At 57.2% G+C, this 57,671-nt stretch carries 50 protein-coding genes and 1 pseudogene (1 of these 51 running past the window's edge); 39 read left to right on the top strand and 12 right to left on the bottom strand.

Annotated features, from left to right (window positions below):
* The 21 genes and pseudogenes from leuS to WLZ34_RS00155 form a co-directional block, all read left to right on the top strand.
* Window positions 1-2,519, top strand: the 3' portion of a protein-coding gene (leuS, locus tag WLZ34_RS00255; RefSeq protein ID WP_434731400.1) for a leucine--tRNA ligase. Its footprint begins 403 nt before the window's first position; 2,519 of the gene's 2,922 nt are visible here — the last part of the coding sequence; the start codon falls outside the window, past its left edge; it ends in the stop codon at window positions 2,517-2,519.
* Between the two features lie 139 nt (window positions 2,520-2,658).
* Window positions 2,659-4,008 (top strand): dihydroorotase, encoded by a 1,350-nt coding sequence (locus tag WLZ34_RS00250; RefSeq protein ID WP_434731399.1) that lies wholly within the window; start codon window positions 2,659-2,661, stop codon window positions 4,006-4,008.
* A 63-nt stretch (window positions 4,009-4,071) separates the two neighbouring features.
* Window positions 4,072-4,683 (top strand): MarC family protein, encoded by a 612-nt coding sequence (locus WLZ34_RS00245; protein ID WP_434731398.1) that lies wholly within the window; start codon window positions 4,072-4,074, stop codon window positions 4,681-4,683.
* A 116-nt stretch (window positions 4,684-4,799) separates the two neighbouring features.
* Entirely contained in the window at window positions 4,800-6,260 is a 1,461-nt protein-coding gene (locus tag WLZ34_RS00240) for a BMP family ABC transporter substrate-binding protein (RefSeq protein WP_434731397.1), read from the top strand.
* 97 nt (window positions 6,261-6,357) lie between these two features.
* Window positions 6,358-7,836: an ABC transporter ATP-binding protein gene (locus tag WLZ34_RS00235; RefSeq protein ID WP_434731396.1), complete on the top strand. Its 1,479-nt coding sequence runs from the start codon at window positions 6,358-6,360 to the stop codon at window positions 7,834-7,836.
* A gap of 2 nt (window positions 7,837-7,838) precedes the next feature.
* Window positions 7,839-8,927: an ABC transporter permease gene (locus WLZ34_RS00230; protein ID WP_434731395.1), complete on the top strand. Its 1,089-nt coding sequence runs from the start codon at window positions 7,839-7,841 to the stop codon at window positions 8,925-8,927.
* 4 nt (window positions 8,928-8,931) lie between these two features.
* Window positions 8,932-9,858, top strand: coding sequence for an ABC transporter permease subunit (locus tag WLZ34_RS00225; protein WP_434731394.1), 927 nt, complete (start codon window positions 8,932-8,934; stop codon window positions 9,856-9,858).
* Between the two features lie 105 nt (window positions 9,859-9,963).
* The gene (locus WLZ34_RS00220) at window positions 9,964-10,776 is read left to right on the top strand and encodes a hypothetical protein (RefSeq protein WP_434731393.1); all 813 of its coding nucleotides are present in this window, start codon (window positions 9,964-9,966) and stop codon (window positions 10,774-10,776) included.
* A 180-nt stretch (window positions 10,777-10,956) separates the two neighbouring features.
* A complete protein-coding gene (locus tag WLZ34_RS00215) occupies window positions 10,957-11,202 on the top strand; it encodes a ferredoxin (RefSeq protein WP_428726437.1) in 246 nt (81 codons plus the stop codon).
* A gap of 88 nt (window positions 11,203-11,290) precedes the next feature.
* A pseudogene (locus tag WLZ34_RS00210) lies at window positions 11,291-12,499 on the top strand (M20 family metallopeptidase); the annotation flags it as partial.
* A gap of 72 nt (window positions 12,500-12,571) precedes the next feature.
* Entirely contained in the window at window positions 12,572-14,083 is a 1,512-nt protein-coding gene (locus WLZ34_RS00205) for an acetyl-CoA carboxylase biotin carboxylase subunit (RefSeq protein WP_434731392.1), read from the top strand.
* 145 nt (window positions 14,084-14,228) lie between these two features.
* Window positions 14,229-14,645 (top strand): NADH-quinone oxidoreductase subunit B family protein, encoded by a 417-nt coding sequence (locus tag WLZ34_RS00200; RefSeq protein ID WP_434731391.1) that lies wholly within the window; start codon window positions 14,229-14,231, stop codon window positions 14,643-14,645.
* Window positions 14,635-16,257, top strand: a complete 1,623-nt coding sequence (locus WLZ34_RS00195; protein WP_434731390.1) for an NADH-quinone oxidoreductase subunit C — start codon at window positions 14,635-14,637, stop codon at window positions 16,255-16,257. The genes WLZ34_RS00200 and WLZ34_RS00195 overlap by 11 nt, the downstream gene beginning before the upstream one ends.
* Before the next feature lie 7 nt (window positions 16,258-16,264).
* The gene (locus WLZ34_RS00190) at window positions 16,265-16,966 is read left to right on the top strand and encodes an NADH-quinone oxidoreductase subunit I (RefSeq protein ID WP_434731389.1); all 702 of its coding nucleotides are present in this window, start codon (window positions 16,265-16,267) and stop codon (window positions 16,964-16,966) included.
* Window positions 16,963-17,925, top strand: a complete 963-nt coding sequence (locus tag WLZ34_RS00185) for a complex I subunit 1/NuoH family protein (RefSeq protein WP_434731388.1) — start codon at window positions 16,963-16,965, stop codon at window positions 17,923-17,925. Before WLZ34_RS00190 ends, WLZ34_RS00185 begins: the two co-directional genes overlap by 4 nt.
* A complete protein-coding gene (locus WLZ34_RS00180) occupies window positions 17,922-18,356 on the top strand; it encodes a hypothetical protein (protein WP_434731387.1) in 435 nt (144 codons plus the stop codon). Before WLZ34_RS00185 ends, WLZ34_RS00180 begins: the two co-directional genes overlap by 4 nt.
* Window positions 18,357-18,358: 2 nt before the next feature.
* On the top strand, window positions 18,359-18,643 hold the full coding sequence (locus tag WLZ34_RS00175; protein WP_434731386.1) for an NADH-quinone oxidoreductase subunit K: 285 nt from the start codon (window positions 18,359-18,361) through the stop codon (window positions 18,641-18,643).
* Between the two features lie 3 nt (window positions 18,644-18,646).
* Entirely contained in the window at window positions 18,647-20,320 is a 1,674-nt protein-coding gene (locus WLZ34_RS00170; protein ID WP_434731385.1) for an NADH-quinone oxidoreductase subunit 5 family protein, read from the top strand.
* Between the two features lie 9 nt (window positions 20,321-20,329).
* A complete protein-coding gene (locus tag WLZ34_RS00165) occupies window positions 20,330-21,646 on the top strand; it encodes a proton-conducting transporter transmembrane domain-containing protein (RefSeq protein ID WP_434731969.1) in 1,317 nt (438 codons plus the stop codon).
* Window positions 21,647-21,742: 96 nt separating this feature from the next.
* Window positions 21,743-24,244 carry a phosphoenolpyruvate synthase gene (gene ppsA, locus WLZ34_RS00160; RefSeq protein ID WP_434731384.1) on the top strand — a complete coding sequence of 834 codons (2,502 nt, stop codon included), beginning with the start codon at window positions 21,743-21,745 and terminating at the stop codon, window positions 24,242-24,244.
* Window positions 24,245-24,304: 60 nt separating this feature from the next.
* Window positions 24,305-25,636 carry a GTPase gene (locus WLZ34_RS00155; RefSeq protein WP_434731383.1) on the top strand — a complete coding sequence of 444 codons (1,332 nt, stop codon included), beginning with the start codon at window positions 24,305-24,307 and terminating at the stop codon, window positions 25,634-25,636.
* Here the strand turns inward: WLZ34_RS00155 and WLZ34_RS00150 are convergent.
* Window positions 25,626-27,128 (bottom strand): metallophosphoesterase family protein, encoded by a 1,503-nt coding sequence (locus WLZ34_RS00150; protein ID WP_434731382.1) that lies wholly within the window; start codon window positions 27,126-27,128, stop codon window positions 25,626-25,628. The two genes, WLZ34_RS00155 and WLZ34_RS00150, sit on opposite strands and share 11 nt — an antisense overlap.
* Window positions 27,129-27,205: 77 nt before the next feature.
* Between WLZ34_RS00150 and WLZ34_RS00145 the strand changes: the two genes are divergently transcribed.
* Window positions 27,206-28,765: a PINc/VapC family ATPase gene (locus WLZ34_RS00145; RefSeq protein ID WP_434731381.1), complete on the top strand. Its 1,560-nt coding sequence runs from the start codon at window positions 27,206-27,208 to the stop codon at window positions 28,763-28,765.
* 2 nt (window positions 28,766-28,767) lie between these two features.
* Here the strand turns inward: WLZ34_RS00145 and hjc are convergent, their stop codons facing one another.
* Window positions 28,768-29,229 carry a Holliday junction resolvase Hjc gene (gene hjc / locus WLZ34_RS00140; protein WP_434731380.1) on the bottom strand — a complete coding sequence of 154 codons (462 nt, stop codon included), beginning with the start codon at window positions 29,227-29,229 and terminating at the stop codon, window positions 28,768-28,770.
* Between the two features lie 60 nt (window positions 29,230-29,289).
* On the opposite strand from hjc, the gene WLZ34_RS00135 reads away from it, so the two are divergent.
* From WLZ34_RS00135 to WLZ34_RS00110, 6 genes are all read left to right on the top strand, one after another.
* Complete coding sequence (locus WLZ34_RS00135) at window positions 29,290-31,470, top strand: metallophosphoesterase family protein (protein WP_434731379.1); 2,181 nt, start codon at window positions 29,290-29,292, stop codon at window positions 31,468-31,470.
* A 68-nt stretch (window positions 31,471-31,538) separates the two neighbouring features.
* Window positions 31,539-32,693, top strand: coding sequence for a hypothetical protein (locus WLZ34_RS00130; protein WP_434731378.1), 1,155 nt, complete (start codon window positions 31,539-31,541; stop codon window positions 32,691-32,693).
* Between the two features lie 68 nt (window positions 32,694-32,761).
* Entirely contained in the window at window positions 32,762-34,498 is a 1,737-nt protein-coding gene (locus tag WLZ34_RS00125; protein ID WP_434731377.1) for an ABC transporter substrate-binding protein, read from the top strand.
* 92 nt (window positions 34,499-34,590) lie between these two features.
* Window positions 34,591-36,819, top strand: coding sequence for an ABC transporter permease (locus WLZ34_RS00120; RefSeq protein ID WP_434731376.1), 2,229 nt, complete (start codon window positions 34,591-34,593; stop codon window positions 36,817-36,819).
* A gap of 2 nt (window positions 36,820-36,821) precedes the next feature.
* Window positions 36,822-37,916, top strand: a complete 1,095-nt coding sequence (locus WLZ34_RS00115; protein WP_434731375.1) for an ABC transporter ATP-binding protein — start codon at window positions 36,822-36,824, stop codon at window positions 37,914-37,916.
* Window positions 37,917-37,963: 47 nt separating this feature from the next.
* Window positions 37,964-38,536, top strand: a complete 573-nt coding sequence (locus tag WLZ34_RS00110) for a YfcE family phosphodiesterase (RefSeq protein WP_434731374.1) — start codon at window positions 37,964-37,966, stop codon at window positions 38,534-38,536.
* Here the strand turns inward: WLZ34_RS00110 and WLZ34_RS00105 are convergent.
* Entirely contained in the window at window positions 38,523-39,245 is a 723-nt protein-coding gene (locus WLZ34_RS00105; RefSeq protein ID WP_434731373.1) for a hypothetical protein, read from the bottom strand. The two genes, WLZ34_RS00110 and WLZ34_RS00105, sit on opposite strands and share 14 nt — an antisense overlap.
* 310 nt (window positions 39,246-39,555) lie before the next feature.
* Here WLZ34_RS00105 and WLZ34_RS00100 point away from each other — a divergent pair, with 310 nt between their 5' ends.
* Window positions 39,556-39,864: a hypothetical protein gene (locus tag WLZ34_RS00100; protein WP_434731372.1), complete on the top strand. Its 309-nt coding sequence runs from the start codon at window positions 39,556-39,558 to the stop codon at window positions 39,862-39,864.
* Here WLZ34_RS00100 and WLZ34_RS00095 read toward each other — a convergent pair whose 3' ends face one another.
* Window positions 39,865-40,242, bottom strand: a complete 378-nt coding sequence (locus WLZ34_RS00095) for a transcriptional regulator (RefSeq protein WP_428726421.1) — start codon at window positions 40,240-40,242, stop codon at window positions 39,865-39,867.
* A 176-nt stretch (window positions 40,243-40,418) separates the two neighbouring features.
* Here WLZ34_RS00095 and WLZ34_RS00090 point away from each other — a divergent pair, with 176 nt between their 5' ends.
* From WLZ34_RS00090 to WLZ34_RS00070, 5 genes are read left to right on the top strand one after another with little or no spacing between them, the layout of a single operon-like run.
* On the top strand, window positions 40,419-41,375 hold the full coding sequence (locus WLZ34_RS00090) for an isoaspartyl peptidase/L-asparaginase (RefSeq protein WP_434731371.1): 957 nt from the start codon (window positions 40,419-40,421) through the stop codon (window positions 41,373-41,375).
* A gap of 50 nt (window positions 41,376-41,425) precedes the next feature.
* Window positions 41,426-42,172 carry a 5-formyltetrahydrofolate cyclo-ligase gene (locus WLZ34_RS00085; RefSeq protein ID WP_434731370.1) on the top strand — a complete coding sequence of 249 codons (747 nt, stop codon included), beginning with the start codon at window positions 41,426-41,428 and terminating at the stop codon, window positions 42,170-42,172.
* A gap of 37 nt (window positions 42,173-42,209) precedes the next feature.
* Window positions 42,210-42,734, top strand: coding sequence for a flavin reductase family protein (locus WLZ34_RS00080; protein WP_434731369.1), 525 nt, complete (start codon window positions 42,210-42,212; stop codon window positions 42,732-42,734).
* 12 nt (window positions 42,735-42,746) lie between these two features.
* Window positions 42,747-43,391: an ACT domain-containing protein gene (locus WLZ34_RS00075; protein ID WP_434731368.1), complete on the top strand. Its 645-nt coding sequence runs from the start codon at window positions 42,747-42,749 to the stop codon at window positions 43,389-43,391.
* 33 nt (window positions 43,392-43,424) lie between these two features.
* Window positions 43,425-43,799 carry a hypothetical protein gene (locus WLZ34_RS00070; protein WP_434731367.1) on the top strand — a complete coding sequence of 125 codons (375 nt, stop codon included), beginning with the start codon at window positions 43,425-43,427 and terminating at the stop codon, window positions 43,797-43,799.
* A gap of 18 nt (window positions 43,800-43,817) precedes the next feature.
* Here WLZ34_RS00070 and WLZ34_RS00065 read toward each other — a convergent pair whose 3' ends face one another.
* The 6 genes from WLZ34_RS00065 to WLZ34_RS00040 all read right to left on the bottom strand — a co-directional run bounded on the left by WLZ34_RS00065 (window position 43,818) and on the right by WLZ34_RS00040 (window position 51,924).
* On the bottom strand, window positions 43,818-45,101 hold the full coding sequence (locus tag WLZ34_RS00065; protein WP_434731366.1) for an amidohydrolase family protein: 1,284 nt from the start codon (window positions 45,099-45,101) through the stop codon (window positions 43,818-43,820).
* 50 nt (window positions 45,102-45,151) lie between these two features.
* On the bottom strand, window positions 45,152-45,673 hold the full coding sequence (locus WLZ34_RS00060) for a DUF2299 domain-containing protein (protein ID WP_157864704.1): 522 nt from the start codon (window positions 45,671-45,673) through the stop codon (window positions 45,152-45,154).
* A gap of 70 nt (window positions 45,674-45,743) precedes the next feature.
* Window positions 45,744-46,958, bottom strand: a complete 1,215-nt coding sequence (locus WLZ34_RS00055) for an ABC transporter permease (RefSeq protein ID WP_434731365.1) — start codon at window positions 46,956-46,958, stop codon at window positions 45,744-45,746.
* Window positions 46,959-50,486, bottom strand: coding sequence for a hypothetical protein (locus WLZ34_RS00050; protein WP_434731364.1), 3,528 nt, complete (start codon window positions 50,484-50,486; stop codon window positions 46,959-46,961).
* Window positions 50,487-50,491: 5 nt separating this feature from the next.
* Window positions 50,492-51,214 (bottom strand): ABC transporter ATP-binding protein, encoded by a 723-nt coding sequence (locus WLZ34_RS00045; protein WP_434731363.1) that lies wholly within the window; start codon window positions 51,212-51,214, stop codon window positions 50,492-50,494.
* Window positions 51,211-51,924, bottom strand: coding sequence for an HD domain-containing protein (locus WLZ34_RS00040; protein WP_434731362.1), 714 nt, complete (start codon window positions 51,922-51,924; stop codon window positions 51,211-51,213). Before WLZ34_RS00040 ends, WLZ34_RS00045 begins: the two co-directional genes overlap by 4 nt.
* Window positions 51,925-52,030: 106 nt before the next feature.
* On the opposite strand from WLZ34_RS00040, the gene WLZ34_RS00035 reads away from it, so the two are divergent.
* From WLZ34_RS00035 to WLZ34_RS00025, 3 genes are read left to right on the top strand one after another with little or no spacing between them, the layout of a single operon-like run.
* On the top strand, window positions 52,031-52,495 hold the full coding sequence (locus WLZ34_RS00035; RefSeq protein ID WP_434731361.1) for a PadR family transcriptional regulator: 465 nt from the start codon (window positions 52,031-52,033) through the stop codon (window positions 52,493-52,495).
* Window positions 52,486-53,460 (top strand): ATP-binding cassette domain-containing protein, encoded by a 975-nt coding sequence (locus WLZ34_RS00030; protein WP_434731360.1) that lies wholly within the window; start codon window positions 52,486-52,488, stop codon window positions 53,458-53,460. The genes WLZ34_RS00035 and WLZ34_RS00030 overlap by 10 nt, the downstream gene beginning before the upstream one ends.
* Window positions 53,460-54,320: an ABC transporter permease gene (locus WLZ34_RS00025; RefSeq protein WP_434731359.1), complete on the top strand. Its 861-nt coding sequence runs from the start codon at window positions 53,460-53,462 to the stop codon at window positions 54,318-54,320. Before WLZ34_RS00030 ends, WLZ34_RS00025 begins: the two co-directional genes overlap by 1 nt.
* Here WLZ34_RS00025 and WLZ34_RS00020 read toward each other — a convergent pair.
* Window positions 54,307-55,179 (bottom strand): spermidine synthase, encoded by an 873-nt coding sequence (locus WLZ34_RS00020; protein ID WP_434731358.1) that lies wholly within the window; start codon window positions 55,177-55,179, stop codon window positions 54,307-54,309. The genes WLZ34_RS00025 and WLZ34_RS00020 overlap by 14 nt on opposite strands.
* 1 nt (window position 55,180) lies before the next feature.
* Window positions 55,181-55,888: a deoxyribose-phosphate aldolase gene (deoC, locus tag WLZ34_RS00015; protein WP_434731357.1), complete on the bottom strand. Its 708-nt coding sequence runs from the start codon at window positions 55,886-55,888 to the stop codon at window positions 55,181-55,183.
* A 54-nt stretch (window positions 55,889-55,942) separates the two neighbouring features.
* Here deoC and WLZ34_RS00010 point away from each other — a divergent pair, with 54 nt between their 5' ends.
* Both WLZ34_RS00010 and WLZ34_RS00005 read left to right on the top strand, forming a co-directional pair.
* Window positions 55,943-56,653 carry a DUF72 domain-containing protein gene (locus WLZ34_RS00010; RefSeq protein WP_434731356.1) on the top strand — a complete coding sequence of 237 codons (711 nt, stop codon included), beginning with the start codon at window positions 55,943-55,945 and terminating at the stop codon, window positions 56,651-56,653.
* Complete coding sequence (locus tag WLZ34_RS00005) at window positions 56,650-57,669, top strand: RsmB/NOP family class I SAM-dependent RNA methyltransferase (protein WP_434731355.1); 1,020 nt, start codon at window positions 56,650-56,652, stop codon at window positions 57,667-57,669. Before WLZ34_RS00010 ends, WLZ34_RS00005 begins: the two co-directional genes overlap by 4 nt.
* Window positions 57,670-57,671 lie beyond the last annotated feature (2 nt).

The raw sequence follows: 57,671 nt of genomic DNA, 5'->3' as shown, positions 1-57,671 counted from the left end.
ACCCGCTTAAGCTAGCGGAGTTCTTCGCAGAGAACGTCCACGTCGACTTCGACGCACTGGGCTACAGCATAGACTGGAGGAGGAGGTTCCACACGGGCGAGCCGCTGTACAACAAGTTCGTGGCATGGCAGTACCTGAAGCTCTCGGAGAAGGGGCTCTTGACGCGGGGGAGCCACTACGTCACCTACTGCCTACTCCACAAGCAGCCGGAAGGGGAGGACGACATAGAGGACGCTGACGTGAACCCCGTCGAGATAGTGGAGTACACTGGTGTCAAGTTCAGGCTGGTGGACGGCGGGGACGTGCTCTTGGCAGCGACGCTTAGACCCGAGACCCTGTACGGCGCGACCAACTTGTGGGTCAACCCGGAGGCCAAGTACGTCAGGTTCAGGATGGGCCGGGAGGTCTACATCACCTCCGAGAAGGCGTTCGTGAAGCTCAAGCACCAGCACCCCGAGCTGGAGTTTGAGGTCCTCGAGGAACTACCGGGAAGCATTCTTCTGGGTCGCAAGGCCAGGAGCCCGCTCGGGCAAGAGCTCGTAGTCTTGCCAGCGTGGTTCGTGGACCCCGACCTCGGGACGGGCGTTGTGTACTCCGAGCCGAGCGACGCCCCCTACGACTACGCCGCCTTGAGCGACCTGAAGAAGGACAAGAGCCTCATGGCCAGGTACGGCCTGGACCCCTCACTGGTCGACCCGATAAGCCCGATCAAGATCATTGAAGTCCCAGGCGTGGAAGGGCACTACGCGCAGTTGGTAGTCGAGTCGATGGGGATAAGGGACCAGTACGACGAGAGGCTCGAGGAGGCTACTAGCATAGTTTACAAGGAGGAGTTCTACAAAGGCCGTATGCTTGTCAAAGACCCGCTCGTGGAGGGGAAGCCGGTCAGAGAGGCGAGGGACATCGTCAAGCAGTCACTGATCGGGAGGGGCGACGCGATAAGGTTCCTGGAGCTCAACAGGAAGGCTAGGTGTAGGGCCGGCGGTGAGATCATAGTAGCCAAGATCGTAGACCAGTGGTTCCTCGACTACACTGGCGAGAGCCTCAAGAAGACCCTGCTCGACTACATCGAGAACAGGCTCGTCGTCAAGCCTGAGAAGTACAAGAAGGCGTTCGTGGACGCGATAAACTGGCTAGAGAAGAGGCCCTGTGCCAGGAAGAGGGGTATCGGCACGAGGCTACCCTTCGACGAGGAGTGGATCATCGAGAGCCTGAGCGACTCGACGATATACATGGCCTTCTACACCATCGTCCACAAGCTGAGGCAGGCCGGCGTCAAGCCGGAGAACCTGAGACCAGCTTTCTTCGACTACGTCTTCCTGGGCCAGGGCGAGAGAGAAAAAGTAGCCGCTGAGGCGGGGCTTAGACCGGAGCTATTAGACGAGCTGAGAAGGGAGTTCGAGTACTGGTACCCCGTTGACCTTAGGCACACGTCGACGCCCCATATATCGAACCACCTCTCGTTCTACCTGATCCACCACGCCGTGATCTTCCCAGAGAAGTACTGGCCTCGCGCGATAACGCTCAACGAGCCCGTCATTAGGGAGGGCGCGAAGATGAGCAAGAGCAAGGGGAACGTGATCAACCTGAGAGACATAGCCGAAAAGTACTCCTCCGACCTGTTCAGACTCTACATCGCCTGGGCGGCCAGCCTGGACACTGTCTTGGACTGGAGGGAGAAGGACGTGTCGGCCACGGCGGACCTCCTACAGAAGTTCACCAGGCTCGCGCTCGACCTAATAGAGGGGAGGTGCGTCGACGTAGGCGAGGACGTTCTGTCGAGGTGGTTTAAGAGCAGGTTCTACAGGCTCGTCAAAGCCGGCGAGGAGGCGGTCGAGGCCCACCAGGTTAGGGACTACGTCCAGAACGTGTTCTTCAACGTGCTGAACCTCATAGACAGGTACAGGGATATGAGAGGGTTCCTACCCTGCGACGTAAAGTATGTACTACAGGACTGGCTCAAGGTCCTCAACCCTGTAATCCCGCACTTGACGGAGGAGATGTGGAGCAGGATGGGTGGTGGCGGGTTCCTGTCGACTAGTAGCTGGCCCAGCGGATACGAGGCCTACTTCGACGATGCCGCCGAAGCGCTGATCAACGAGGTGGAGAGGGTCGTCGAGGACGTAAAGAACATTCTAGGAGCCGTGGGGAGGAAGCCCCGCGAGGTCTACGTGATAGTGGCGTCCCAGTGGAAGAGGAGGGTCTTAGAGTTGGCAATGAAGGGCTTGGAGCTAAGAGAGGTGATAAGGGAGGTGTCTAGGACGGTCGGCGCTGGTAAGGAGAGACTAGTGTCCGAGGTGTACAGGGCGTGGAAGTCGGGGCAGCTAGACAGGGAGGCGGTGAAGGTCGATCACAGCCTAGAGCTCGACACTCTGAGGAGGCTGTCCGAGTACATAGGCAGGAAAACGGGTGCTGTGGTCAGAGTCGTGGAAGAGGGAGAAGCCCTCTCCATGGGGTTGTCTAAAGCCGAGAAAGCGCTCCCCGGGAAGCCGGGCTTGTTCGTCCTGTTCGAGTCGTAGAGTTTGTCTCGCGGAGCTGAGCGCGCGAGAAGGTGTTTTGTCCACGGGAAATTCCGCGACCCCCTAGAGGCTGTAATAGAAATTTTTAATTTATCATGATTTTATCTTTATTTGACATATTGTATCCAGGGGCTCCATCATGAGTGTCGGCAGCGTTCTCATCAGGAACGCCAAGGTCTTCCTCGGTAAGGAGTTCGTTGAGGGCAACATCCTAGTAGAAGACGGCAAGATAGCGGCGCTGGGTAAAAAGGACTTCCCCGCCGAGAAGGTGATCAACGCGGAGGGCCAGCCGGTGTTTCCGGGCGGGATAGACATCCACGCCCACGTTTACGACCCCCGGTACACGCAGAACGAGGACTGGAAGTCTGGTAGCCTAGCCGGAGCCTTCGGCGGTCTCACCACTCTGATCGACATGCCGCTCAGAGTTTACGTGGACAACCTAGACGTACTCAAGCTGAAGGTCGAGGAGGCCAAGAAGGACTCCTACCTGAACTACGGTATTACAGCGGGCTTTATGAACGGGAAGAACAAGGACTCCATACAGGCCCTCGCGAGGGAGGGGGTTAAGACCTTCAAGGTCTTCACCGCTAGGCCCTTCAAGGCCGAGGACTACGACATTGTCGAAGTATTCGAGCAGGTGGCCAACGTCAACGGCGTAGTCGTCGTCCACGCCGAGGACGACCCCCTCATAGAGCTCGGCGAGAAGAGGTACAAGTCTTTCGACGACCCGTCCTACTACCACTTGCACAGGACGGACAACGCTGAGGCCGCCGCGATCTTGAAGGTCGGGTTCTACGCACTCGAGACTAACGCGTCTCTCCACATCGCGCACCTCAGCAGTGCTAAGGGGCTCCAAGCGATCGAGTTCATAAGGCGCTTCTACAGTAGGGTGACAGTCGAGACGTGCCCGCACTTCCTCTACTTCACGCGAGACGACACCCTCAGGCTTGGCAACTACATCAAGGTCGCCCCCACACTGAAAACACAGGCGGACAGGGACGCGCTCTGGAGGGGTCTGGAGACCGGCGACATAGACGTCTACGCGAGCGACAACGCGCCCGCGCCCAGGTCCGAGAAGGAGAAGGACGCGTGGAGCGCTTGGGGCGGCATCCCCAACCTAGAGATAATGATGCCCTTCCTGTACACGTTCGGCGTAGAGGGGAGGAGGATCTCCGTGGAGACGTTCATTGACGTGACCTCGAGGAACCCGGCCCGGATACTCGGGGTCTACCCGGTTAAGGGCGAGATAGCCATAGGCTCGGACGCGGACTTGGTTGTACTCGAGACGAGGAAGCCTCGTAGGATATCGGCTTCGACGCACCACCACAAGGTGGACTGGACACCGTGGGAGGGGCTTGAGCTCAAGGGGCACCCGTTGCACCTGCTCGTAAACGGCGTGCCGATCATAGAGAAGGGCGAGCTAGTGGGTGAGCCAGGGCACGGGGTTTACGTGGGTCTCCTCGCGAGGAGGCTGAGGAAGGGGGAGTGAGAGGCGCCGTGTAGTCCCCTTGCTTAATACCCAGTCTCACGCGAGTTACTGACTGGGGCGCTCATGGTAGACCTGCTCGTGATGCTAACTCAGTACTACGTGCAGCTACTCGCTATAATGAACCCGTTCTCCGCTTTGCCCACCTATATCTCGCTCACGGAGAGACTCGGTAAGGTAGAGCGGGAGAGGATCGTGAGGAGGGCCTTCTGGGCGATGCTAACGATAATGCTCGTTTTCACGTTCCTCGGGAGTACCATACTCGAGGTGTTCAACATATCGTTGGCTAGCCTCCGTATAGGAGGAGGAATCGTCTTAATGGTGCTAGCCGTCGACATGCTCGGCGAGATGCCGAGGACGAAGAGGGTCGAGCCAACCGACATGGCTGTAGTGCCAATCGCTACACCGCTCATCGTTGGGCCTGGCACTCTCACGACTATCTTGCTTCTGACCAGCTCGGAGAGGACTCTTATGAACATGGCTCTCATCGTAGTCGCCGAAGTGGTTGCGGCAGCGACCACTTACCTTATACTCAAGTTCTCCGACACGTTGGTCAGGTTCCTCAGTGTCAGTACTGTGAGGGCGCTCGGCAGGTTCATGTCGATCATAATCGCCAGCGTGGCAGTGGACATGATAGCGAAGGGGGTCTACGGCTATATCGTAAGCATCTACAAGTAAGTATAAGTAGGCTCAAAAGAAGAACTGTGTGGTCAAACCGTTTTACGTCTATATACATACGTTAGCTTTATATATTGCGCTTGTGGAAAATAACTATATCAAGACGGTGGAAGCCTATGAGTCCTAAAGTATTGACAACAATCTTCGTAATCATCATAATAATAGTCGGCGTAGCCGCGTTCTATGCCGGGACATCTATGGCACCTGCGAAGACCGTGACCCAGACTGTGGGGGCGGGTGGCACAGTAACGACAACAATAACTCAAACAATAACTCAGACACAGACACCTACATGGACCCCGCCCTCGACCATCAAGGCGGCATGGGTGTACGTGGGACCAATAGGAGACTTCGGCTGGACTTACGCGCACGACGTTGGTAGAAGGGTTACTCAGCAGCTCTACAAGGACTGGTTACAGACTACTTACGTGGAGAGTATTACTGCTGACCAGCTACCCTCGGTGATAGACAACCTCGTCTCCCAGGGCTACAACGTGATATTCACCACGAGCTTCGACTTCATGGAGAACACTATAAAGTCTGCTCAGAAGTACCCGAACGTCATATTCTTCCACTGCTCCGGCTACATGAGGGCTCCCAACGTAGGGACATACTTCGCTGACTTGTACCAGGCCTACTACCTCGACGGGCTGTTAGCCGGCGCTCTGACCAAGACCGGCCAAATAGGCTACGTTGCCGCAGTCGAGATCCCCGAGGTAGTCAGGCACATTAACGCCTTTGCCATCGGCGCTCAAGAAGTGGCACAGCAGCTAGGTAAGAACGTAACAGTCCACGTGATCGTGATCGGCGGGTGGGTCGCCCCAGACAAGGCCAGGCAGGCAGTGCAGACCCTGTTCCAGACTTACAACGTTGACACCTTCGCCTTTACAGAGGACACCCCCACCGTTATACAGACTGTCCAGCAGCTGTACGCGAGTACAGGGAAGCAACTCTACGTCTTCAGCCACTACTCACCAGGCTACACCTACGGTACTGACGTGGTCGTCTCCGGGCAGATCGTCCACTGGGAGACCATATACGTCGACATACTGGCCAAGATCAAGGCCGGCGTCTACACCCCCTACAACCTGCAGAACGTCGACTACTGGTACTTGATGAACACCGGCGCGGTCGACGCAGGTGCTCACATCTACTCGAACGGCTCCATCATGTACATCAACCCGAAGTTCGTGGACACTCTTAAGAGCATCATGGTGACCGACAAAGTGACCGGCATGAAGATGAGCGTCTACGACCTGTTCATGGAGAGGATGAGGGAGTTCCAGGAGGCGCCTATACTAGAGAACATACAGGAGCAGGCCGACTCCCACGTGTACGAGACAGTTGTCGGACTAAAGATACCTCCCGCTAAACCAGGCGTCTCCGAGCCCGCGACCGAGTGGAGTTGGAACGTGGCTCCAGTCTTCGACCCGTTCACAGGCCCGCTGACGTTCTGGAACATCTCCAACCCGAGCCAGCTCATTAACGTGCCGGCGGGAGCGAGGCTGGGACACGACGACCTGTGGTCGATGCAATACTACTTATACCCCGTCGTGCATAGAGTAGGTGCAATATAGCGGTAGCACAGTAGAGGCAGCGAGGTGGAGCGAAGTGGAGAAGACAGGTAACCAGGTTTTTTCCCAAACCCCTCCTCCTCAAACCCCTATCGTTAGAATGGAGAGCATAACCAAGAGGTTCCCGGGCTCGGTAGCCCTAGAGAAGGTAACAGTAGAGTTCGGCGAGGGCGAAATACACGCGGTCTTAGGGGAGAACGGCGCCGGCAAGTCTACACTAGTCAAGATCCTCGCAGGGATATACACGCCAGATCACGGCACGATCTACTACAAGGGCGAGAGAGTCACAATAGAGAACCCGATGAAGGCGCTGAGTCTCGGAATAGCCATGGTATCCCAGAGCCCGGTACTGATAAGCAGGCTGACAGTCGCAGAGAACCTGGTCCTAGGCATGAAGCAACTCGGCATCTTCGAGTCGCCAAAGAAGATCAGGAAGTACTTCGAGGAGGTCGCGAACAAGATCGGGATCAAGGTAGACCCCGAAGAAGAGGTCTGGAAGCTGACCTACACTCAGAAGCAGTTGGTAGAGATAGCTAGGGCGTTGATACTGAGGTCGAAGGTGATAATACTGGACGAGGCCCTCACATACCTCCCACTGGAGGAGAGGAGGAAGTTCTACAAGTACCTCAAGGAGTTCACCCAGCAAGGCGGCACAGTTGTGTTGATAACCCACAAACTAACGGAGGCCTTCGAGGTGTCAAACAGGATAACGGTCCTCAGGCGCGGTAAGCTCGTTGGGACAGTGAAGACGGGCGAGGTCGACATCGAGAGGGTCAGGGAGATGATGTTCGCTGAGAGGGCTAAGGAAATCACCTACGAGAGGCTCATGGACGGTAAACCATCTGAGCCGGTGCTGGAGGTAAAGGACTTGTGGGTCAAGAACGACTACGGGACTTACGCCCTTAAGGGAGTCTCGCTAACCGTGAATCGAGGCGAGGTGCTGGGAATAGCCGGCATAGTCGGTAATGGGCAGGCGGAGCTTGTTCAGGCGATAATGAGGTTACGCAACGTGGAGAGAGGAACAGTCCTGGTTAATGTAAAGGGCAGGAAGTATGTAATGCCCGACACCAAGACGCTGAGAGAGCTGGGTGTCGGCTACATCCCCGACGAGCCGCTGTCGCACGGTGTGTCGATAGACTTCGGTCTTAGAGAGAACATCGCTGTGATGCCCGGGTACACCGGCGCTGTGATCAACTGGAGTAGGCTAACACACCTGGCTAAGAAGTTCATTGAGGACTTCTCGATCGTCACCCCAGGGGCTAAGACCCCGTTGAAGTTCCTCAGCGGCGGCAACTTAATGAAGAGCCTCGTGGCGAGAGAGCTGGACTTGTCGAAACACCTCCTCGTAGCCTACAACCCGACCAGGGGTCTAGACGAGGTGACCAGTATCAAGGTCAGGAGGGTCATCAAGGACAAGGTGGTCAAGGAGAACATAGGAGTCTTAATGGTCAGCGAAGACCTGGACGAGATCTTCCAGGTGAGCGACAGAATAGCCGTTATAAACGAGGGCAAGATTGTAGGTCTATTTGAGGCGAAGTCGGCCGACAGATCCGAAGTAGAGCGCTTGATGGTGACTTAGAGTTGGTCAGCATAGTTGTAGTAAGGAGGGTCAAGCCGATACCCTACTTCGTCGTGCCGATATTCGCGCTAGTGATAGGAATAGTAGTAAGCATGGCCATACTCTTCTTCCTGACAGGATACATGGTGTGGCCTACTGACGTGCTCAAATCTATATGGGACGGGCTCACACACCCTAACGTGATCGCCAACATCTTCTTATTACTGACAATAATAGGGTTCTCGCTGGCTCTGAGCTTCAAGGGCGGCATCTACAACATCGGCGGTGAAGGGCAGTTCTGGATCGCCGCCTGGGTCATGGTGTACCTGGTCTTCACGACGCCCTACTTGACGTCGGAGGCGCCACTGGTCTCTAAAGTAGTAGTTCTACTAATAGGGTTCGCCGCCGGATTCGCTTGGGCTCTGGTGGCAGGCCTATTGAGAGGCTTCATAGGTGTAGACGAAGTCCCGCTGACTCTGATGATGAACTACGTCGCCTACTACCTAATCGACTGGTTCGTCATGATACCAGGCATGCCCTGGAGGGACGTCTACGGGTACGCCAAGACGAGGTCTCTGCCACAGAGCCTCCAGTACTCTATACTCCAGGGCTCCACGGTATCGGTGGAGATGATAGTGGTCACGATCCTGGCAGGGGTTATCGTGTGGCTCCTACTCGACTATACAAGGCTCGGGCTCACCATAAAGATACACGGCAGCAACGTGAAGTTGCTGAGGAGCGCCGGTTACAGCGTGCCTCTAACAGCCGCCGTAGCCCTAGCGCTCTCGGGCGGCTTCATAGGGCTGGCCGGCGTGGTTTACCTCTGCGGCGTCACTCCGAGTATCAGGATACCAGTCGAGACCAGCACCTCCGGGTTCGGCTACCTCGGGATACTTGTGACGTGGCTGTCAATGCTAGAGCTCTTCGCCGTGCCGATAGCGGCCTACGTCGTCAGCAGCTTGTACAACGCGGGCTTCACCCTCATGGCGATGAAGGGCATGCAGCAAGCGGGTGTTACAGCCGGCGTGACGAACGTCTTCATAGGCAGCGTACTGCTCATGTACGCGCTGTTGATAACGATATCGGAGTACAAGATAAAGATCGTGTGGTGAGACCATGTTCGACCCCTCTATTGCCACCCTCGCAGACCTAATAATTGCCTCGGGAGGGCTCTTCATAGCGTTCTACCTGATGGCGCTCGGGCACTCGGTGGTCGAGAAGAGCGGGATACTGAACCTGGCGATAGACGGAACCTTCGCGCTAACGGCTACGCTGGCCTTCTTCATGGACGTGTACTACAACAACAACCTACTGCTGTCCTTCCTTGTACCGGCTGTGGTCGCAATGCTCTTCGGGCTGTTCATGGCCTTCACACTGACGAAGTTCCCCGTTAGCCACGGCGCGGTCGGCCTATCGCTGATGTTCCTAATGTACGGCCTCGCGAGCATAATAGGGTACGGGCCGAGGATCGTCCAGGCCTCGCTACCCAACTTCTCGCCAGGTGTAGCCCTAACTGTAGAGGAGAGGGTCGCCGGCTACATGGTGATGCTTGCCCTAGGCCTGCTCACGTACTGGCTAATCGAGAAGACCAAGCTCGGCGTATCCATTAAGGCGTCGGGCGAAGACCCGGCTGCCGCCGAGTCTCTCGGAGTCAACGTGCTGGCGTCCAGGCTCATAGCAGCAGCTGTCGGGTTTGCCATGATAGGGCTGGGTGGCGCAGCCTACATGAACTTCTACGTGAGGTTGTGGGACGAGAGGTCGATCATACTAAGCGGCTACGGGTGGCTGGCGTTCGCTGTGGCCCTGAGCGGGGGTAGACACCCCCTAGTGGTGCTGCTAACGGCCTTCGTATTCTCCATTCTAGTACACTCGAGCCTCCAGTTTGTAGCGTGGTTCAACATCTCCAGGGAACTATCGTACTCTCTACCGTTCATCGTCGCGATAGCAGCTATGACGATATACATGGCAACACCTCTCAGGAGGATACTCGCACCGCCCAGGAGCCTCGGCAGGATCTACTTCAGAGAAGAGAGGACTGTTTGAGCAGAACGTCTTTTTCTCCTCTCCTCTCCTCCTTCGCTTTCCTCCACATTCTCTAATCCTTTAAACCCCTAGCGAGAATACGTCGGGTGCGAGGTGCAGGGTGGTTTGGAGAGGGTCTACAAGTTGGCTCTGGTCCTATTGGTCGCGGCGTTCGCACTGATAGCCCTGTCTTTCAGCCTCCCTCGCGAGTTTGGCCTAAAGAGGGCTTCCACGGTCAGGGTCAACGGTTTAGGTGAGGGATGGACAGCGATTTGGCTCGACACCAACGACCAAGTAACCATAACACTACCCAAGCTGTCGAACGGCACCTTCAGTATCACGGGCGAGGGCTACAACTACACCGACGTGTTCTGGGACACCGCCTCCTTTACTGTACTCTTCAAGGGCTCTAGCGGGCTCTACAACATATCTCTCGTGAGCGAGGTACCGCTAGACTACTTCAACGTAAGTGTGAGCGGCGCGCGTTTCACGTGGATCCATAACTTGCTGGCGGTAGCCGGCCTCGTTATGCTTGCGGCGAGCCCGGGCTCAATATTCTTTTACTACCTCACCAGGCAATACGCAGACACCAAGACAGACGTGGTCGGGGGGCTAACGCTTACATGTAAGACGAAGGGCTACGACAGACACGAGTGCCAGCTGAGGTTCCCCGCCCCCCTCGACGAGGGGGTTAAGACCAGGCTGCGCTCGGCCCTCTTAGACTTCTTCACCCGGCACAACTACGTGTACACCGAGTTGACGGGTGACCTCGTATACGCACGTCATCGGACAGGGAGAAACGAGGTGTTTATAAACGTGGGCCGGGAGGCGGTCACATTCGAATACCGCGTAAGGAAGTTCTTGGCGCGCGGGAGTGGAGACCTGGAGTGGGTCTTCGAGGAGGTTAGAGAGGTGGCTAGGGCTACACTAGGGTACTAGAGCCGATTAGGCGGCGTTGAGAAGGCAAGGGTTTAAACCGTCACAGTACTACGGTTTAAAGTGATGATGAGGAATCCTGGGCTGTCTTCTGGTGTAGAAGGCCCCGCATAGCTGAAGAGCCCCTAGTACGGCGGTAACATTTTTATTTTCAACCCTTCTAGAATAACCATGGTGCCGCGTATGGCCAAGTACAAGGTCGAGATCAACCCGAGAGAGAACTGTATATCGGACATGGTCTGTGTGTCGATATGCCCTGACGTGTTCGAGATGAGCACCGAGGACAACAAGACGCAGATAGTGGAGAAGTACAGGGCTGACAAGGCGAATATCGCAGTGGGCATCGTGCCCGAGGACTTGAAGAGCTGCGTTGAGGACGCTGCCGCGGCCTGCCCGGTTCAGATCATTCACGTGACGAAGGTCGAGTAAAGAAGCGCCGTGTTTTTTAACTCTAGCCTGCTCTTAACAGACGCTCTTTTAAGGGTGTCCGGCCACGACGACCCTACCCGAGTGGGTCGAAAAATTAATCGAGAAAACCCTGATCGACAGCATACGGTTCCCCACAGTCCTCGGCGAGAGTTACGAAGCAATGGTCGACTACTACAGGGAGGTGCTTAGCAGCCACGGCGTTCACGTAACGGTTCACAGAGTCGACGACGACTACGTCAGAAAGCACCTGCCTAGGGAGTACAACCCCGACAAGCCTAGGTACATACTCCTAGCCCGCGTCGGCAGTGGGGAGAGGGTCCTCCAGTTCAACGGGCACTACGACGTGGTGGCAGCCGGCGAAGGCTGGGAGACACCCCCCTTCCAACCCGTTGTAAAGGACGGCCTTGTCTACGGTAGAGGGGCTACGGACATGAAGGGCGGTATAGCCTCCGTTGTAGGCGCGCTCGCTTACGTGGCCTCTGGAAAGGAGCCGGGAATAGTCGTTGAAGCGGCCCTTGTACCCGACGAGGAGATAGGTGGGTTGACAGGGACTGGGTACCTGGTGAACGTTCTGGGTAGTCGGCCCGACTGGGCGGTGATAGCGGAGCCCAGCGGTATTGACAACATCTACATAGGTCACAGAGGCGGTGTCTGGGCGCTGGTCAAGGTCTACGGGGTTCAGGCTCACGGCTCGACTCCCTGGCTAGGCGACAACGCCTTTGAGAAGATGGTTTACCTGGCCAAGCTGTTCATAGAGGAGTACAAGCCACGCTTGGCAGTACGTAAGAGCAGGTTCGAATACGAGATGCCCGAGGCTTCTACGCCGACCCTCACGTTAGGCGGTAAGCTAATAGCCCCCGGGTCGATAAATATCGTGCCCGGCGTCGTCGGGTTTAGTATCGACAGGAGGTTGATCGTGGAGGAGAGAGCGGAAGAAGTGGTCGAAGAACTGAGGGGGTTCCTCGAAAACGCCTCTGCGAGGCTTGGAGTGAGGGCGGAGCTCGAGGTGATGGAGAAGTCGGAGCCCGCCCTGACAGACCCGGTCTCTCACCTCGTGAAGGTCCTCGAGGACTCGATCAATAGGACCCTCAACCTCAAGCCGAGGAAGACGATCTGCGTTGGAGGCCTAGACCTACGCTACTACGCGGCGAAGAACATACAGGTGGTAGCCTACGGCCCAGGGGAGGTCGGGATGGCGCACAAGGTCAACGAGTACGTAAAACTCGCGGACGTCGTCAAGGTGGCCGAGACATACGTGGACCTGATCTACCGACTTTTCCCCGGGACAGGTAGATAACGCTTTAAGACTACACACGATATCTTATACTCCGAGACACGGACGTTGCGGCTGTCTAGTGGTCGGGTGGTAATGCCTATCAGGGTCCTCATCGCTAATAGGGGCGAGATCGCAATAAGGGTGGCGAGGAGCGTCAGCGAACTGGGCTATACCCCGCTAGGTGTCTACACGTCCGTGGACAAGAACAGCCTGCACAGGAGGTTTGTGATCGAGGACTCAGAGGTCTCCAGCTACTTGGACATGGACGACATCATTGAGGCAGCCCTCCAGCTGGGCGCAGACGCGGTTCACCCCGGCTACGGTTTCCTGAGCGAGAACAGCGAGTTTGCAAGGAAAGTGATCGCCAAGGGTCTCGTGTGGATTGGCCCCCGCCCCGAAGTCATCGACAGGGCCGGGGACAAGCTGGGGTTGAAAGAGACAGCTCTCAAACTGGGACTGCCCACTCTCCCCTACCAGAGAGTCGAAGCCCCCGAGGACGTCCTGGAGTTCGCGAGGGATTACGGGTACCCGGTACTGCTGAAGGCGGCAGGCGGGGGAGGAGGCATAGGCATGAGGGTGGTGCGTAACGAGAAGGAGGCCGAGTCGAAGGTCTCGGAGTCCATCATGGAGGTCGAGAGAGCTTTCAAGGACCGTAGAATCTACGTCGAGCCTTACATCGAGAGGGGTAAGCACATAGAGGTCCAGATAATAGGCGACGGCGACAACGTCGTGCACCTGTACGAGAGGGAGTGCTCGGTCCAGTTCAGGTACCAGAAGATCGTGGAGGAGGCCCCCTCGCCATCTATAACACCGGAGACAAGGAGGGCGCTGGCCGGTGTCGCGGTCGAGCTCATGAAGAGCATAAGGTACGACAACGCGGGGACTGTAGAGTTCATATACGACGTTAAAACAGGTAAGTTCTACGTCATGGAGGTGAACGCGCGGATCCAGGTCGAGCACCCCGTTACAGAAATGATCACGGGTATAGACATCGTGAAGAGGCAGATAAGGGTGGCTTTCGAGGTCTCGCTGGACATCAGGCAAGAGGAAGTAACTTACAGGGGGCACGCGATCGAGGCGAGAATAGAGGCGCAGAACCCCCTCGACCTCTCGCCCTCAACGGGCTACATCACACGCTACATAGAGCCAGCGGGCCCCGGCGTTAGGGTGGACTCGGGTGTTGCGGCGGGGTCCTACGTCCCGATAGACTACAACCCGCTCATCTCGAAGGTCATCGCCTACGGCGGAGACAGGAGCGAGGCGATCTCGAGGCTGTTGAGGTCGTTGAACGAGTACGTGATCGAGGGGATACAGACAAACATACCGTTCGTGAAGGCCATCATAAACTCCCCCAGTTTCAGGGACGCCACGTACACGACCGCCTACGTGGAGCAGAGTCTCGGGGAGCTCTTCAAGCAAGTGGAGAAAGAGGTAGCGACTCACGCCCTGGCGACGGCTGTGGTGGCAGTCGTCAAGCCGGAGTTCAGCAGGACGTTGAGGGGCAAGCTAGTTAAGGAGAAACTCACCGAAAGCCGTGTGGAGTCGATCAAGAGGAGGGCCTGGACGTACTGGACCCTAACGAGGAGCAGGCTTAGGAGGAAGTGAGAGGTACCCGTATCCGCGTTCGGCTCTGCGAATACTTACACGAAGACCACTTTAATGATAGCCAGCCTTATGCGAGGGATATAACTGTCACTTCATAAATAACAATAGCGGATTAACTAACTAATTTTACACGAAGGCGCTTGACATGAGTTACTTCAGGAAGAAGAGTATTTGGGTATACCACTTCAACTCCGGCGGTTGTAATGGCTGCGATATTGAGTTCGTAGACGCCCTCACCCCGAAGTACGACGTGGAGAGGCTCGGAGTCCAGCTCGTATCAAGTCCTAGGCACGCCGACGTCCTCGTAGTGACAGGCCCTATAACAACGATGGCCGCTAGAGCTCTGAGGAACATCTACGAGCAAATGCCCGAGCCAAAGAAGGTCGTCGCTTTAGGGACGTGCGCCTGCACGGGAGGCATTTTCGCTGGGGGCTACAACGTGATCGGGGGTGCTGACAAGGTCGTACCCGTCGACGTAAAAATACCGGGCTGCCCAGCACACCCGGGCGTGTTCCTGAAAGCTCTCGCTAGTCTCGCAGGTGTCGAGCGGGATGGGGGGTAAGCTCGTCCAGGAGAAGACCAAAGTCTCGCGCGACGCCCTCCTGGATAGCGCAAGGCTCTTCATGAAGCAGGGGTTCAGCAACATCGTCGCTATAACGGGTGTAGACCGGAAAGAGAACATCGAGTTGATATACCACTTAGGCGACGAGCACGGGGGTATGGTTCACCTATCCGTTTCACTTCCCAAAGGTGACCCCGTCATAGACGACATTTCCAGCCTCAAACCTGGCGCTAAGGTCCTGGAGAGGGAGGTACACGACCTGTTCGGCGTCGAGTTCCGAGGTTTCGACGAGCTCGACAAGAGGCGGCTCCTCCTACCCGAGTGCTACCCGGAAAAAGCCCCACCCCCGCTTTTGAAGGACGTGGACTTGGACACCTTCAAGAAGTACATAGGAGACCCGATGGCCTGCGCTTACGAGGCGCTGACGCTCAGTGCCCCGCTATCGCCCGAGAGCGTTCTCGTCCCCATAGGCCCATACCACCCTGCTCTCAAGGAGCCCGAGTTCTTCAGTCTCGTCGTCGAGGGAGAGAGGATTAAAAAGGCGTTTGTAAGGATAGGCTTCGTCCACAGGGGCATCGAGAAGCTTGCGGAGTCTAGGACTTACATTAAGGACGTATTCCTGTTCGAGAGAGTGTGCGGGATCTGCAGCACCCACCACGCCTGGACCTTTGTCGAGGCCGTGGAGAAGCTGCTCAACGTGGAGCCGCCGCCGAGAGCGCAGTACTTGAGGACTCTTATAGCGGAGCTCGAGAGGATACACTCCCACTCTCTTTGGCTCGGTCTGATCGGTTACTGGATAGGCTTTGAGTCCATGTTCATGTGGGTCTGGGGGCTCAGAGAGACGGTAATGGGCCTGTTCGAGGAGCTTACTGGTAACAGGGTTCACAAGTCCTTCATAACGTTCGGCGGTGTTAGGATGGACATAAGCGATGAGAAAGTGAAGAAGGCCGCTACGAAAGTCTCGGAGTTTGAGAAACAGATCGACAGCGTTATGGAGACGGTGATGTCCTCAGACCTGTTCATGGAGAGGTCGAAGGGGATAGCCAAGTACACGCTTGAGGAGGCGAGGGCGTTCTCTGCGGTCGGCCCCGTGAGAAGGGCTACGGGCGACCCCTACGACATTAGGAGGATAGAGCCGTACGGTGCTTACGGCGAGCTAGACTTCGAGGTGAGGACCACTAAGGCCGGAGACGTGTACAACCTCGTCCTAGTCAGGCTCGGCGAGATAAAGGAGTCGGTCAGGATCATCAGGCAGATCGCCGAGAAAATACCCTCGGGTAACCCAGTTCCGCCTAAGCCGTTCCTCGGCGTCGTAAAGGAGGGAGAGGCGTACGCTAGGACAGAGGCCCCTAGAGGAGAGCTCTTCTACTACGTGAACTCCAACAATACCGCGTACCCGTACAGGGTTAAAGTGAGGACGCCGACCCTGCTGAACATCCAGTTGGCGGCACACCTTCTCGAGGGTGCCACGCTATCCGACTTCCCGGTGATAGTCACCAGTATAGACCCGTGCTTCAGCTGTATGGACCGCGTCCTCGTCTACGACGAGAGAGCTGGTTGTGCTAAGATAGCATCGGCCGAGGAGATCGGCCGGAAGTGGGCGAGGAGGTGAGCGACTCATGGTGTCGATGAGAGATCGCCTCCGATTGCTCGCTTTTACGCTGAGGAACGCTGTCTCGAGACCTATTACGGTCGATATTTCGAGGTCTGTCGAAAGAGAGGTCTTGAGGGGCTACCCGAAGGTCAACCCCGAGAAGTGTATTGGTTGCTCGCTTTGCGCTAGGTCGTGCCCCTCGGACGCCATAACAATGAAGGTCGTGGGCAAGCAGGTACTTGGCGGTAAGCAGGTTGACAAGAAGATCCCCTTCTTCAACTACTACAAGTGTATCTACTGTAGTTTGTGCTCGAACGTATGCCCAGTCAAGGCCATCGACATGATCAAGGGGACGCCGCTAGACGCCCTAGAGCAAGCGCCTTCCCTACTGTATGCTTCCTTGGTATTCGGGCACGAACTGAAGGTACTCGCGGCCTACGTCTCTATTCTGGTAGCACTGGCGGCCCTCTACCTGCTCTCGAGAGCGGTCTCGGCGCGGGGACGTCACCAGCCTGTCGCCTACGAGCCGTTCGCGGGGGGAGGCACGTACAATCGTAGGTGGGAGAAGTACTACGTGCCGAGTCTACTGAGGTTCGTGATGGTCTTCCTCTTGATCGAAATAGTGGTATTCGCTACGCTCATATACGAGACACCGGTGGTCCTCTTCCTGTCATTAGTGCTGTTCGTGGTAGCGCTAGCTATGGGGTTGAAGGGTGGCTTCACGTGATAGACGTACTGTTCTACGCACTCGTGTTCCCCGGGCTCGCCTTTACGGTCCTGCTAGCCTTCTGGTTCGAGTACGTAGAGAGAAAGCTCACGGCCCGTATACAGAAGAGGGTCGGGCCGCTCTACACGGGTTTTAAGGGCATACTACAACCGGTAGCCGACTTCGTGAAGCTTTTGCTGAAGGAAGAGCTGTCCCCCCGTACGACGGACAGGCTACTCTACGTCGCGTCGCCTATAGTAGCGTGCTCCATCCCTATACTCGGCATGACTATTTTGCCTATAACCGACCCGCGCTCACTACTCGGTTTCCGAGGAGACGTCTACTTCTTGCTGTTCCTGTTCATACTCGAGTCTTTTGCCGTAGTGTTGATGGGGATCGCCGTGTTGACGCCTTACACGGTCATTGGCGTCGGGAGGCACATTCTACAGTACACAATGTACGAGGGGGTCTTCATGCTCGCAGTGGCGTCGGTGGCCGTACAGACGAGGTCGGTTGGCATCGACCAGGTCGTCGCATACCAGGAGCTCCACGGCCCAATACTCCTATACCAGCCCCTGGGCTTCGTGGTGGCTGTGATAGCCCTGCTAGCGAAACTTGAGAAGAGGCCTTTCGACCTACCCCACGCCAAACAGGAGATCGTGACGGGGTGGATGACAGAGTACTCGGGCGCAAGCCTCGCACTGGTCAGGCTGTACTCCTACCTTAGCATGGTATGGAGCTCCTCGATCATCGCGGACATGTACCTCGGAGGCCCGGGCTGGCCGCTGGGAGTCGGCGGTTGGCAGGGCTTTCTCTTGTTCTTCCTAAAGTTGAACATCGTACTCGTGCTCCTCACCGTGGTCAGCGCGTCCACAGGGAGAATTAGAGTCGTGGGATTGACCAGGAGGTTCTGGGGATTCCTATACCCGCTAGCTGTTGTTCAGTTCGTCTTAGCTACCGTAATGAGGTATGCCTTATGACACCCGTCCTCTTTGCTCTCGTAGGCCTGGTACTCGTCTTTTGGAGCCTGCTTGCCAAAAGGCCTCAAGTCTCGATCGTTCTCATGGCAGCGGCCAGTGTCTTCGTAGGCCTATCTGTGTCCGAGCTAGTGGGCCACGTGGGCGGGCTCATCATAGCGTCGCTATATGTAAGCGTGCTCATCGTGTTACTAATGGTCTGGTTCATGGTCTCGACCGCGGAGACCCCGAAGACCGACGTATACTCGGTTCTAGCAGCCCTCTTACTGGTGTTGACTCTCGTAGCTGCTTCACTCGTCGTTTGGTTCGTAGAGCCGGAGATCAGCCCGAGACCAATCGCGAGAGGGGTCAGCTGGACAGACTACGTGCTTTTAACTGTTTTAGTCGTAGTCGCGCTGACGGGTGGACTATGGTTCGTGGAGGAGGCTGATTAACGGTGTTCGACGCTCTCACCTTGATCTCCCTTTCCATGGTCCTGGTGGGGCTGGCGGCGGTGGCCTCTACAAGGAACGTCGTCAAGGTTATACTAGGACTGCAAGCAATGTCTCTCGGAGGTCTCTTACTACTGTCGTACGCGTTCTCAGAGTCGGGCCTCTTGGCAAGGGACGTCGTACTACTCCTCAGCGTTGTAACAGCCGTGGTGGAGGTCTCCACTGTGACAGCCGTCCTCCTCTACTGGTTTAGGCTTAGGACTCTAGACACCAGGGCTGCCGGGGGCTGAGAGATGTACGCAAGCCTCACAATACTGACCCTAGCCTCTGGTATAATGCTGGTCTTGCTACTCCACAAATGGAGGAGAGCTGTAGAGCTGGTGAGCATACTCGCAACGGGTCTAGCGCTGTTGTTCTCGCTCCTATACTCCATTACGGGTGATGGTGGGGGCCTTCTCGCTCTGGGCTTTTTCGCGGACGGGCTGAGTAGACTGTACACCGTTACCCTGAACTTCCTAGGCCTCTTGATCGTGACGTACAGCCTTGGATACATGTCGGACGAGGAGGACTACACGAGGTACTACTCCCTCATGTTGCTCTTCATAGCTTCTATGAACCTCCTACTGCTCACGACGAACATAGTGGTCCTCTACGTCTCGTGGGAGTTGGTGGGAGTCTGCAGCGCCCTCTTGATCGCTTACTACTGGTGGAACCCTAGGGCGAGGAGCGCTGGCGTCAAGGCGTTCGTGGTGACCAGGGTGGGCGACATGGGTCTGATAGCCTTCGTGTCCACGGTAGCCCTGAAGCTCGGCTCCTTTGCTATACCGGACATCATATCCCACTACTCGCAAAGCCCTATCGAAGCCTACACTGCCTCTCTGCTACTACTGCTCGCGGCAGTCGGCAAGTCCGCTCAGTTCCCCTTACACATATGGCTACCCGACGCGATGGAGGGGCCTACGCCCGTGAGCGCGTTACTCCACTCCGCTACGATGGTCAAGGCCGGCGTCTACCTGGTCTCGAGGTTCTACCCTCTCTTCGCCTCCAGCGGGGCGGCTCTCGAGTTGATGCTCGCACTGTCGGTGGCCACGATATTACTGTCTGGCTTAGCCGCGCTGGCCTCCGTCGACGTTAAGCGGGTGCTCGCGTATAGTACAATAAACAACATCGGTCTTATGTTCCTAGCTCTGAGCGTGGGCAACTGGCTCATGGCGCAGCTGCACTTCCTATCCCACGCACTCTTCAAATCACTACTGTTCCTGTCGTCTGGGACTGTGACTAAGGGTGCGAAGACCAGGAGCATCGACGAGCTCGGAGGTATGTGGTCGGCTGGCTACGCGAGGAGCGGCTTCGGCTTCCTCGTCGGAGCCCTAAGCACGGCGGGGGTACCGCCCCTGCCCGGGTTTTTCACGAAGTCGGGCATACTCGTATCATTCCTCGAGAAGTACCCTGGGTGGGCGGGCCTCTTCTTCGCCCTATTCGTGTCGTTCATATCGCCCCTCTACATCTTCAGGGCCTTCTTCAGGGTATACACCGGGAAATCCCAAAGGCCGTCCGAGGTCTACGAGCCAGCCCCGATGGCCGTGACCGTGATGGCCCTCGCGGCCGCGAACTTGGCCGGGCCTATTATACTATGGGACGAGTACCGAGTCCTAAACCCCGCTGGCTCTTACGTGGTCGCGATCGACCCATACGACTTGTCGGCCCTAGCGTTAGGCGTAGTGATAGCGTGCTCGGCCTGGTACCTGGGCAAGCCGGGCTCGCTAAGGGTCGGGCTGAGGGGTCTGTCCGCTATTGCCAGGGAGGGCTTTTACTTCGACGCCTTCCTTGTCACGGCTGCTTCTTGCTCGGTTAGGTTCCTGGTGGAGGCGGCGGCATACCTTAAACAGACCAAGCCGCCTGCTCTGACTTTGTGGATAATGGGTTTCGTACTGGTGGCCTTCATGATTCTACTTGGTGTTTTCTAGGTGGTAGCCATGTTCGCCGAGTACGTGGCCCTAGCAGGCATTGTCGCCGTGTCCCTCACGCAGATCGCTCCGAGGAGACTCAGGGACTGGGCGGCCCTCGCCATAGGAGTGGCTACTCTAGCGTCCCTACTCTACTTGTCCGTGCTTGAGAGGTCGCTCGCAGGGCTAGTGGGCTTAACGGTCTCACTTGTGGGGATCGCGTCCTTGGTCTCGGCCTTCGGCCTGCTGGACGTGGGTAAGAGCGTGTTCACTCTGCTGGTATTGGCGGCGTGCTCGTCCTCGACGATACTGGCGTACGCGACCGACGCAGTGGTCGTCTTCATCGCGTGGGAGATCCTCAGCTTATCCGTCCTGTTCACCGCGGGCTACACGAAGTCGGAGGACAGCGCGAGTGCGGTAATCAAGTACTTGGCCGCGTGCTCTGCCGGCTCGCTACTGCTTCTGACGGGCCTGGCACTCGCGTTTGCGGAGACGGGTACAACTACCCTGGCCGGCCTCGCGGAGGCGTCGCCTCTAGCCAAACTACTCGTACTGGCCGGTGCCGGGGTGGAGGCCGCCCTGTTCCCTCTCGGGTTCTGGCTACCGGACGTCTACGCGGCCGCCCCCGAGCCTGGGGCAGCCGTGATATCGAGCGCTGCCACCGGTGTCGCAAGCATACTGCTTTACAGGATGGTCCTCGCCGACGCCCTAGTAGGCAGGGTCGTAGCGGTACTGGCGTCCCTCGGTGTAGTAGTCAGCGTAGCACACATGTACAAGGAGAGCGACCTCAGGAGAGTCGTGGCCTACTCTAGCATGTTCTCCTCTAACGCTATGCTCCTCGCGTTCTCGTCGAAAAACAGCCTCGCGGTATCGACGGCCCTCATTTACTACCTGGCCCACTCGCTATCCAAGACTTCCGCCTTCATACTGGCTGGGGGTCTACGTAGAGACTTCGGACACTCCAGCGTGCAGGACTTGAGAGGTGTGGCCTACGGTTGGGGGGCGATGAAGCTCAACCTAGCGCTCTCGTTGCTGGGGGTGCTCGGAGTACCCCCGCTCGTGTCCTTCTGGGGAGACTTCTACATAGCTGTCGGCCTGTTGGAGTCCAGCCCTACACTAGGCGTGTTGTTCTTGTTGACGTTGATAGCGCTGGTACCGGTAATACTGAGCGTGTTGTTCATGCTGGTGTCAGGGACCGGCGAGCCTAGACGCGACTCCTCCACTCCTGTCTACCTAGCTGTCTCCACGGCACTGAACGTACTGGCTGTAGCCCTATTCCCCCTGTACTCCTGGCTTCAACCGTACGCGGTTACGGTTAGAGGCCCTTCGGGGGTCTACGAGGGTTGAGTATAGACGCGTACATGTTTTTTACTCCGATAAAGTAAACTATTAAAACCCTACTTTGCGTATCACAGACTAGAGCCGCTCTAACCGGTGGAGTCTATGAGTCAGCCAAAAGAACAGAGGTTCGTTGTCTGGTTAGATGAAGTACGGAAAGAAGACACTCTGTTGGTGGGAGGCAAGAACGCTAACTTGGGCGAGATGATCGCTGCGGGCATACCAGTGCCGCCCGGCTTCGCCGTCACATCGTACGCCTTCAAGTACTTCCTCGACAAGACGGGCCTAGCCGAGAAGATCTACTCGATGTTGAACAAGCTCGACGTCAACAACACGAAGGAGCTGGAGGAGACGACCGCCAAGATAAGGCAGATGATCCTAGAGCAGCCCATGCCGCCGGAGGTTGAGGAGGAGATAAAGAAGTACTACAGGGAGCTAGCCAAGAGGCTCAACATGGAGCCGTCCAGGCTTAGGGTCGCTGTGAGGAGCAGCGCTACGGCAGAGGACATGCCCGAGGCCAGCTTTGCGGGCCAGCAGGACACCTACCTGAACGTGTACGGCGAGGACAACGTGGTCTACTACGTGAAGAGGTGCTGGGCCAGCCTATTCACGGCTAGGGCCACCTTCTACCGTGTAGCCCAGGGTATACCCCACGAGAAGGCGCTGATGAGCGTCACTGTCCAGAAGATGGTAAACAGCAGGTCTGCTGGAGTCATGTTCACTCTACACCCCGTGACAGGCGACGAGAACGTCATCGTGATCGAGGGAAGCTGGGGCCTGGGCGAGTCGGTGGTCGGAGGCAAAGTCACCCCCGACGAGTTCGTGGTCGACAAGGGCTCGCTCAAGATCGTAGAGTCCAAGATCAACAACAAGAACTTCGCGATCACCTTCGACCCTAGCAAGGGCAAGAACATCGACATAAGGTGGGACGAGGGCAAGAAGGCCTGGGTTCACGAGGGTAGCGTTGTCGAAGTCCCGCTAGCCAAGGCGGCCCAGCCAGACAAGAGCGCTCTCACAGAGGAGGAGGTCAAGAGGCTGGCCGAGCTGGGGCTACTCATACAGAAGCACTACGGCAGGCACATGGACATAGAGTGGGCAGTCGACATGGACTTGAAGTTCCCCGAGAGCGTGTTCATAGTCCAGGCGAGGCCCGAGACTGTGTGGAGCGTCAAGAAGGCCAAGGAGGCCGAGAAGAAGGTGGGCGCGGTGGAGGCCAAGAAGACGGTGAAGCTGGCCGAGGCCAAGATACTTGCGAAGGGGCTGCCGGCGAGCCCCGGCGTCGGCGCAGGCGTGGCTAAGGTGATATTCGACCCGAAGAGCAAGGAGGCCATGGAGTTCAAGCAGGGCGACATCCTCGTCACCAGGATGACCGACCCCGACTGGGTACCGCTTATGAAGAAGGCCGCCGCCATCGTGACCGACGAGGGTGGTATGACAAGTCACGCCGCTATCGTAAGCAGGGAGCTAGGCATCCCGGCGGTGGTCGGCACTGGTAACGCTACCAAGGCGATCCAGTCCGGTCAGGAGGTAACAGTCGACGGCGCTAGAGGCGTCATATACGAGGGCATAATAGAGGAGCTGGTCAAGCCCAAGGCCGCGCCAGAGCAGGCGGTGGCCGGCGCAGTTGTCGCAGCCGTGGGCATAAGCCCGGAGCAGCTCCTGCCACTCTACCCGGTAACGGCCACGAAGATATACATGAACTTGGGAGAGCCCGATGCGATCGACAAGTACAAGGACCTACCGTTCGACGGCATAGGGCTGATGAGGATAGAGTTCATCTTCACGGACTGGATAGGCTACCACCCAATGTACCTAATAGAGACGAAGCAGGAGGACTTCTTCATCAACAAGCTGGCCGCCGGTATCGCCAAGGTAGCACAGGCGATATACCCGAGGCCGGTGGTCGTCAGGTTCAGCGACTTCAGGACGAACGAGTTCAGGGGCTTGAAGGGAGGCGAGAAGTTCGAGCCGGACGAGAGGAACCCGATGATCGGCTGGAGAGGCGTCAGCAGGTACATCCACCCGAAGTACGAGGCCGGCTTCAGGCTGGAGGTCAGGGCTATCAGGAAAGCTAGAGAAGAGATGGGGCTCACGAACGTCTGGGTCATGTTCCCGTTCGTCAGGACGCTGTGGGAGGTACAGAGGGTCGTCAAGATACTCGAAGAGGAGGGTCTCAAGAGGAGCAAGGACTTCAAGGTCTGGGCCATGGCGGAAGTGCCTAGTGTGGCGATACTCGCGGACAAGTTCGCCGAGTACGTGGACGGCTTCAGCATCGGTAGCAACGACCTGACACAGCTAGTCCTGGGCGCCGACAGGGACAGCCAGATACTCGCCGAGATGGGCTACTTCGACGAGAGAGACCCGGCGGTTCTCGAGGCCATAAGGATGCTGATCGAGAAGGCGCACAGCAAGGGTGCCACCGTCAGCATCTGCGGGCAGGCCCCCAGCGTGTACCCGGAGTTCACGGAGTACCTGGTGAGGCTGGGTATCGACAGCATAAGCGTCAACCCCGACGCAGTCGTATCGACCAGGAGGCTCGTCGCCAGCATCGAGAGAAAGATCATGCTCGAGAAGCTCGACGCCATCCTGAAGAAGACGAACCTCTAACCACTATAGGCAAACTAAAGTTTTTTATTCATACCCTCTATTCTTCTACATGGTGTATATATGCCTAAGAGAGTCGTGATTATAGGCGCGTCTGGTAGGGACTTCCACAACTTCAACGTGTACTTCAGGGACAACCCAGAGTACCGCGTAGTGGCGTTCCTCCAGACACAGATAAAGGGGCTGAAGACGAGGGTCTACCCTCCAGAGCTCGCCGGCAGGCTGTACCCGAACGGGATACCAGTTCTCGGGGTAGGGTACATAGAGGAGCTCGCCAAGAACCCCGGCTTCGAAGAGGCGGTTTTATCCTACAGCGACCTGACGTTCCAAGAGCTCGGCGAGGTAGTCTCCAGAGTCCTTAAGACTGGTGCCAGCTTCAGGATTCTCGGTTTCAAAGACACGATGCTGGAGAGCATTAAGCCCGTTATAGCTGTGACGGGTGTGAAGACGGGTGTAGGGAAGAGCAGTGTCTCCCGCGAGGTCGCGTTAGAGCTCAAGTCCAGGGGTTTAAGGGTGGGTATTGTTAGGCACCCTATGCCGTACAGCGAGGTCTTCTATCCCGTTCAGAAGTTCGGGACGTTCGACGACCTCGGCAAGTACTTGATCACCGTGGAGGAGAGGGAGGAGTACGAGCACTACCTGAAACTGGGGTTCACAGTCTACGCCGGAGTAGACTACGGCATGATCCTGAGAGAGGTCGAGAAGAGCAGCGACGTCATCCTGTGGGACGGGGGCAACAACGACTTCCCGTTCTACAAGCCAGACCTGTACATCACAGTGGCCGACGCTATGAGGCCGGGTATTGAGACGTCGGCTTTCCCGGGCATGGTGAACCTCCTTGCCTGCGACAACGTGGTCATTAACAAGGCCGACCAGGCGACAAGGCAGGTGCTGGACAGCCTCGTGGAGAGAATCAAGGCCTTGAACCCGAGGGCCGAGGTGAGCGTAGCCGTCAGCGACGTGCACATAGAGGAGGGCGAGCCGAAGGGGGTTAGAAGAGTCGTCGTTGTCGAGGACGCCCCCACCGTGACGCACGGTGGTGCCGGCTACGGCGCCGGCTACGTGGCGGCTAAGAAGTACGGGCTCGAGGTCGTCGACCCACGCCCCTACGCGAGGGGCTCCCTGAAGGCGGTGTACGAGGAGTTCAGGGGTATAGGGCCCGTAGTACCCAGTATGGGGTACAACCCTGATCAGTTGAGGGACCTAGAGGAGACCTTGAACTCGGTACCGGCGGACGCCGTCTTGCTCGCCACACCCAGCGACCTCACCAAGCTTATAAGGCTGAACAAGCCGGCTCTACACGTGTCCTTCAGGGTACGCGTGGTAGAGGGCCCTACTTTCAAGGACATAGTGGACAAGTTCCTGGAGAGGGCCGGTAAAAAATTCATTTTCTAGCCCTGGCCCTCCTAAGGTACAGGTAGGTCAGGGCGAGCACGAACAGTAGGACTACAACCGCCGTCACAACGCCCCGGGTCACAGTCTCCTCGGGAGACCCTGTCGATACTTGCGTCGCCGTGGTCGTGGTTGTCGTAGTAACGGTAGCGGTCGGAGACGTTGTCACCGTGGTAGTAGTCGTGGCCGTAGTAGTGGTTGTTGTAGTAGTTGTGGATGTCGTAGTGGTCGTGGTGGTCCACGTGGTTGTAGTCGTTCTCACAGTAGTCGTGGTCTGCGTGGGCTGTACAACCAGGGGTGGCGAGACCGCGGTAACACCCGACAGGTTTAAGGCGGAGAGGTCTGCTACCCCTGCTCTGACCTCGACCACGGTCGCCTCGTAGGGCCTGTCGAGGCTCTGCACGTAGACGTAGGCGTTGGTCAGGTTCGTCCTGATCGCCTTGCTCGACTCGTCGTACGCGGCGTAGGACAACGAGTTGGCTGGAGCGAAGCCGACGAGGTAGAGGACTGTGCTACCGGCTGTCCAGACCAGCCTGACAGGCACTTCTCTGTAGTTCCCGTAGACGTCCAGCTTGGTGTTGTTCACAATGAAGCTGGTCGAGTCGGCTACTCTAACTGTAACGTTGCCCGAGCCTGGCCCCGCCTTCAGCGGTATGTAGCTGTACTCCCCGGTCGGGTAGAGTACTAGGACGACGTAGTTGTAGGTCGACGAGCAAAATGTAGCGTTGGCCGACGAGCAGCTGTAGAGCGGCGCACCCCCACCACCCGTGACGAGCCAGAGTGAGCTGGGCGTCGTGTTCTCGGCGTAGCCGTGCCAGTGGCTCTGCAGGACTATTCTCGGCGGTGCGGGGAGGGAGGATACGAAGTTCAGTATCGCACCGGCCTTGTCTGGCTCCTCGTCCTGCATGTTGTGGCCAACGTAGGGGTAGATAGGCCTGTGGTAGGCTAGGATTAGCGACCTGTTGCCAAGACCGCTCAGCGTAGCGTTGAGCCCGTAATAGAGGTCGTTGAGAGACCCCTCAACGTTGAGCGAGGCGATCCTCCACCCGGGTATGTCGTCGAAGACGACGGTCGTGTTCCCCACGTACGCCGCGTAGTAGCTCCAGGAGTCGGGGCCGTAGGCCACGTCGTGGTTGCCAATGACCGGTATGAAGTTGTCGATTCTAGCCTGCGACAACAGGTTGTAGAACGCCTTGTACTGGTCGAGAGTACCGAATGACACGAAGTCGCCTCCACCGATCACCGCCTGGGGGTATATCCCGCTGACCTCGTTCAGTATTTCCACGAAGACCGTTGGGTACACCAGCGAGTAGGGGCCCGAGGTATACGAGGGTCTATTGTCTCCCCACGCGACCAGCACGTAGTAGGGTAGGTTCTGCGGGAGAGGTCTAGAAGTGGCCTGCTGGAGGGGCTGCGCCCCCTCGGCGTGTACTCCCAGGGCGGTGGTCAACGTCAGGAGCAGCAATAACGCGGCTATCCCAGGCCTCACCTGCACATCACCGATACTAGCTTGACTAGGCGAGCTTTAAAACCTGTTTTCCGATTAGCAAGCACTGTAATGGTGGATAGGTAGTGGGTATAAGGCTTGCCGGCGAGACTGTCGCTGTGCCGGACTTGACGGCGATCGTCCAGGGAATAGTCTCTAAGCTAGTAGGGGAGGGGCGGCTCAGGGGTAGAGTAGTGGTCAGGAAGGAGATAATTGCCTACCTCGAGCAGGCCGCTCTGAGGGACCAGGCAGTAGGGTACGCGGGGCTGGAGGAGCTGAAGAGGCTAAGAGAGCTCAGCGCGAGGGGGCTCATAAGGCTGGAGTACACGGGAGACGAGTCGGTGTACAAGACGAGGGAGCTCGACGAGAGCGCCCTTAACATGGTTGTGAGAGACTACGCCATGCAGGTGGGGGGCATAGTCGTGACAGGGAGCAGGGTCGCGAAAATGGTCGCTGAGGCTATGGGTGTCGACGCCCTCTTATACGAGCCCGAGAACCGGGTCCACCTATCCTTCGAGAGGTTCTTCGACGAGAACACGATGAGCGTCCACATAAAGGAGAACACCCAGCCTGTGGCCAAGAAGGGAAGGCCGGGCGACTGGAGCTACGTCAGGCTCTCCGACGGCGTCTTGACGAGGAGGGAGATAGAGCAGATTGTCAACGAGATCGTCGAAGAGGCGAGGAGGAGGGAGGACAGCTTCATAGAGATCGACAGGCCGGGGTCTTCCATAATACAGCTCGGCCTGTACAGGGTAGTCGTAACGAGGCCGCCGATGAGCGACGGGTGGGAGTTGACCATAGTGCGCCCGCTCAAGAAGCTTAGGCTCGAAGACTACAACCTACCGGCCAAGCTGATAAGCAGGCTTAACGAGAGGGCCGAGGGCATACTAATAGCGGGGGCGCCAGGTATGGGGAAGACGACTTTCGCGCAGGCGCTTGCCGAGTACTACTTCAGGAGGGGCAAGATCGTGAAGACAGTCGAGAGCCCTAGGGACATGGTACTGCCGGAGGAGGTCACCCAGTACAGCAAGACGTACGCCGACGCGAGAGAGCTACACGACATACTACTCCTCTCCAGGCCGGACTACACGGTCTTCGACGAGATGAGAACCGACGAGGACTTCAAGCTGTACGCGGACCTGCGGCTGGCGGGCATCGGGATGATAGGCGTCGTCCACGCGACCAGCCCCATAGACGCTATCCAGAGGTTCATTGGGAGAGTCGAGCTAGGCATGATACCCTCCCTGGTCGACACAGTGATCTTCATAAAGAACGGGCTCGTCGAGAAGGTCTACGACGTCAGGATGACAGTCAAGTTGCCCACAGGGTTAAAGGAGGCGGAGCTCTCAAGGCCCGTAGTGGAGGTCAGGGACTTCATGACCGACGAGCTGGAGTACGAGATATACACCTTCGGCGAGCAGACGGTGGTCGTCCCCGTCAAGAAGCTAAAGTTCGGGAGGCAGGAAGGCCACAGGCTGTACTCCCAGCTCGAGAGGCTCTTCCCCGGGGCTAGACTCGAAGAGGTAGAGGACGGGGTTGTCATATCGATACCCAGAGACTCGGCCAACAAGTACGTAAAGTCCATGAGGAAGCTTAGGAAGCTCATGGAGAAGTACAAGGTGAACATAAGAGTCAAGCTCGAGTAGCCCTAGCTCTTCAGGAACTCTCGGAGAGGCCTCACCCCTAGCGCCATGGCCACCAGGTTGTCTATCCTCAGAAAGCTACCCTCCCGCAGGTTGCCGAGTGAGAGCTTGTAATTGCCCCCAGACGTCTCCACCAGCTCCTTCACGGGTACGAACATCCACTCTCCTCTCCCTACGATCTTGACCGCTATGAATGCGGAACCTCCCGACCTCCTGACAAACTCTACGAGTTTTTGGACTTGCTCTCTTTGAATGTACAGAGTCTTTTCCCCTGCCCTAGTGGATTTGACCTCGAAGGCGAAGACTTGACCGTTCATGATAGCGACCACGTCGGGGTATAGTACCCTCTTGGCTTTCGAGCCGCTTGCCGGGGCCCTCATGACGGCGAACCCTCTCTCCCAGAGCCTCCTGGCGAGGTCTCTCTCGTGCGCGAAGCCCCTCTTCCTGTTAGACAAACTCCTACCCACGCTCGTTAAGTTTATTTGACTTGGCTACGAGAGTATAAAAATGTCGTTTCGGTGAACCTCATGGGCAAAAAAGTCGTTCTTACGACTATAGTCCTCTCACTATTATTAGCATTAACAGTCATGCCGTCGCAGGCGGCTCTAGCGAGCGAGACCCCGGTACTACCCAGCGTAGTCTACAAGCCCTGGACCGCGCCGGCAGCAAACGTGTCGATGAACAAACCGGCCGTAGCGCTCCCCGGCGACACGGTCTACGTCAAGCTGAAGGACGAGTACGCGGGAGCAAGCATCACGGGCGGATACATCTGGACCGTGAAGCTCGTGGGCAACGCCCTAAAGCTGTTCAACTACACTATAGCAGCCACATTAAGTGGCGGCGTCGTGTCTGTAAAAGTGCCGAACGAGGCCGAGGGCGGCGTCTACGACATCGTTTTGACGGGTGGGCAGACGCTCTACCTGCCTAGAAGCCTGTGGGTCATCAAGACTCTGGGCGACGTCCTCAGGATAGTCCACATCTCGGACCAGCACTACGGTGCCGGGCAGCCCAATATAACAACAGGCGACATGAACAGGTTTTCGAGCTACCTCGTCACGGGCCTGTTCTCCCCCGACCTAGTCATAGACACAGGAGACGTAGCCGACACCGCCTCAGCCCCACAGTACGAGCAGGCCGTGGGCTTCGAGTACGCCTTCCTATACAGCTTCCCGATATTCGGCAACCCGGGCAATCACGACATGCCGAACGACCAGTACTACAAGTACCTCGGCGACACCCAGTGGTATAGGGTCATAGGCGGCAAGGTGCTCATCGTAGCGGTTAACACGAGAGAAGCGGGCTACTTGGACTGGGACCAGCTGGTCTTCTTAGAGAGCACCTTAAAGCAGTTCTCGAACGTGCCCATCAAGATACTCTTGATGCACCACCCGATGTTCTACTACCAGGGGGAGCTGATAACGAGTAGCGACGACAAACAGACGTTGGGACCCTACGTGTCCGGCGGGCCGTGGACGCCCGTCAGTAGCTACTGGAGCGGAAACATGACGAGCTTCTTCTACACGCTCAGGCTCATAGAGGACTATAACATAACCTACGTCCTCGCCGGCCACGTCCACAGGGACTTGTTCGTCAAGTACGTCAGTACCCGGACTAACACCACGACGTACTTCTTGACAATAACCACCAGCGCTATGGGCTCAGCCATCTACGACGGCATAGACTACTACGGGCTGGACACGAAGACGGGAGACCTCCAGTTCTTGGCTAAGCCGCCTACGTTCATCGGTTTCAGTAATATAACGGGCGACCTGGCAAAGAAGTACAAGCCCAACCTCGCCATGAACTCGCTACCCATCGGAATATACCCGCCTAGGAACAACTACGGAGTCGAGAACCAGTCCTTCGTGCCAGCTGTACTCCTGCAGACACCCCACGCCTACATTGTGAAGGCCTACAACAACCTCAGCTACCTCAAATTGTCCGGAGTGGTGGTCTGGTCCCTCCCGTGGGCTGGGGACTTGGTCTTCAAGCTACTGAACGCGACGGGCGGCGCGAGCGTCCAGGTTGTCGACAAGTTGCTAGTGGGAGACAGGCTGTTCGTGGCCCTGAACATAAGTCTCCCGTACGGCTCAGGCCTCGAGTTCGCTCTGGCTAACATGGTTGACGAGGAGCCTCCCCAGGTCAGTGTAAAGCTCACAGTCCCGAAGGTGCCAACCCTGGGCAGGCAGCTAATGGTCTACCTCGACCTGACAGACAAGGGCTGGGGCCCGAAGAACATAACGGTGACCTACACGTACGACGGCAACACTGTCACCATACAGCCCACCCTCAGTAGCCCCGGCACCCTCGCCTACAGCTTCGACACCTACACTTACCTGCTCACACTCCCATCACCCAGCGGCGAGCAGCCAACCATCGCCTACTTGAACGTTACTGGCTATGACAACGCTGGTAACAGGGTCGATGCCGCGTTCGTGATATACTTCTACCCACAGGGCCAGACACCCACCACTACACCCATCGTGCCCATTACCACTACTACGACCACCACGACTACTACGACTACTACAACAACCACAACTACTACGACCACGACGACAACCACCACGACCACCACTACTACTCCCCTACCAACTCAGGCGACGGGCCCAGGGGCACCCTCGTCAGTAACCGTGCTGACTCTTGTCGCGGTCGCCGCGATCATAGTAGTGGTGGTAGCGCTCCTTCTACTGCGTGGTAAAAAATAGAAGGCAGAATACATGAAAACATTTTTTATCTAGACCCCCTTCTATTATTTTTAAGAGGGGTGTAACGGTTGAACAAAAGACCACTCCTACTAATGGCTATCGTGTTCTCCCTCTTCGTCGCCCTAACCGTACTAGCCCCAGCCCTCTCTAGCGCGCAGACCACGAGGACCGTCACTGTAATGGCCGACCTGGCCCACGGCGAGAGCGACAAGTACCTGAACTACATCATGGGTAACATCACCTTCGTGAAGTGGATAGCGAACAAGGACCCGTTAACGCCGGACAAGTTGGCCGACGTCGACATCCTCCTGATAGGGCAGCCCACGGTCTCCTTCAGCGCCGACGAGGTCAACGCGATCATAGACTGGCTTAGCAAGGGCAACAAGGCTCTCTGGGTAGGCGGCGACAGCGACTACGGCAACGGCTACCAGACGATCCAGATAGTCAACAACCTGATGGCGGCCATCGGGTCTAAGCTCAGGCTGGAGCAGGGCGCTGTCTACAGCAACTACAACGGGACCTACTCCTACGGCGGTAGCGACTGGCCTGTAATCGCGAAGGCCTACTACAGGATGCTGGCCTTCGTGGAGCCGGACAACAGGCCGGACCTGTACACGCAGATACTGTCCGCCGGTATATCCAAGCCGATACTGATGCACGGGCCCACCTGCGTCATATGGGTTGACTCCAGCGGGAAATACCACGACCCGGTCACAGACATCACATCCGACCTGATAAGGCTGGTCTACTTCCACTACGCTCACATTGGCGTAAACTACGCTAACTGGGCGCCACTGGTCTACGACCCGGTGAAGTACTCTAAAGACGAGAACACGTTCGTGGGCTACATGGCGGAGTACTGGAGCGACAAGAACAACGTAATAGTGTTGTCCGGCGAGTCGATATACGGCGACTACGAGCCTGCTTGGGCCTCCAGCTACTACGGCATACCACTGGACGGCCCTAGGTGGGTGACGAACTTCATCACCTGGCTAGCCACGATAGTCACGTCTAGGGTGACCACGACCGTGACCTCTACCGAGACTTTCACAACCACGGCTACCACGACCGTCACGTCTACCACGACTTTCACGACCACTTACACGACCACTTCGACAACGACCACAGTGGACTGGACAACCACAGGAGTTGTAGCTGGAGTCCTTGTACTGATCATAATAATCGAGGGAGTGCTGCTAGCTAGGAGACCAGGGAAGAAGTAGGCTTCGAACCCTTTTTTTAAGCTTTTTAGCCTCGTCCACCCCATTATTAACCTGGCCGGGTGACCTAGTTGCGTAGTATAAAGATCGCCGGTCTCCTACTGTTCTTGACAATAGTGCTAATGGTTTTCACGCCCCCGGCGAAGGCCGAGTGGCCGTGGGGCTCCGCCAGCGAGCCCTTCCCGTGGCTCAACTACTTGAAGAGCCTCCCCCACGGTGAAGGAGTTACTCTCTACGTTTTAACGAGGCACGAGCAGACTATTCAGAGCGCTGCCAGGGTGGCGTTCCTCAACAGCCCTGTTGCCAAGGCCCTCGGCATAAGCGACGTGGTATTCTTGTACGTTGGTAGCGCACAGTGGCCGAAATACATAGAGAGCGGCGAGATCGACGTAGCTTGGGGCGGCGGCCCCACACTATTCAACTGGCTAGACCAGCAGGGCCTCCTCCAGCCGCTAGACAACAAGACGCACCCGGAGTTCAACGCCGTCCTCTACGAGCTCTCTAAGATACCCCCCACCTACGCCGGCGCCCAGTCCTACTTAGTCGGCAGCGACGGGTTTGTCCACTGGATAGGGGCCAGCCTGAGCTCGTTCGGTATCACGATCAACAGGAAGGCCCTCGCCCAGTACAACGCCCCCGCTCCACAGGTATGGGTCGACCTCGGCAACCCGGTCTACGCCAAGTACCTACCCGCGAAGCCCCTCATAGGCACAGCCGACCCTACTGCCAGCACCAGCAATACCAGGATGTTCGAGATCATACTACAAGTATACGGATGGGAGAAGGGCTGGAGGGCGCTGACCACTATGTCGGGTAACGCCATAATCTACGGCGGCTCCAGCGACGTCAGGGACGCGGTGATCAGGGGGGACATTGCTGCTGGCACGACGATCGACTTCTACGGTTACACGGCGATGCAGCAGAACCCGGACTGCCAGTACATTATACCGCCTAACCAGAGCATTGTGAACTACGACCCGATAGCGATCGTGAAGAACGCGCCGCACATGGTGCAGGCTGCCGCCTTTGTCGCGTGGGTTCTGAGCGAGTACGGCGGGCAGCAGGTGTGGCTCGACCCGAACATAAACAGGCTCCCAGCCAACCCACGCGTGTTCGACACGCCCCAGGGCGCTCAGAGGCCCGACTTGAAGAAGGCCTACGAGGCTGCCGCCCAAGCCGGCTCTATAGAGTTCAACGAGACTCTCAGCTCGATGTGGGTCTACTCGGTGATATACTACTTCAAGGCCACGCTGGTGAACGCGCACGACCAACTACAGTCGACGTGGGCGGCAATAGCCCAGGCCTACCTCAACGGGAAGATAACCAAGGACCAGTTCAACAAGCTGGTCGACGACCTAGTCTCCTTCTTCCCGTTCAAAGACCCGTTGACAGGTCAGTACACGACATTCACACTCGACTACGCGCTGAAGATCAACGGCTACCTGGCCAACAATACGCAGGTCTACCAGACGCTCATGAGTGAGTGGACCAGCGGCGCAACTACCAAGTATCAGTGGGTGTACCAGGAGCTACAAGCCATACTAGCAGGGCAGACACCACCTCCACCGCCGTGGTCGGGCATTACTACCCAGACTACCACGGCAACCACTACCACGACCACGGAAGCAACAACCTATACGACGACCACGCAGATACCCACTACGAGCACTACTGCGACCACCACTACAGCACCGCCAGCGACCACGCCAGCCCAGGCCCCGCAGTCCAACGTGGCTACGGTAGTGAGTATAGCCGTTGTCGCCCTACTGGTAATACTACTGGTCGTCTACTTTATGCGCAGGAAGTGATCTCGAACACCCAATTAACCTTTTTAATCCCCCCTCCCTATTCTAAATAGACCTTACAAGACAGAGGTGTATATAGAGTAAGGGGGATTAAAGTGTCGACGGTTACTACGCGTGACTTGTTCGTAGTAGGCGTAGTCCTTGCCGCCATATACTACACAGTGTTCGCTCTCGTAGGGGTCAGCATCGTTGTCACTGAGATACTGTGGCTGGTAGGCATAGCGGTGGGGTTGGCGTCTCTGAGGTTGGGCTTCGACTACGATAGAGTCAGGTTCAGCTCCACGCTCAGCTTCACAGCGATCGTGGCGTTCATCTACGTCTTTGTAATCGCGCTCACAGACCTGGAAGGCCCCCCAATAGCGGTAGCGCTGGTCCTCCTGCCGTTCCTGGCCGCTACAGCAGTCTCGGCCGTTATAGGCTTCGCTAAGAGAGAGGCGCCCTCGTCAGCTGAGGTCGCTAAACCTGGCTTCGAGAGGAGGCTCAGGGCCCTCCTCTTCGAGTTAGACCCGATCATCTGGGTTTTCCTAGTGGTCAGCGTGGCCTACCTCACCGTGTTCCTGATACTGCCGCTGGCATACATGCTCAGGTACTCCTTCGTGTCGGAGGCGGGCTGGCTAGGAAACTTTGTATCGATATTCAGGGACCCCAGCCAGGGCTTCGTGAGGCCCTACCTGCTCCCGGGCGATACCCAGCCCTACCAGCTCATCCCCATGGGGGGCACGGCGCTGGTCAACTTCTACTTCATGAACTTCGGGTACGGAACGGTCTTGAACAGCCTCATAATCGCAACAATAGTCACCGTTTTCGCGACGGTCCTAGGCGTGCTCGTCGCCTTCGTGATAGCGAGGTTCAACTTCCCGGGTAAAGACCTGCTTAGGATCATCGCGATCATACCGCTGTTCGTGACACCCTTCGTTAACGCCTATGCGATCAAGCTGCTCTTCAGCGACTCGGGCCCGATCTCCCAGTTGGTCTACCTCCTCACGGGAGGTAAGTTCAAGGTGATGATCTCCGGCATGGCGGGTGTCATCATAACGCAGGTTATAACGTTCTACCCTATCGTCTACCTCAACACGTACGCTAGCCTGATAAACATAGACCCCTCCATGGAGGAGCAGGCCGAGAACCTCGGCTCCAAGGGGCTGAGGCTCTTCCTGGACGTCACGATGCCGCTGGCTCTCCCGGGCATTGCTGCTGGCGCCATACTAGTGTACATATTCAGCCTAGAGGACCTGGGCGCTCCGATAATATGGAGGTTCGACAAAGTGATGAGCTACTACATTTTCAGCAACTTCCTCACCGAGCAGGCGATCATATCGCCGACCGCGGCCGCGGTGGGGGTTGTCATGCTGTTCTTCGCGATAATGGGCTTCCTCGCCATCAGGAACTACGTGAGTATGAGGTCGTATGCGATGATCAGCAGGGGCGGTAGGCTCGTCTCGAGGGCTAGGAAGCCGGGCCTCCTGGCGAGCCTCGCCATCTACCTGGGAGTGTTCCCCCTGGTCATATTCACTTCGCTTCCGCAGATCTCCGTGGTATTGCTCGCGATGAAGGTGCTCCAGCCCTTCGGCTGGACGTTCGTCCTCTACTCTAACCCGGCCACTTACCTAGAGTCGTTCAGGATGATCGTGGCAGACCCCCAGGTGTTCAACGGGATACTCAACACGCTGAAGTACGCTGCTACGTCTGTGGCGATAGGCGTTATACTCGCTATAATGGTCGGCTACAGCGTGAGCAGGGTCAACATAAGGTGGTTGACGAACCTCCTCGACTCCGTGGCTACGATGCCCATCGCTATACCAGGCCTCGTGATAGCGCTAGGGTACTGGTTCTTCTTCAGAGACCTAGCCGAGGTCACCGGACTGTCGATACTCAACCCCCTAGACATACGGGCCTTCCAGCTCTGGCTCGTCCTAATAATATCGTTCAGCGTCAGGAGGCTCCCCTACGTTGTGAGGTCGGTCTACGCGGGGTTCCAGCAGGTGCACAAGAACTTGGAGGAGGCCGCGTTGAACTTGGGGGCTAGCAGGACAAGAGTGATATTCGGCGTCGTCTTCCCGTTCATACTCTCGTATGTCCTGAGCGGCGCTCTCCTCGGGTTCGTCTACATGGCGACAGAGGTCACAACGAGCATTACACTGGGCGGGTTGAAACAGGACCAGGCGCCGGTGACCTTCTGGCTGTACATGTACACTTTGAAGGCCACGGCGACAGGGATACAGGAGGCGGCCGCTATCGGTAGCCTCCTCATCCTCATCCAGTTGATAGCGGTTATGATTATAATCTTGGTGTTCAAACAGAGATATGCATTCATAGGGGTGTAAGGATGAGCCTGGAGCTCCACCCTGTCAGCGTCACGCTCGAAGATGTAAGCAAGTACTTCGGGAGCGTCGTCGCGGTAGACCACGTCTCCCTAAAGATCGACAGGGGCGAGTTCTTTACGATACTGGGCCCCAGCGGCTGTGGTAAGTCGACGACCCTCAGGATAATCGCGGGCTTCGAGGTCCCCGACAGCGGGAGGGTCTTCTTCGACGACGAGGACGTCACGTTCAAGAAGCCCTACGAGAGGGAGACGGCTATGGTGTTCCAGAACTACGCGTTGTGGCCGCATATGACCGTCTTCGACAACGTCGCCTACGGCCTGAGAGTCAAGAAGAAGAGGTATAACCTTAGCGAGGACGACATAAAGAAGCTGGTTAAACAGGCGCTGGAGCTCGTAAGGCTCGAGGGGATGGAGAAGAGGTACCCGCTACAGTTGAGCGGAGGGCAGCAGCAGAGGGTGGCCCTCGCCAGGGCGTTAGTGGTGAGTCCAAGGATCCTCCTCCTCGACGAGCCGCTCAGCAACCTGGACGCAAAGCTCAGGATCGAGATGAGGGAGGAGCTGAAGAGGATACAGAGGAGCTTGAAGATAACCACGGTCTACGTGACGCACGACCAGGTGGAGGCGTTGAGTATGAGCGACAGGATCGCAGTAATGAACAGCGGTAGGATAATGCAGGTCGGCCGACCGGACGAGGCCTACTTCAGGCCCAGAAACTTGTTCGTAGCCGAGTTCCTGGGGAGGAGCAACATCTTCGAGGGCGATGTCGTAGGGGAGAAAGGGGACTACGTCCTGGTGAGAGTAGCAGAGCTCGACGCGGACATCCCAGCAACACCGGTCGAGAAGGGCTTGAAAGGTAGGGTCGCCGTGGTGATAAGGCCTGAGGTAATCGTCGTCGGTTCCCCAAGGAGCGAGACAGACGTTGTCTTCAAGGGTGTCGTGGACTTCAAGATGTTCGTTGGAGACAAGCTTGAGGCGAGAGTGAAGGTGGGCAAGGTCACGCTCTTGGCGTACTTGCCAAACTACATCGACGTCTCGGTGGGGTCTGCTATCGAGCTCGGGGCCTCTGCCAGGAACATAATCGCGATACCGTACAAGTAGCAGGCGGCCGGCCCGCAGCGGTCGAAACGCAGGGGGAGGCTTTTTACTTGAGGATCCTAGCCATAGGCGACACCCATATACCCGATAGGGCAAGCCGAGTCCCGCCCGTGCTGCTCGACCTCATAAACCGAAGGTCTTGGGACACAGTAGTCTTCACCGGCGACTTGACGGGCAGGGAGGTGCTCGAGTGGGTTAAGAGGCTATCGGTGAGCGTCTACGTCGTAAGAGGCAACATGGACTACCTACCCCTCCCCAAGACGGCCGTCTTCGAAGCCGGCTCGTTTAAGATGGGCGTACACCACGGCGACCGGGTGTACCCGAGAGGCGATATCAGGCAGTTGACTGAGATAGCGGTGCGGCTGGAGGTATCGGTGCTCTTCTCCGGTCACACCCACTCTCCTTTCGTGGAGGTCGACAGCACCGGCAGGTACCTCCACATAAACCCCGGCTCTCTTACGGGCGTTTGGGGAGGAGGCGACGCCTCCATGACCCCCAGCATGGCTGACGTCGAAGTCCTAGGCCAAGTCATCCGAGTCAGGCTCTACGAGCTGAAAGAAGGGGATGTCCGCGAGACTTCGAAGTGCTTCTCCTACGAGGGTGGGGTTTTCAGGTACTGCTAGACCTCAAAGCTTCTATGAAGGCCCTGCTCAAGGGGTAGGGGAGCATTAGTGAGGACACGAGCTTGACGAGGTAGGTCCCGGCGGAGCTTGCGATCTCTACGCGGTTGTCCGACCTCTCCAGGTAGGAGCGGAGGAACACCGACATCTGTTCCCTGAAGCCGGCCAGGGCAAAGACGTTCTTCTCCAGCGTCGCGAATAGGTACGAGGTAAGGAACACCAGTAAGTCCCATATCATCGCTTGGGGCCTCGCCGGGCTGACCGCTTGCTCGCAGTCTATGACGTACCACTCGTCCCCCCTCTCGCTGTAGACGAGGTTGTCCAGCTTCGTGTCGCCTAGCGAGTAGCCGTAGTTGTGCGTCTCGCTGAACACCTCCCCAAGTCTATCCAGCTGTTTCTTCACTACCTCTACGTCGTTTGTCCCCTCGACGAACTCCCTGGCGATCAGGGCGTCCCTGTAGTCGACAAGGATCACCCTGGGTGTCGAGAAGCCTCTCAGCTCCTTGAACGCCCTCACCTCTCGCTCCAGCCTGTTCAGGGGCTTGACCTCGAAAGGGTATACCTGGAGGGGTATTGTCGATGCCTTTATGAAAGCCCACTTCAGGATCCCAGGCTCCCGCCCGTACTCTTTCACCACGACTCTCACGTCGCCGAGTTCGACGACCTTGACCTGGAGGTGAACCTCCCGTATAGAGTCGACTATGTTCCTCAAACCGTGACTCCTGTAGTAGACTAGTCCTACAGCAACCTATATAAGGAGAGTCGGGTGCCCAGGGGAGTCACCCTTGCTCATCCCGCCCCGTGTCTGCGGGGGTGTGGCAAGGGCCGGTTCACCAATAAATATTTGTGGACGGCTTCTTAAACGCTTCTGTGAAAATAATTTGTAATGGAAAACCCGATCTTACTTAAAGTCTCTATCTGTTCTATTTAAGCCCATGTCCTAGACACCTCTATGGCTCCAGACTAAATTCTTAATTACTATGGCGTCTCATCTTGGCGATTGCAACTACTGAGGGGACAAGATGGCAATAACTGTTGTCGAGCCGCAGAAGTCCATTGTCGATCACAACATTATAACCCTGGACATAAAGCAGAGGAAGAAGGTGATATCGCTGAGAGTAGACGAGAGCGCGATAGCGGCTATTGACAGGTACCTGACGGCCAACGGCCTCCCTTCGCGGACGGCTGTTCTAAGTAGGCTTGTCGAGGCTTTCGCGAACGGTGTTAACGGGGAGAGGGGTAGGCTCAGGGAGATAAAGCTCGTCCTACTCTTCAACTCTGTAGGCGATAGAGAGAAGAGCGAGAGGCAGGTCATAATAAGGCTCTTGTAGCTAGAGCTTCCCTGTTCTGACTTTTTCGACGATAAACCTCACTATGTCGGCGGGCATGCTTATCTGGTGTGCTAGTTGCTCTACGTTCACGTCCGGCCCATACCTCGCTATAGCCTCTTTAACCGCGGTAACCGCCTCGATGTAGACGACTTTACGCCCCTCCCTGACCTTAGCCACAATACCCATCCTGTTCAGCTCCGACAGGTACTTGGACTCGATGGTCCTAGGCCTGTTAGTTCTCTGCGAGACGACGTCGGCTGTCACTTTCTTCAGGTCGAGAACGGTCTTCAGGGTCTTCATTAGTGTTGGCCTTATCGTTATCTTCCTGTTCATGAGAAACCTTATGTCGTAAATAGAGCAATACTCTTCACTTGACAACCTAACACCCCATTGTGAAAACTCAATTCTCTATGATGATCTTTAAATTAAGACCTTTATAAATATTTTGAATCAAGCCGTGCTAGGTATGAGGATTTTCGGAAACAATCTCTTGATGACGTAAAGTGTTTTAACGCCCAGACCCGAATAAGATAGCTACGCTCGGGGGTGGTTACTTGGGCTTCGTAGTCCTCCATGGTGGGGCGGGTACATGGCGCGAGAGTAAAGTGAAGTCGAAGGCGGTGGAGGCGATTGGCCGTTGCGCGAAACGGGGTCGGGAGGTCTTAGAGAGTACCGACGACGCGCTGGCGTCCGTAGTCGAGGCAGTCAAGTGCATGGAGGACTCGGGGTACTTGAACGCGGGGGTAGGCAGCGTCCTGGACTTGGCGGGCGAGAGGAGTCTAGACGCCGGGTTGATGACCAGCACTGGCCTCGTGGGCGCTGTGGCCGCCGTCAGGCGCGTCAAGAACCCGATACTCCTCGCTAGGTTTATAGCCGAGAACACCCCTCACGTTCTGCTGGCAGGTGAGCGGGCCGACGAGCTGGGCCTCCTCCTCGGGCTTGAGCCGCTGCCGCCTCCCCCTCCACACGTATTCGAGAGGTACAGGGAGTCGCTGGCGAGGCTCCTCGGAAAGTCGGTCGGGGACGCCTACTACCTCAAGATCTACGCCTTGCTCGACGCCTTGAAGACCCTGAAAAAGTCGCTGTCGGAGTCTTTGCTTCTCGGGGACACTGTAGGGGCAGTCGCGGTGGACGGCAAGGGCGTCCTAGCCGCGGCCACCAGCACCGGCGGCGTGTCCCTGAAACTCCCCGGGAGGGTAGGGGACTCCCCTATTCCTGGGGCGGGCTTCTACAGTGGAAAGTACACTGCGTGCAGCGCCACCGGGTACGGGGAGGTGATCATAAGAGAGATGCCCTGCCGCAGGCTGGAAGAGCTTGTGGGGAGCGGGCTCGGCTTGAACGAGGCGGCCGAGGTAGTAATAAGAGAGGCGACGAGCAGGCACGGAGCCGGGAACATGGGGTTCATAGCGGTCGACAGGGAGGGTAGGTTCGTGGTCAAGTACAACACTGAGGCAATCCTAGTCGCCTACGTAGGCGCCGACGGGAGACTTGTCGTGGTGGACAAGCCGTAGCGCCTTTTTCAACCCTGAGTTTTAATAGAAAGCTTTTAGGAAGATGCGTATTGCGTAACAGCTTCAAGAGCTCAGAGGAGGCGCTGGCGTACAGGTCCGCGTTGAGGAGGCGGGTCTGGAGCGCGCTGGAAGAGGCTGGTGTAGCCGCTTTCCCCAGGCCTGTCTACGGCAGGATACCGAACTTCGTCGGCGCAGAGCAGGCGGCGTCGAGGCTTGTACGAGTACTGCTCGATGCGGGGGTTAGCGCGGTCTTTGTGAACCCCGACGCCCCCCAAGCACCTGTGAGGAGGATGCTACTCGAGGAGGGCGTTAAGGTCTACGTGTCGACCCCCAGGATATCAAGGGGTTTCGTCCTCCTCGACCCATCCTTGACGCCCAAGGGGAGAGCCCGCGAGGCCTCCACGATCAGCGGCCTTTTCAAGTACGGGAGGGCCGCCGACCCGAGAGACATGCCTAGGATCGACGCCTTTGTAGCAGGCTCGGTCGTCGTGGACCACGGTGGCGGCCGGCTAGGTAAGGGGGAAGGGTACAGCGAGCTGGAGTACGCTATACTCGCCCACTTCAAGCTGGTCGACGAGGGCACCATAGTTGCGACGACTGTTCACGACCTCCAAGTAGTCGAGAGCCAAATCCCCTTAATGCCATGGGACCTCACAGTCGACATCATATCGACACCTACACGGCTCATAAGGGTCGGCGGGCCGAGACAGAGGCCCACGAGCATCGACTGTGGCTTGATACCGAGGGGGAAAATCCTAGAGATACCGATACTTAGAGAGCTGTGTGTGCAGGCTTAAATAGCTACTCTACCGATAGTCCCTGGCGTGGTCTGGAATGCCTGCTAGGCCGTACAGGCTGCTCTACCCGCTCCGAACCTACCTCGTTGCTTCGGGGTCTTACCCGGAGGAGTACAACGTCATGACGGCCGACTGGGTAACAGTTGTGTCGTCCCAGCCCTTCTACGTAGCAGTGTCGATCGCCCCGGAAAGGTACACCTACAGGCTGGTGAAAAAGCACGGGGAGCTCGTAGTCGCGGTTCCGGGCTGGGACTTGCTGAGAGAGGTGTGGCTCGCTGGAAGCCTAAGTGGTCCCGCCAAGCTCCGCGAGTTGAGGCTGACCTTCGAGAGGGGGAGGCGCGTGAAGGCCCCGGTGATCCGCGAGGCAGTAGCAAACCTTGAGTGCAGGGTGCTGGAGTCTAAGCTCTACGGCGACCACGAGCTATTCATCGGGGAGGTCGTCTACACTCACCACAGCCCTCGGGCGTACGACGACTTCACACCCCGCCCCGACCTCAAGGTCATCCTACACTTGTCGGGTAACATGTTCCTCTCGAACGAGACGGTCGTCACGTCGGTCTAGGGGAAGGACGAGTTGAGCGAGGAGCGCAAACCCCGGGGGGTAGAGAGGGAGGTTCTCTTAAACCCCTTCGTAGCCTACGGCTTGATCAAGGGGTTCTTCTCGGCGAGGAAGCTCTGTAAGGTGTTAGCGGAGCAGGGTCTAGAGTTCGAGAGCACTGGTGAATGCGTCAAGCAGCTTAGGAGGCTCTCCAATAGGCTTGGGGAGCTCAAGGGCTTTGACGAGAGACTAGTCGCCCGCATCCTCGAGGGGTCCAGTCTCGAGCTCAAGACAGACCTGGCCGTCTTGAGCGTCGACCTGGGGGCTTACCCCGAAGTCCTGAAGCTCGTCTCTGAGATAAGGGGTAGGGCGAGGTTCCTCTCAGTCATTCAGAGCGTGTCGTCTATTACGATCGTGATCGACAGGGAGCACGCGGGGCACTTTATAGAGAGACTGGGAGCACATGTCCTCTACACGGCGAACAACGTGTCAGCCGTGATAATGGTGAGCCCAGACGAGGTCATTAACACCCCCGGCTTCACATCAGTTGTCACATCCCTTCTATCCCTCCACGGGATAAACATCCTCCAGTTGTTGTCCTGCCATAGGGACACGATAATGATCATGAGCGAGGAGGACAGTAGGAAGGCTTTTCAGCTACTCTCGGAGCTATCTAGATAGGAGGCGATAGCGAAGCCGTGCCGGGGTGGTAGGTTGGTCAATAGAGTACTGGTATCGGCCCTGACGATCGTTTCCGGGGTATTCTACGGTGCCGAGGCCGCTTCGTTATACGTCGGCCTATCCTACGTACTAGACTTACTCGCGTTCATGAAACCAATGATATCCTACTTCGAGGGTCTCAGGCTCGTGTTCACCGGCTTCAACCTCCTGTTGTCGCTGCTGTCTTTGACCGTAGGGATGCTAGCGTTAAAGATACGCGAGGAAAGGCTCGTCTCCCTATCGCCAGTACTGATGTTTGTCACAGTAGCGTCTATCCCTGCTGGAGGCGGGTTCCTCGTAGGTTCCGGGCTATCTGCTCTGGCCACAAGCCTACTGCTCGGCGAGGGTGTGGAAGTAAGACTGGCCTAAAACGCGTTGGCTCAGGGCCTAGGGTTTGGGACCCGTGATCCTGTCCTTCAGGATCGACCCGGCCTTCATGGCTAACAGGATCCTGTTTTTGTCCAGCAGTACCCTGGGGTCGTCGAGGGGGTTGCCGTCGACTATTATCAGGTCTGCTAGCTTCCCCTTCTCGAGGCTGCCTGTCTGGTCTCGTAGGCCAGCTACCTCGGCAGCGTTGATCGTCGCGGCCCTCAAGGCCTCTATTGGGGGCATCCCGATCTTCTCGACGAACAGAACGAGCTCGAGCGCGTTGTCGCCGTGCCTGAATGCCTTCGCGCCGCCCCAGAAGTCCGTCCCCGTAGCGAGCTTGACGCCGGCCCTCCACGCTGCCCTAGCCCTTTCGACATGGTACTTGAAGAGAAAGCTCTCTTTTTCAAGCGACCAATCGGGGAGACCCAACTCCCTGCCGTACGTGAGGATGTGCTCCGAGACGGCGAGCGTCGGCACCACTACGGCGTCCTTTTCCAGCGCGAGCTGGATCCCCGTCTCGTCGATCATGTCTGCGTGGGCGATGACCTTCACACCACCGAGTAGCGCGTTGACTATCCCCTTGTCCCCCTCCGCGTGAGCGTGGACGAACCTCCCAGCAGCCTTCGCCTCCTCGACGATCGCCTTTATCTCCTCCAGGGTGAACTGCGTGTACTCGGGCCTGTCCCTCTGCGACATCACGCCACCCGTTGTGAAGATCTTTATGAAGTCTGAGCCCATCCTAAGCGCGTACCTCGCGGCCTTTCTGCACTCGTCTACGCCGTCGCAAATGAGCGAGGCGAACGGTCTTATCCTGTAGGGCGACCTTACGTCGCTCATCTCTAGTGGGAGGTAGTGTGTGTCTCCGTGGCCGAAGGTCTGCGAGAGTGGTGCGCCGGCCGCAACTATCCTAGGCCCTACAACAGTCCCCTCCTCTACGGCCTGCTTCAGGCCAAGGGCGATCAATCCGCCGGCGTCGACAACGGTCGTGAACCCAGCTTCGGCTAGCGCCTCTAAGTCCCTGACAGCCCTAGCCACGAGTGTTTCGTAGCTCGTCAAGAGGGGCTCTTTCACCACGTCACCTGTCCTTAGGCCTGATAGGTGCATGTGGGCGTCTATGAGCCCCGGCATAACGACCTTCCCGCCGGCGTCAATGACCCTGTCCGCCCTGGAGGCGTCGACTTCGCCGCTAGTGCCCACGTCGGCTATGTACTTGCCCTCGACTAGCAACCTAGCGTTCTCGACGATGCGACCCTTTTTTACGTCTAGGACACGTGCGTTGTCGATTAGTATCGTCTCTATCACCCTGATACACTAGAATGGGACCGGCTTTAAAAACGTATACATATATGCGGTCAGGCGTACATCTGCGTGTGCTTCTGCTCTCTCTGCTGTGGTAGTATCGGGTACGCCTCGTTGAAGAGCGAGACTATTATGGAGTACGCGTTGAGAACCCTCATTACCGTCTTCAGAAAAACCTGTTTACCCTGAGCTCTTACCTCGTCGTCAAACAAGACTAGCGCCACTGTCAGGGTCTGCGGGTCTAGTATACTGGGCTGGATCGTGAGCTGGCAGTCCACGCAGGCGGTCAGCAAGATCCTGGTCAACCTGCTCATGAACCTCAGGACCTCCTCTTGCCTCATCGACGTCAAGTACTTCCTGTGCTCCGGTGAGACTACCACGCCGATCAGGACAACCAGCCTGTCCGGCTTGTCCAGCGTCTTGAAGACCTTGAAGTTCACCTGGAACGGTGGTGGCGTGTTGACGTCGAGCCCCCACGTGATCCTGGCCTCAGGCGGCGCCTCCAGCTTCCTAACAATAAAGCCCTCCTGTATAAGCCACTCGTTAACTCTCTCCTCTACGCTGTCCTTGCTCAAAAACCCATACACCTACCCATGAAACTATCTATGACGGAAAGTAAAAAACGTTTACAAGCCCGAGCACGCGTCACTCGTACCTAAGGGCCTCGGCTGGCGGGATCTTGGCGGCCCTGTAAGCCGGGAGTATTGACCCGAGGACACCCACGAGGATTGTCAGGCCGATCACCCCTCCGATCAAACCGGGCGTGAACTTGGGGGCCGTCCTGATCGTCACCTTGAAGAACTCGCCGCTGGATATCGTAAGACCTCTAGACGCTAGCTGGAAAGCGCCTACAACCCCGCCCGCGATCCCGATGGCTCCTCCAATAAGGCTCATCAGTATACCCTCGAACAACGTCAACACGACCACCTGGGTGTCCGTGAAGCCGATGGCCTTCATGACGCCTATCTCCCGCGTCCTCTCCATGACGCTCGTGATCATCGTGGACGCTATCCCAGCCACTGCGACGGCGAATGCCGAGAGACTGGCCGCGAAAGTCATGAAGTTGACAGCGCTAGTGATAGACGACGCGATCCTAGCGATGCCAACAAACGAGATAACGTTGGCGTTGTTCCCGAGTAAGTCGCTGATCTCCCTCGCCACCTCGTCAACGTTGGTCGGCGAGTCGACTAACACGAGTATCCCGCTCCAGTCGCTGGCACCCATGAGCAGTCTGGCCGAGTTGAACGGGACGAAAATCGACTTGTCGGGGTTGAGGAATAGCGCTCCACCGTACTTCGCGAGGACGGCGGAAACCATGATGTTCAACCTCCTGGTGGAGACGCCGTTAGAGTTGGACACGTAGACGGTTACGGACACGACGTCTCCAGGCGAGTAGACCCGGTGACCATTGTCGTCGTAGGCGATGTCGTACCCTATCATGCCCTTCCCGACGTCCGCCTGTGTCGGGGGAGTGCCCTCCAAGACCTCGAGTGACGTGATCGCCTTCAGTAGGAAGTCGGAGTCTACGGCATAGAGGAATACCGTGTCGGTCGGCCTGCCGCCCAAGTACCCCTGTGTACTGTAAAAGGGGGCTGCGGATACGACGTGGTCGAGGCCCTTGATCCTGTCGAGGTCTCTCTCGCTCAGCTTGTAGCCCTGACTCGGCGTGACGATCACGAGGTTCTGGCCGAGGCCCTGGATCTGGTTTACGATGTAGTCGCTGTAAGACGAGGTGACCCCGTATATCATGGTGATAGCGAGCGGGCCTATTGCCACCCCGATGATCGTGAGGAGAGCCCTAGCTTTCTTCTCGGTGAGCCCCTTGTAGCTCAGCATGATTATGTCGGAGAGCCTGAACATCTACTGCGCGCTCCTCCTAGCGAAGAACTTGCGGTAGAACAGGTAAAAGAAGCCGGCGAGGAACAAGGCCACCGCGCCCACCGTCAACGCGTAGTACAGCTGGACGCCCTGCTCCGATGCTGGAGTAGGCGTGGGGAGGGTGGCGTTAGTCACTGTGAGCGGGACAGTGAAGTCCTTCTCGTAGACGTTGTTGTACTCGTCTTTAAACGTGACCCTCAACGTGATCTTGTCCAAGGTTATCTGCCCCACGCTCATTTCGACTCTGAACCCTGTTTGCGACGCCGCGTCTAGATCGCCCAGGAACTCATAAGAGGAGGCGTTGCCGTATATACAGTACACCGTCACACTCCTCGCTCTGGAAACGCCGGTGTTGATGATCATCCCGTTGACCACTAGAGTCCCTCCCACGACCTTCGCGTTAGTGTCCGGGGTCAATACCAAGTCCGCGAATGGTTTGACCGTGAAAGCCACGGTCTCGTTGAGGGTCTCCACGAAGCCGCTCGCGTCCTTGTAGATGACCGTCACAAGGAAGACAGCGGTGGGCGACGAGGCCGTCACCCCGGGTGCTACGGACACGCTTACAGGGTTGTACACCAACCTGAAGGACAGGGTAGCGTTGCTCTTTGGTGGCAGTACCTCGATATACCTCACGTTGTCGAGGGGTACCGCCGTCATGCTCTGCGGTATTAGCAGCACGTAAATGTCGTAGACCGGGTAGTCGTACGCGTTGGACAGGTATACCCTCGCCAACCCGGTGCTGTTGGCGAACTCCACGGCTACCCTGTCTGTGTACACGCCGAGCAGAGGCGGCCTAGGAGAGACCACGAGGGGGATGCTGATGTTCAACTCGTACCTCTCACCCCAGTGGTCGGTGAAGCTAACCCGTGCTACCAGAGTAAAGTTCTTTAGGGGCTCGCTCGTTACGTCTAGGACGAACAAGACGTCTACGAAAGCACCTTTCGCCGCGCTCCCGGTCTGCGCGCTCGTTAACTGACTTATCAGGCCGGCCAAGCTAACCCCCCTCTGGGCTACCTGAGCGTACTGGGCGATCAGCTGGGGGAGGCTGCCAGTGAACCCCGTGGCCTTCTGGGCGAGCGTAAAGGCGTCGACCAGTCCCGACGGGAGGTCTGCCTCGACGACGACCCCGTTCATCACGGGGAACTCCGCGTTCAGGATCCTAGCGTAGTAGACGGCGCCCCTCTCCCCGGGGTACGGCTGGCCGGTCAGCCAGCCGTAGGACACGACGCTTATCGCCTTCAACGGGTCGCTTATGGTGAGGAGTACTTTGAAGAACTGCCTGCTCACCTGTGCTAAACCTCCCGCTGTAGTGGCATAAGACACTTCGAGGGTACCGCTGTAAACACCCGGGGCAACGCCCCCGACGTCGAGGACGAACGACGCGGTGAAGACCTGGAAGGGTGCTACCGGTCCCTGGACGTAGTAGGTGATGCTGTAGTTGTCGTGGCTCCTGAACCCCTCGGGGACGACGAGCTTCAGCCAGACCCCGCTGACCTGGTAGGGCAGGCTGTTGGCGAGGGTCACGGTGTAAACAGCACCGGTGGAGTTCGGGTAGGCAGTGTAGCCGTTGAGCCAGTTTGCGGAGACCAGTGAAACACCGGCACCAGGCTCCCAGCCTGGTAGCAGGACATCCAACTCTCTACTGGTCGTTAACAACTCGTACGTGCCTACTCCCGCAGCCGCGTACATGAGTGTCAGGTTGAACCTCTTTAGTCCGGGCGAAGCCTTTGAGAGGTCCAGGTAGAAGACCAGGCTCGCGGTGGAGCCGGGCTGGACTGGCACCTGGTTGGTGACGTTGTTGTTGAGCACTCTGAGGTCGGACGCGAGAGGCGTGAGAGAGGCTATGAGTGTGCCTAGCGGCACTGGACCCGGGTTGTACACGATAATGGTCAGGGGGGCCATAGCGTCGCCAGGGTAGACGTACTGCGGGGTGTTGTAACCCCAGAAGTAGCTCGAGACCACTGGCTCGCCTACACTGGACGCGAGTTCGTCCGGGGGGCTCACTAGTATGCCGGTGCTCAAGGCGATCTCGACCAGCTTAGTCGAGCCGTCGTGGTTTGTCAGAGAGCCCCTCACGTAAAGCCTGAGCGAGTGGTATCCGGGTCTAGCGCCGGGCTTCACCAGTATGTCGGCGAACTCGACTCTCGTAGTCGCCAGCGGCTGGATGTTTATTCCGTGGACTACTAGTGTCGCTGGGTAGAAGTCCTCAGGCAGGTGTAGCTCGATAGTCGAGTCCTCGATGTAGGCGCTCATCGAGTTGTACAACTCGACGACGAGGGTGTTCCCGGCACTATTCGGGTATGCCGCGCCTCTAGCCCAGTGGACCCCCTCGACGTAGAGGCCGATCGGTGGGCTGTCGACGGGTAGTAGTAGGTTGATCGTAGCTGTGGCGGGAAAGCTCGAGCCGCTGTAGAGCACCACCGCATCGAGTACAAGGGTCAAGCGGACGAAGGTCGCGTTCTCGAACAGGTTAACCCCTCTCAGTACCAACGTGAAGACGTCGCCGTAGTTGACCGGCCCGTCTACCACCACTACCTCGACGCTCGAGAGGTTGCTGAAGTACCCGTTCTCCACTCTGGCGTAGACGACGATGTTCTTGATCGTGTAAGTCGTGAAGCTGCGGATCGTCACCGAGACCCCCGTGTTGTTCATCCCCGGTAACACGATGTCCCCTGTGAAGCGGTAGTCCACGACCTGTAGTGTTAGATTGGGCGCCCTATCAACTGTAAACTCGAAGGACAGCTGGGCGGAGGCGTTGTACTCCACGCCGTCGCTAGTCGTCAGGGTGGCGTTTAGCAGGAGCAGCCCCTTGTACGCGCCGGGGGCCGCGTCGGGGCTTATCGCCAGCCCGTTGTAGGCCAGTGTTCCGACCCCGTTAGGTGGTAGCGTAGATATGCTCGTCCTATTGCTCTCTGCCTTAATGAAGTCCGGGAGGCCCACCTCCGCGTCAAGCCTCGTTATCGTAGTGTTACCGTTGTTTTCGACCTCTATGACCAGGCTAGTGGGGTAGGCTCCGGGATAGCCCGCGGGCGTCCAGTATACGTCTCTCACCCCCACTTCGAGTGGGGGTAGCGGGCTGACGGTGAGGTTACCGTAGAGGACTTGGTAAGTTAACACGCCCTCCTTGACGTATGAGACGTTGAGCTGGAACACGTAGACACCTGGGCTGACGTACTTGCTAACGTCTACTATGTAGCGGTAGTCTAGTAGAGACCCAGACGTCACGGCGTACCCCAGCGTGTAGTTGGACGGCGCCACGCAACCCGGCGACCTGAGAGTGAAGCCCGCGGGGAGGTTGATACACGCGACCGGGTTGTAGGCCGACTGGTTAGAGCTGTACAGAATGCTCACGGTAAGCAGCGCACCAGTGCTCCCGGGGTAGACGTCCCCGCCGGTCCTGGAGACGAACGTCACGCTCTGGAGCGTCCAGTCGCCTGCCGGCAAGGACATCGTGGGTATAGGCGCGAGCAACGCCAGGACGAGCCCTAGTATCGCTAGGACAGCGCGCATGGGTCTCACACCACCCCCATGTTCGCTATACACCTCTCCTTCACAGGGGACTTCACATCGACTATCTTGCCGTCCCTGATCACGTATATCACGTGGCTACAGTTGGCTACCTCGGGGTCGTGAGTGACCGTTATAACCGTCAGGCCCTTCTCGTTCAACATCTTGAACGTCTCCATGACCACTCTTGCGGAGGCCCTGTCGAGGTTACCTGTCGGCTCGTCGGCCAGGAGTATGACCGGCTTGCCGACTATCGCCCTCGCGATCGCGACCCTCTGTTGCTGCCCCCCGCTCAACTGCGTGGGCTTCTTCCTCAGCCACTCCTCCTCCCCGCCCACCATTTTGAGGGCTTCCACAACCATTCTCTCCCTCTCGCCCCTCGGTACGCCTCTCGCTACTAGGGGTAGCTCCACGTTCTCCATTACGCTGAACCTCCCTATCAGGTTAAACCTCTGGAAGACGAACCCTATCAGGTAGTTCCTGTAGAAGGCCATCTCCCTACTAGACAGCCTCGAGACGTCCTTCCCCGCGAGTATGACGTCTCCTCTAGTGGGCTTGTCGAGTAGGCCGATCATGTTCAAAAGCGTGGACTTCCCCGAGCCGCTGGGCCCCATTATGGCGACGAACTCCCCTTTCGCGACTCTTAGGTCCACACCTCTAAGGGCCGGGGTCTCGATATCACCGGTCTTGTACACCTTCCAGACGTCTCTAAGCTCGACTATATAGCTCAAGAGCCACCACCGCAGTACGGCTTGAAAGACTCGATAAGCCTCCCCCTTCCCTCGAATAGGCCTTCGAATACACGGTTGGCCCCTACTCTCCTGGCCTTCTCGTCAATAACCTTAATAGGGTTACACCCCTCTTTATCCAGAGTCTTCAAGTTGTTGACGAGGACCTGCTGTAGTACGTCGACAAACCTCGCGTCCGCGGAGTCCGCGATGTGGACTATCAAGCCCTCCAGCGTAGTGAAGGGCTGGAGGCCGTGCGCCTCCGCCACAGCTCTGATGAGCCTGTCGGGTGCGCCACGCCTCGCGAGCTCGGCTACAAGGGAGTAGTCGTGGGAGACAAACCAGTCGCTACGGGGCTTGTAGCCGCCCTCGACCTCGTCCTTCTCGTACTGGTAGTACTTGAACAAGTCGTGGAGTATGGCGGCGGCTATCACAAGGTCTCTGTCCGCCTTTAATCCGTAAACGGTCTCGACGTAGTCCCTGATCCTCACGGCTAACTCCACGACGCCAAGAGTGTGGAGTAATAGGCCTCCCGTGAAGAAGTGGTGTTTGCGCGGCGCAGCGGGGGACTCGTGGAGGGTCACTAGTGGTCTCGCGTCAGTGAACGTCAGGGCCGGGCTGTTGAGCATGTCCAGTACCAGTTGCCTAATGCGGTGGTCACTTATACTGCCGGCGTACTCTAGTAGCCTATCGAGCAGCTGGCTCACGGCCATCACACCCGATATATCAGCAGATATACTGTTAGGTTATAAATATATTCGATCAGAAACGCTTATAAAGACGCATGTATCTGGTGATATACTTAACGGTGGCAGGGTGGTGGATAGACTCATTTACAGAGGGATGCTCAGGGTGATCGTACTGAAAAGCCTCTCAGAGCAGCCTTTGCACGGCTACGCGTTGATGAACAAGGTCGAGGAGTCCTACGGTTTTAAGCCGAGCCCAGGCGCCATATACCCGCTCTTGCGGAGGATGATCTTGGAGGGGCTTGTCACGGTCGAGGAGAGACGTGTAGGCGATAGGGTCGTGAAGGTCTACAGTATCACGGATAAGGGGGTCTCGTACCTGCGGGAGCACGCAAGCCTCGTGACGCTACTAGACCAGTTGTCGGCGAAGCTGAAGATTGCCGGTGATATAGGGCTGTTGGCGCTCGCCAAGAACATGTTCTGGCTGTTCAGGCACATAAACGAGATACCGAGCGACAAGCTCAACGAGTTCAAGCCGAAGTTCTCCGAGCTGAACGAAATGATATCAAAGCTCAAGAGGGTGGGAGCGTGGAGGTAGTCGTTGTAGAGGATCTAGTCAAGAAGTACAGGGACGTCACAGCGGTGAACAGGGTCAGCTTCACGGTGAAGAGAGGTGAGGTGTTCGCTCTGCTGGGGCCGAACGGCGCTGGCAAGACAACTACGATACACGTGATCGCCACGCTGCTTAGGCCGACGTCCGGAAGGGTGCTTGTAGGAGGCTTCGACGTGTCGAGGGAGCCGGGCAAGGTGAGGAGGCTTGTCGGGGTCGTGTTCCAAGAGCCGAGCCTGGACAACCAGCTCACTGCTTACGACAACATGTACGTCCACGGCAGGCTCTACGGACTCAGGGGTAGGGAGCTCCACGAGAGGATTATGGAGATGCTCGACTTCGTGGAGCTTAAAGAGTTCGCGTATAAGCAGGTCAAGTACTTCAGCGGAGGTATGAAGCGGAGGCTCGAGATCGCTAGGGGGCTCCTCAGCAACCCCGATATACTGATCCTCGACGAGCCCACGATAGGGCTTGACCCGCAATCGAGAGCCAGGGTTTGGGAGTACATCAGGAAGCTTAGGAGCGAGCTCGGCATTACAATACTGATGACCACGCACTACCTAGACGAGGCAGACGAGCTCGCGGACAGGATCGCGATCATGGACCACGGGAGGATCGTCGCGATGGGCACGAGCCTCGAGCTGAAGAACATGCTCGGCAGCGATGTGATCTACCTCAGGTTCGCGCAGCCGGTAACGGAGAGCGTATGCCGGGAGTTCAGCGGTGTCAAGGACTGCAGACTGCTGAAGGACGCTATGGTCGAGTTGGTGGTGGAGAACGCAAACAAGCTGCTACCAGAGGTCATGAAGGTCGTCGTGGAGAGAGGGCTCAGCCTCCAAGAGGTGAGCTACAGGAAGCCGAGCCTCAACGAAGTCTTCCTCCACCTGACGGGTAGAGAGCTGAGGGACAGCCTCGAGACCCCGCAATCAGTCGCGAGGAGGTGGCACAGGTAGTGTACAGGGACCTCTCTCCTCTAGTAGCAATGGTTTACAGGCAGGTCAAGAGGTGGATGGGAGCCAGGTCGAGGCTCGTCTCCACTGTGCTGAACCCGCTGGTGTGGATCATATTCCTGGGCCTCGGCTGGGGGTCGGTGTTCTCGGGGACGAGTTTCAGCGGGTTGCCGACCGGGGTACCCGTTCCACCCGGCCTCTCGATCTCCGACATGATCCAGAGGTATTTCAACGCGATCTTCGGCGGCGTAGACTACCTTACATTCATGGTCAGCGGCATGGCTTCGATGACCGTGTTCATGGGCAGCTTCATCGGCGGGTTAAGCGTGATATGGGACAAGCAGTTCGGTTACTTGAAGGAGACGCTTGTAGCCCCCGCCTCTAGGAAGCTCGTGATAGCTGGTAGGATACTGGGCGACGCTATCATAACTACGCTGCAGGGGCTGATCGTGGTGCTACTCGGCCTTGCGTTGACTGGGGGCTTGAGGCTGGTCGGCATACCCATAGCGATAGTCTATTTGTTCATCTCGGCACTGGCCTTCTCGTCCCTCGGAGTCATAATAGCCCTCAAGCTGACAAGTGTGGAGGGCTTCCAGATGTTGATCAACCTACTGACAATGCCGCTGATGTTCATGAGCGGCGTGTTCTACCCGTTCACCACGATGCCCGACTGGATGAAGGTGTTTGCCCAGTTCAACCCCCTGAGCTATACTGTCCACAGCGTGAGGTACTGGCTTACCGGCGCCGACGTCGGCCTCTACCCGATGAGCCCTGTAAACGACCTCATAGTGCTCGCAGTAGTAGGGTCTGCGATGTTGTGGTTAGCGGGGGTCATTTTCGAAAAAACTTCTATTGAGGAGTGAACCCCCTCGGGTAGATAACGCCTACTAAAATGAGCCCCTTGAACCTCCTCCCGTCAATGTAGACGTTTTTCACGCCCCTCTCCCTCATCCTCTTGTCGAACTCGTCTGGTTCTAGTTCTAGCGGGTTGTAGGCGTCTGAGGCTATAATGAAGTTCACATTAACGGCGAAACTAGGTATCCAAGTCCAGTACTCGCCAGTGTACTTGAAAGCCCTAGACAGGTTCTCTTTCACGTACAAGTAGTCTTGCGTGTAGAAGTAACTAGAGCCGGCCTGTGTGACGAGAACGCCGTCCCTCTTCATTATGTTCTTCAGTTTACTGTAGAACTTGTAACTATAGAGGGGCTTCGCGGCTGGGCCTGCGTACGGGTCTGTCAGGTCTAGTATAACCACGTCGAAGTCTCTTTCACTGGCTTTCTCGACGTACACTAGTCCGTCCATGATCACGACCTCTGCTCTAGGGTCGTGGAAGCTGCCCTTGTGCATCACCTCCAGGTACTTCTTCGAGAACTCCACGACGTCTCTGTCGATGTCCACCATGGCCGCCTTCTTCACCGTGCTGTGCTTCAGCACCTCCCTCAGTGTCGCCCCTTCACCGCCCCCGATGATGAGGACTCTCTCGGGCTTGGGGTGTAGTGCCATAGCGGGCTGGACGAGGAGCTCGTGGTAGATGTGCTCGTCTGCTTCCGTGCTCTGGACGAAGTTGTCGATGACAAGGGCCTTCCCGAACCCCTCTATCTCGACGAACGCGATCTCCTGGTAGGGGGTCTTCTCGACCGCGTAGACTTTGTTGACCTTCAGCACGTGCCTGGTGTACTTGCCTGCGGGTTCTAGTATGATTAACCCCTCGAACTCCACCACGTCACCCCACCTTCATTTTGAGGAACTCCTCGATTATCTTGTCGCCCGTGCTCGTACCGATCCTAGTAGCCCCCGCGTCTATCATGGCCAGCGCGTCGAGGGCGTGCCTGATACCGCCGGAGGCCTTGACACCTATTCTCCCCTCGACGGCCCTGTACAACAGGTTCACGTCGTGCACCGTTGCCCCCTCGCCGAGGAAGCCGGTGCTAGTCTTAACGAAGTCGGCACCCGACTCCACTACCAGCTTTGCTGCTTTTATTTTTTCTTCGTCCGTGAGTAGACCGGTCTCTATTATGACTTTGACGACCACCACCCCTCTGTCCCTCGCCTCTCCCACGACCCTCTTCAGCTCGTTGAGGACATAGCTGTAGTCGCCCGACTTAAACGCGTTCAAGTTCATCACCACGTCTACTTCTCTGGCCCCAAGCTCGGCGGCCTCAACTACTTCGGCGACTTTCACCCTCGTCGACGTGTTGCCCAGGGGGAAGCCTATTACGGTGGCGACCCTAATACCCGCCCCTCCGAGTTCGATGGCCTTCGGGACTAGGCTCAGCGGCACCACCAGCGCTTTGAAGCCGTACTTCTTGTAGTCGTTCACGTACTTCTCTAGTTGCTTGTAGTCCGACTGAGGCTTGAGTAACGTGTGGTCGATCATCGAGGCTAGTTCGCGATCACTCATTTTCCCAAGTAGCTCCGAGATCCTGCCCATGGAACCACCCACTAATAAATGGCGTGAAGGCTCATATTATACTTAGGGATTGCCTTGGAGATATACGTTGGTACGAGCGGGTGGCTGTACATTTGGAACGAGGAAGGCACTTTGGACTGGTACATCGAGGAGAGCGGATTAAACACAGTGGAGTTGAACGCGAGCTTTTACAGGTTTCCCTTCAGGAACCAGGTGTTGTCATGGGCTAGGAAGGGCGCTGGAATAAAGTGGGCTATCAAAGTCCACAAGAGTATAACGCACACGAGGAGGATGAGTGAGAGGGCCTTCGAGGTATGGCTGAAGTTCAGAGACCTCTTCCAGCCCATGGACAGGATAGTCGAGTTCTACCTATTCCAACTCCCCCCGAACTTCACCTGTAAGGAGGAGAATTTGGAACGGCTGAGGAACTTCTACGACAAGACGGGTCTCGGTCAGAGGTTTGCGCTGGAGTTCAGGCACGAGTCGTGCTTCAACGAGCGCGTGGTCGAGTGGGCCAGAGACCTCGGCCTGACACTGGTCTCGATAGACGCGCCTATAGCGACGTGGGTTGTGAACTCTAACGGGACTGTCTACCTCAGGCTGCACGGGCACACGGAGTGGTATGGCTACGAGTACTCGGAGAGCGAGCTCCGAGAGCTGGCAGAAAGGGTCGTCTCGCAGAGACCCTCGAGAGTGTTCGTGTACTTCAACAACGACCACTACATGCTGGAGAACGCCCGGTTGATGAAGAGGATCATGGAGTCCATGGCTGGAGTAGGCCAATGATCGACGCGTCCACGATCTACAGCGAGATCTACGTAGAGGCCGGTGAGAAGGCCAAGCAACTGGCAGAGAGGTACGGCTACCTCCCCTACATGGTCCAGCGCTACCTGTTAATCCTAGGTCACGAAGAAACGTTGAAGCTACTGGAGGCGTTCGAAAGGCCGTTGAAGCCCGTGGTGAGGGCCAACACATCCCTAGTAGAGCCTGGCAAGTTGAGGAGGAGGCTCGAGGAGATGGGCTTCGGACTAGAGGAGGTGCCATGGTACTACGGGGCTTTCAGGGTGGTATCCTCTCCTGAACACCCCACGATCGGGGCGACCCACGAGTACCTCAAGGGGCTGTACTACGTACACAGGGACGCCTCAGCGCTAGCCCCAGTACTGCTGTTACTACACGACTACAGGGGCGACGTACTCGACGCCTGCGCAGCACCTGGCGGGAAGGCCACTTTCGCAGCCCAGCTACTGGTGGGCCAGGGGGCGGTCTACGCCAACGACGTTCACCTCCCCCGCTTAAGGGCCCTCGTAGGGCACTTCGTGAGGATGAAGCTCCCCAACAACGTCGTCACTTGGGCCGACGCCCGCCGGCTGCCAAGGTCTTGGGGGAAGAGGTTCGCCAGAGTCGTAATGGACGTCCCCTGCAGCTCTGAGGGGACCATAATGAACGACCCCTCGAGGAAGACCAAGACTACACTAAAGGACCTGGCCGTGCTCGCCAAGAGGGAGATAGAGCTGCTCCGAGCCGGCGTCGACATGCTTGAGCCGGAGGGTATTCTGGCCTACATCACGTGTAGCATTGCGCCGGAAGAGAACGAGTACGTCGTGTCAAAGGTCCTGGAGTCGAGGAAAGACGTAGACGTTGTAGAGCCGCCGGTGAAGCTCTTCGAGTGGGACAGGGGGCTGACCTCGTTCCACAGGCTTGTTTTCGACGACAGGGTGAGGAGGTGTGTTAGGATATGGCCGCACAGGCACCAGATGTTCGGCTTCACCTTCTGCCTCCTCACGAAGGTGAGGTGGTAGAG

This window comes from Thermogladius sp. KZ2Tp1 (genome assembly GCF_051131135.1).
GTDB lineage: Archaea > Thermoproteota > Thermoprotei_A > Sulfolobales > Desulfurococcaceae > Thermogladius.
This window is presented reverse-complemented; position numbering and strand designations above follow the sequence as displayed.

Coding starts and splice junctions, on each gene's coding strand:
- WLZ34_RS00240 (WP_434731397.1), top strand. CDS start 4,800: ATGAGTCCTAAAGTATTGACAACAATCTTCGTAATCATCATAATAATA.
- WLZ34_RS00055 (WP_434731365.1), bottom strand. CDS start 46,958: ATGTTCAGGCTCTCCGACATAATCATGCTGAGCTACAAGGGGCTCACC.
- WLZ34_RS00190 (WP_434731389.1), top strand. CDS start 16,265: ATGGTGTCGATGAGAGATCGCCTCCGATTGCTCGCTTTTACGCTGAGG.
- WLZ34_RS00115 (WP_434731375.1), top strand. CDS start 36,822: ATGAGCCTGGAGCTCCACCCTGTCAGCGTCACGCTCGAAGATGTAAGC.
- ppsA (WP_434731384.1), top strand. CDS start 21,743: ATGAGTCAGCCAAAAGAACAGAGGTTCGTTGTCTGGTTAGATGAAGTA.
- WLZ34_RS00180 (WP_434731387.1), top strand. CDS start 17,922: ATGACACCCGTCCTCTTTGCTCTCGTAGGCCTGGTACTCGTCTTTTGG.
- WLZ34_RS00005 (WP_434731355.1), top strand. CDS start 56,650: ATGATCGACGCGTCCACGATCTACAGCGAGATCTACGTAGAGGCCGGT.
- WLZ34_RS00135 (WP_434731379.1), top strand. CDS start 29,290: ATGGGCAAAAAAGTCGTTCTTACGACTATAGTCCTCTCACTATTATTA.
- WLZ34_RS00200 (WP_434731391.1), top strand. CDS start 14,229: ATGAGTTACTTCAGGAAGAAGAGTATTTGGGTATACCACTTCAACTCC.
- WLZ34_RS00235 (WP_434731396.1), top strand. CDS start 6,358: ATGGAGAGCATAACCAAGAGGTTCCCGGGCTCGGTAGCCCTAGAGAAG.
- WLZ34_RS00155 (WP_434731383.1), top strand. CDS start 24,305: ATGCCTAAGAGAGTCGTGATTATAGGCGCGTCTGGTAGGGACTTCCAC.
- WLZ34_RS00215 (WP_428726437.1), top strand. CDS start 10,957: ATGGCCAAGTACAAGGTCGAGATCAACCCGAGAGAGAACTGTATATCG.
- WLZ34_RS00050 (WP_434731364.1), bottom strand. CDS start 50,486: ATGCGCGCTGTCCTAGCGATACTAGGGCTCGTCCTGGCGTTGCTCGCG.
- WLZ34_RS00170 (WP_434731385.1), top strand. CDS start 18,647: ATGTACGCAAGCCTCACAATACTGACCCTAGCCTCTGGTATAATGCTG.
- deoC (WP_434731357.1), bottom strand. CDS start 55,888: ATGGGCAGGATCTCGGAGCTACTTGGGAAAATGAGTGATCGCGAACTA.
- WLZ34_RS00205 (WP_434731392.1), top strand. CDS start 12,572: ATGCCTATCAGGGTCCTCATCGCTAATAGGGGCGAGATCGCAATAAGG.
- WLZ34_RS00250 (WP_434731399.1), top strand. CDS start 2,659: ATGAGTGTCGGCAGCGTTCTCATCAGGAACGCCAAGGTCTTCCTCGGT.
- WLZ34_RS00165 (WP_434731969.1), top strand. CDS start 20,330: ATGTTCGCCGAGTACGTGGCCCTAGCAGGCATTGTCGCCGTGTCCCTC.
- WLZ34_RS00080 (WP_434731369.1), top strand. CDS start 42,210: ATGCCTGCTAGGCCGTACAGGCTGCTCTACCCGCTCCGAACCTACCTC.
- WLZ34_RS00040 (WP_434731362.1), bottom strand. CDS start 51,924: ATGGCCGTGAGCCAGCTGCTCGATAGGCTACTAGAGTACGCCGGCAGT.
- WLZ34_RS00245 (WP_434731398.1), top strand. CDS start 4,072: ATGGTAGACCTGCTCGTGATGCTAACTCAGTACTACGTGCAGCTACTC.
- WLZ34_RS00100 (WP_434731372.1), top strand. CDS start 39,556: ATGGCAATAACTGTTGTCGAGCCGCAGAAGTCCATTGTCGATCACAAC.
- WLZ34_RS00225 (WP_434731394.1), top strand. CDS start 8,932: ATGTTCGACCCCTCTATTGCCACCCTCGCAGACCTAATAATTGCCTCG.
- WLZ34_RS00195 (WP_434731390.1), top strand. CDS start 14,635: ATGGGGGGTAAGCTCGTCCAGGAGAAGACCAAAGTCTCGCGCGACGCC.